The 57,671-nt window shown below is 38.4% G+C and carries 54 protein-coding genes, 1 other RNA gene and 4 pseudogenes (2 of these 59 only partly in view); 39 read left to right on the forward strand and 20 right to left on the reverse strand.

Translation table 11 applies throughout. The features are described from left to right. A protein-coding gene (locus ACSQ6I_RS20945) for a hypothetical protein (RefSeq protein WP_438892218.1) crosses the window boundary here: on the reverse strand, positions 1–234 show its start. 1,374 nt of this gene lie to the left of the window's left edge; the window shows 234 of its 1,608 coding nt (coding positions 1–234); the start codon lies at positions 232–234; its stop codon lies beyond the left edge, outside the window. A 184-nt stretch (positions 235–418) separates the two neighbouring features. Between ACSQ6I_RS20945 and ACSQ6I_RS20950 the strand changes: the two genes are divergently transcribed. The 5 genes from ACSQ6I_RS20950 to recA all read left to right on the forward strand — a co-directional run bounded on the left by ACSQ6I_RS20950 (position 419) and on the right by recA (position 5,076). Next, positions 419–721, forward strand: coding sequence for a DUF433 domain-containing protein (locus ACSQ6I_RS20950; RefSeq protein ID WP_438892219.1), 303 nt, complete (start codon positions 419–421; stop codon positions 719–721). After that, positions 714–1,079, forward strand: coding sequence for a DUF5615 family PIN-like protein (locus ACSQ6I_RS20955; protein WP_438892220.1), 366 nt, complete (start codon positions 714–716; stop codon positions 1,077–1,079). The genes ACSQ6I_RS20950 and ACSQ6I_RS20955 overlap by 8 nt, the downstream gene beginning before the upstream one ends. Before the next feature lie 285 nt (positions 1,080–1,364). Continuing rightward, a complete protein-coding gene (gene moeB, locus ACSQ6I_RS20960; RefSeq protein ID WP_438892221.1) occupies positions 1,365–2,537 on the forward strand; it encodes a molybdopterin-synthase adenylyltransferase MoeB in 1,173 nt (390 codons plus the stop codon). A gap of 100 nt (positions 2,538–2,637) precedes the next feature. Beyond that, positions 2,638–3,807 (forward strand): MFS transporter, encoded by a 1,170-nt coding sequence (locus ACSQ6I_RS20965; protein WP_438892222.1) that lies wholly within the window; start codon positions 2,638–2,640, stop codon positions 3,805–3,807. A gap of 174 nt (positions 3,808–3,981) precedes the next feature. Continuing rightward, entirely contained in the window at positions 3,982–5,076 is a 1,095-nt protein-coding gene (gene recA, locus ACSQ6I_RS20970) for a recombinase RecA (protein ID WP_015213869.1), read from the forward strand. Positions 5,077–5,172: 96 nt separating this feature from the next. Here the strand turns inward: recA and ACSQ6I_RS20975 are convergent, their stop codons facing one another. Beyond that, positions 5,173–5,700 (reverse strand): hypothetical protein, encoded by a 528-nt coding sequence (locus ACSQ6I_RS20975; RefSeq protein WP_438892223.1) that lies wholly within the window; start codon positions 5,698–5,700, stop codon positions 5,173–5,175. Positions 5,701–6,348: 648 nt separating this feature from the next. On the opposite strand from ACSQ6I_RS20975, the gene ssrA reads away from it, so the two are divergent. Then, positions 6,349–6,739, forward strand: a transfer-messenger RNA (tmRNA) gene (gene ssrA / locus ACSQ6I_RS20980). Positions 6,740–6,925: 186 nt separating this feature from the next. Here ssrA and ACSQ6I_RS20985 read toward each other — a convergent pair. Next, complete coding sequence (locus ACSQ6I_RS20985; RefSeq protein WP_438892224.1) at positions 6,926–7,471, reverse strand: NADPH-dependent FMN reductase; 546 nt, start codon at positions 7,469–7,471, stop codon at positions 6,926–6,928. 475 nt (positions 7,472–7,946) lie between these two features. Beyond that, positions 7,947–8,956, reverse strand: a pseudogene (locus tag ACSQ6I_RS20990) (IS110 family transposase). A 757-nt stretch (positions 8,957–9,713) separates the two neighbouring features. Here ACSQ6I_RS20990 and ftsH point away from each other — a divergent pair. Continuing rightward, positions 9,714–11,609, forward strand: coding sequence for an ATP-dependent zinc metalloprotease FtsH (ftsH, locus tag ACSQ6I_RS20995; protein ID WP_438892328.1), 1,896 nt, complete (start codon positions 9,714–9,716; stop codon positions 11,607–11,609). Positions 11,610–11,753: 144 nt separating this feature from the next. Beyond that, on the forward strand, positions 11,754–12,137 hold the full coding sequence (locus ACSQ6I_RS21000) for a hypothetical protein (RefSeq protein WP_438892225.1): 384 nt from the start codon (positions 11,754–11,756) through the stop codon (positions 12,135–12,137). A gap of 67 nt (positions 12,138–12,204) precedes the next feature. Here ACSQ6I_RS21000 and ACSQ6I_RS21005 read toward each other — a convergent pair. Beyond that, positions 12,205–13,305, reverse strand: a pseudogene (locus tag ACSQ6I_RS21005) (nickel-dependent hydrogenase large subunit); the annotation flags it as partial. 115 nt (positions 13,306–13,420) lie between these two features. Here ACSQ6I_RS21005 and ACSQ6I_RS21010 point away from each other — a divergent pair. The 4 genes from ACSQ6I_RS21010 (at position 13,421) to ACSQ6I_RS21025 (ending at position 17,088) form a co-directional block, all read left to right on the forward strand. Further along, complete coding sequence (locus ACSQ6I_RS21010) at positions 13,421–14,881, forward strand: site-specific integrase (protein ID WP_438892226.1); 1,461 nt, start codon at positions 13,421–13,423, stop codon at positions 14,879–14,881. Between the two features lie 419 nt (positions 14,882–15,300). Continuing rightward, on the forward strand, positions 15,301–15,978 hold the full coding sequence (locus tag ACSQ6I_RS21015; protein WP_438892227.1) for a hypothetical protein: 678 nt from the start codon (positions 15,301–15,303) through the stop codon (positions 15,976–15,978). Positions 15,979–16,411: 433 nt separating this feature from the next. Beyond that, the gene (locus tag ACSQ6I_RS21020) at positions 16,412–16,744 is read left to right on the forward strand and encodes a DUF5674 family protein (RefSeq protein WP_438892329.1); all 333 of its coding nucleotides are present in this window, start codon (positions 16,412–16,414) and stop codon (positions 16,742–16,744) included. Then, on the forward strand, positions 16,741–17,088 hold the full coding sequence (locus tag ACSQ6I_RS21025) for a hypothetical protein (RefSeq protein WP_438892228.1): 348 nt from the start codon (positions 16,741–16,743) through the stop codon (positions 17,086–17,088). The genes ACSQ6I_RS21020 and ACSQ6I_RS21025 overlap by 4 nt, the downstream gene beginning before the upstream one ends. A gap of 20 nt (positions 17,089–17,108) precedes the next feature. Here the strand turns inward: ACSQ6I_RS21025 and ACSQ6I_RS21030 are convergent, their stop codons facing one another. Genes ACSQ6I_RS21030 through ACSQ6I_RS21040 form a run of 3 tightly spaced genes read right to left on the reverse strand, consistent with a single transcriptional unit; the run spans position 17,109 to position 17,920 of the window. Beyond that, positions 17,109–17,327 carry a hypothetical protein gene (locus tag ACSQ6I_RS21030; protein ID WP_438892229.1) on the reverse strand — a complete coding sequence of 73 codons (219 nt, stop codon included), beginning with the start codon at positions 17,325–17,327 and terminating at the stop codon, positions 17,109–17,111. Positions 17,328–17,360: 33 nt separating this feature from the next. Next, entirely contained in the window at positions 17,361–17,693 is a 333-nt protein-coding gene (locus tag ACSQ6I_RS21035) for a DUF5615 family PIN-like protein (RefSeq protein WP_438892230.1), read from the reverse strand. Then, on the reverse strand, positions 17,690–17,920 hold the full coding sequence (locus ACSQ6I_RS21040; RefSeq protein WP_015198408.1) for a DUF433 domain-containing protein: 231 nt from the start codon (positions 17,918–17,920) through the stop codon (positions 17,690–17,692). The genes ACSQ6I_RS21035 and ACSQ6I_RS21040 overlap by 4 nt, the downstream gene beginning before the upstream one ends. 171 nt (positions 17,921–18,091) lie before the next feature. On the opposite strand from ACSQ6I_RS21040, the gene ACSQ6I_RS21045 reads away from it, so the two are divergent. Beyond that, positions 18,092–18,244, forward strand: coding sequence for a hypothetical protein (locus ACSQ6I_RS21045; protein WP_438892231.1), 153 nt, complete (start codon positions 18,092–18,094; stop codon positions 18,242–18,244). 143 nt (positions 18,245–18,387) lie between these two features. Further along, positions 18,388–19,239, forward strand: coding sequence for a hypothetical protein (locus tag ACSQ6I_RS21050; protein ID WP_438892232.1), 852 nt, complete (start codon positions 18,388–18,390; stop codon positions 19,237–19,239). A 134-nt stretch (positions 19,240–19,373) separates the two neighbouring features. On the opposite strand, the pseudogene ACSQ6I_RS21055 reads toward ACSQ6I_RS21050, so the two are convergent. After that, positions 19,374–20,924 (reverse strand): annotated as a pseudogene (locus tag ACSQ6I_RS21055) (ATP-binding protein). Between the two features lie 287 nt (positions 20,925–21,211). Between ACSQ6I_RS21055 and ACSQ6I_RS21060 the strand changes: the two are divergent. Both ACSQ6I_RS21060 and ACSQ6I_RS21065 read left to right on the forward strand, forming a co-directional pair. After that, positions 21,212–22,315 carry a hypothetical protein gene (locus ACSQ6I_RS21060; RefSeq protein ID WP_438892233.1) on the forward strand — a complete coding sequence of 368 codons (1,104 nt, stop codon included), beginning with the start codon at positions 21,212–21,214 and terminating at the stop codon, positions 22,313–22,315. A 216-nt stretch (positions 22,316–22,531) separates the two neighbouring features. Continuing rightward, entirely contained in the window at positions 22,532–23,056 is a 525-nt protein-coding gene (locus ACSQ6I_RS21065) for a DUF1993 domain-containing protein (protein WP_438892234.1), read from the forward strand. A 14-nt stretch (positions 23,057–23,070) separates the two neighbouring features. Here ACSQ6I_RS21065 and ACSQ6I_RS21070 read toward each other — a convergent pair whose 3' ends face one another. The 3 genes and pseudogenes from ACSQ6I_RS21070 to ACSQ6I_RS21080 all read right to left on the reverse strand — a co-directional run bounded on the left by ACSQ6I_RS21070 (position 23,071) and on the right by ACSQ6I_RS21080 (position 25,356). Further along, positions 23,071–23,481, reverse strand: coding sequence for a hypothetical protein (locus ACSQ6I_RS21070; RefSeq protein ID WP_438892235.1), 411 nt, complete (start codon positions 23,479–23,481; stop codon positions 23,071–23,073). A gap of 289 nt (positions 23,482–23,770) precedes the next feature. After that, positions 23,771–24,280 (reverse strand): annotated as a pseudogene (locus ACSQ6I_RS21075) (nickel-dependent hydrogenase large subunit); the annotation flags it as partial. A gap of 113 nt (positions 24,281–24,393) precedes the next feature. Beyond that, positions 24,394–25,356: a hydrogenase gene (locus tag ACSQ6I_RS21080; protein ID WP_438892236.1), complete on the reverse strand. Its 963-nt coding sequence runs from the start codon at positions 25,354–25,356 to the stop codon at positions 24,394–24,396. Positions 25,357–26,068: 712 nt separating this feature from the next. Between ACSQ6I_RS21080 and ACSQ6I_RS21085 the strand changes: the two genes are divergently transcribed. The 15 genes from ACSQ6I_RS21085 to ACSQ6I_RS21155 all read left to right on the forward strand — a co-directional run bounded on the left by ACSQ6I_RS21085 (position 26,069) and on the right by ACSQ6I_RS21155 (position 39,779). Then, positions 26,069–27,049: a hypothetical protein gene (locus tag ACSQ6I_RS21085; protein ID WP_438892237.1), complete on the forward strand. Its 981-nt coding sequence runs from the start codon at positions 26,069–26,071 to the stop codon at positions 27,047–27,049. Between the two features lie 13 nt (positions 27,050–27,062). Next, a complete protein-coding gene (locus ACSQ6I_RS21090; protein WP_438892238.1) occupies positions 27,063–27,326 on the forward strand; it encodes a hypothetical protein in 264 nt (87 codons plus the stop codon). Positions 27,327–27,334: 8 nt separating this feature from the next. Continuing rightward, positions 27,335–27,559 (forward strand): hypothetical protein, encoded by a 225-nt coding sequence (locus tag ACSQ6I_RS21095; protein WP_438892239.1) that lies wholly within the window; start codon positions 27,335–27,337, stop codon positions 27,557–27,559. A gap of 308 nt (positions 27,560–27,867) precedes the next feature. Beyond that, complete coding sequence (locus ACSQ6I_RS21100; RefSeq protein ID WP_438892240.1) at positions 27,868–28,710, forward strand: NifU family protein; 843 nt, start codon at positions 27,868–27,870, stop codon at positions 28,708–28,710. A gap of 134 nt (positions 28,711–28,844) precedes the next feature. After that, on the forward strand, positions 28,845–30,002 hold the full coding sequence (locus ACSQ6I_RS21105) for a hypothetical protein (RefSeq protein WP_438892241.1): 1,158 nt from the start codon (positions 28,845–28,847) through the stop codon (positions 30,000–30,002). Positions 30,003–30,049: 47 nt separating this feature from the next. Beyond that, complete coding sequence (hypF, locus tag ACSQ6I_RS21110) at positions 30,050–32,401, forward strand: carbamoyltransferase HypF (RefSeq protein WP_438892242.1); 2,352 nt, start codon at positions 30,050–30,052, stop codon at positions 32,399–32,401. Between the two features lie 59 nt (positions 32,402–32,460). After that, a complete protein-coding gene (locus tag ACSQ6I_RS21115; protein WP_438892243.1) occupies positions 32,461–32,709 on the forward strand; it encodes a HypC/HybG/HupF family hydrogenase formation chaperone in 249 nt (82 codons plus the stop codon). A 33-nt stretch (positions 32,710–32,742) separates the two neighbouring features. Then, positions 32,743–33,912 (forward strand): hydrogenase formation protein HypD, encoded by a 1,170-nt coding sequence (gene hypD / locus ACSQ6I_RS21120; RefSeq protein ID WP_438892244.1) that lies wholly within the window; start codon positions 32,743–32,745, stop codon positions 33,910–33,912. 28 nt (positions 33,913–33,940) lie between these two features. After that, positions 33,941–34,156, forward strand: coding sequence for a tautomerase family protein (locus tag ACSQ6I_RS21125; protein ID WP_015213941.1), 216 nt, complete (start codon positions 33,941–33,943; stop codon positions 34,154–34,156). A gap of 142 nt (positions 34,157–34,298) precedes the next feature. Then, entirely contained in the window at positions 34,299–35,402 is a 1,104-nt protein-coding gene (gene hypE, locus ACSQ6I_RS21130) for a hydrogenase expression/formation protein HypE (RefSeq protein ID WP_438892245.1), read from the forward strand. A 54-nt stretch (positions 35,403–35,456) separates the two neighbouring features. Further along, positions 35,457–35,798 (forward strand): hydrogenase maturation nickel metallochaperone HypA, encoded by a 342-nt coding sequence (gene hypA / locus ACSQ6I_RS21135; protein WP_438892246.1) that lies wholly within the window; start codon positions 35,457–35,459, stop codon positions 35,796–35,798. After that, positions 35,789–36,586, forward strand: a complete 798-nt coding sequence (gene hypB / locus ACSQ6I_RS21140; protein ID WP_438892247.1) for a hydrogenase nickel incorporation protein HypB — start codon at positions 35,789–35,791, stop codon at positions 36,584–36,586. The genes hypA and hypB overlap by 10 nt, the downstream gene beginning before the upstream one ends. A 300-nt stretch (positions 36,587–36,886) precedes the next feature. Beyond that, complete coding sequence (locus ACSQ6I_RS21145) at positions 36,887–37,480, forward strand: cytochrome b/b6 domain-containing protein (protein ID WP_438892330.1); 594 nt, start codon at positions 36,887–36,889, stop codon at positions 37,478–37,480. Positions 37,481–37,502: 22 nt separating this feature from the next. Continuing rightward, positions 37,503–38,243, forward strand: coding sequence for a molybdopterin-dependent oxidoreductase (locus ACSQ6I_RS21150; RefSeq protein ID WP_438892248.1), 741 nt, complete (start codon positions 37,503–37,505; stop codon positions 38,241–38,243). Positions 38,244–38,345: 102 nt separating this feature from the next. Then, positions 38,346–39,779 (forward strand): bifunctional orotidine-5'-phosphate decarboxylase/orotate phosphoribosyltransferase, encoded by a 1,434-nt coding sequence (locus ACSQ6I_RS21155; protein WP_438892249.1) that lies wholly within the window; start codon positions 38,346–38,348, stop codon positions 39,777–39,779. Positions 39,780–40,127: 348 nt separating this feature from the next. On the opposite strand, the gene ACSQ6I_RS21160 is transcribed toward ACSQ6I_RS21155, so the two are convergent. Beyond that, complete coding sequence (locus ACSQ6I_RS21160) at positions 40,128–41,966, reverse strand: c-type heme family protein (RefSeq protein WP_438892250.1); 1,839 nt, start codon at positions 41,964–41,966, stop codon at positions 40,128–40,130. A gap of 143 nt (positions 41,967–42,109) precedes the next feature. Then, positions 42,110–42,904, reverse strand: a complete 795-nt coding sequence (gene pgeF / locus ACSQ6I_RS21165) for a peptidoglycan editing factor PgeF (RefSeq protein ID WP_438892251.1) — start codon at positions 42,902–42,904, stop codon at positions 42,110–42,112. Positions 42,905–42,969: 65 nt separating this feature from the next. On the opposite strand from pgeF, the gene ACSQ6I_RS21170 reads away from it, so the two are divergent. Both ACSQ6I_RS21170 and ACSQ6I_RS21175 read left to right on the forward strand, forming a co-directional pair. Next, a complete protein-coding gene (locus ACSQ6I_RS21170) occupies positions 42,970–43,794 on the forward strand; it encodes a biotin--[acetyl-CoA-carboxylase] ligase (protein WP_438892252.1) in 825 nt (274 codons plus the stop codon). Between the two features lie 38 nt (positions 43,795–43,832). Next, the gene (locus ACSQ6I_RS21175) at positions 43,833–45,494 is read left to right on the forward strand and encodes a peptidoglycan DD-metalloendopeptidase family protein (RefSeq protein WP_438892253.1); all 1,662 of its coding nucleotides are present in this window, start codon (positions 43,833–43,835) and stop codon (positions 45,492–45,494) included. 124 nt (positions 45,495–45,618) lie between these two features. On the opposite strand, the gene ACSQ6I_RS21180 is transcribed toward ACSQ6I_RS21175, so the two are convergent. Continuing rightward, positions 45,619–46,275, reverse strand: coding sequence for a riboflavin synthase (locus ACSQ6I_RS21180; protein ID WP_438892254.1), 657 nt, complete (start codon positions 46,273–46,275; stop codon positions 45,619–45,621). A gap of 344 nt (positions 46,276–46,619) precedes the next feature. On the opposite strand from ACSQ6I_RS21180, the gene ACSQ6I_RS21185 reads away from it, so the two are divergent. The 3 genes from ACSQ6I_RS21185 (at position 46,620) to trpD (ending at position 49,494) form a co-directional block, all read left to right on the forward strand. Beyond that, positions 46,620–47,117, forward strand: a complete 498-nt coding sequence (locus ACSQ6I_RS21185) for a bifunctional nuclease family protein (protein WP_015213953.1) — start codon at positions 46,620–46,622, stop codon at positions 47,115–47,117. Between the two features lie 90 nt (positions 47,118–47,207). Next, the gene (locus ACSQ6I_RS21190; protein ID WP_438892255.1) at positions 47,208–48,338 is read left to right on the forward strand and encodes an aldo/keto reductase; all 1,131 of its coding nucleotides are present in this window, start codon (positions 47,208–47,210) and stop codon (positions 48,336–48,338) included. 97 nt (positions 48,339–48,435) lie between these two features. After that, complete coding sequence (trpD, locus tag ACSQ6I_RS21195) at positions 48,436–49,494, forward strand: anthranilate phosphoribosyltransferase (protein ID WP_438892256.1); 1,059 nt, start codon at positions 48,436–48,438, stop codon at positions 49,492–49,494. On the opposite strand, the gene ACSQ6I_RS21200 is transcribed toward trpD, so the two are convergent. The 3 genes from ACSQ6I_RS21200 to rplU form a co-directional block, all read right to left on the reverse strand. After that, positions 49,424–50,485: a retropepsin-like aspartic protease family protein gene (locus tag ACSQ6I_RS21200; RefSeq protein ID WP_438892257.1), complete on the reverse strand. Its 1,062-nt coding sequence runs from the start codon at positions 50,483–50,485 to the stop codon at positions 49,424–49,426. The two genes, trpD and ACSQ6I_RS21200, sit on opposite strands and share 71 nt — an antisense overlap. Before the next feature lie 261 nt (positions 50,486–50,746). Continuing rightward, positions 50,747–51,025, reverse strand: a complete 279-nt coding sequence (gene rpmA / locus ACSQ6I_RS21205) for a 50S ribosomal protein L27 (RefSeq protein WP_323313981.1) — start codon at positions 51,023–51,025, stop codon at positions 50,747–50,749. 31 nt (positions 51,026–51,056) lie between these two features. After that, positions 51,057–51,467, reverse strand: coding sequence for a 50S ribosomal protein L21 (gene rplU / locus ACSQ6I_RS21210; protein ID WP_323313980.1), 411 nt, complete (start codon positions 51,465–51,467; stop codon positions 51,057–51,059). A 553-nt stretch (positions 51,468–52,020) separates the two neighbouring features. On the opposite strand from rplU, the gene ACSQ6I_RS21215 reads away from it, so the two are divergent. Then, entirely contained in the window at positions 52,021–53,112 is a 1,092-nt protein-coding gene (locus ACSQ6I_RS21215; protein WP_438892258.1) for a nucleotidyltransferase domain-containing protein, read from the forward strand. A gap of 201 nt (positions 53,113–53,313) precedes the next feature. Continuing rightward, positions 53,314–54,576, forward strand: a complete 1,263-nt coding sequence (locus tag ACSQ6I_RS21220; RefSeq protein WP_438892259.1) for a proton extrusion protein PcxA — start codon at positions 53,314–53,316, stop codon at positions 54,574–54,576. A gap of 51 nt (positions 54,577–54,627) precedes the next feature. Here the strand turns inward: ACSQ6I_RS21220 and ACSQ6I_RS21225 are convergent, their stop codons facing one another. Then, complete coding sequence (locus ACSQ6I_RS21225; protein ID WP_438892260.1) at positions 54,628–55,512, reverse strand: DUF1338 domain-containing protein; 885 nt, start codon at positions 55,510–55,512, stop codon at positions 54,628–54,630. Between the two features lie 51 nt (positions 55,513–55,563). After that, positions 55,564–56,865, reverse strand: coding sequence for an acetyl ornithine aminotransferase family protein (locus tag ACSQ6I_RS21230; protein ID WP_438892261.1), 1,302 nt, complete (start codon positions 56,863–56,865; stop codon positions 55,564–55,566). A 433-nt stretch (positions 56,866–57,298) separates the two neighbouring features. Between ACSQ6I_RS21230 and ACSQ6I_RS21235 the strand changes: the two genes are divergently transcribed. Beyond that, positions 57,299–57,671: the beginning of a hypothetical protein gene (locus tag ACSQ6I_RS21235; protein ID WP_438892262.1), read on the forward strand. The gene runs 914 nt beyond the window's last position; the window shows 373 of its 1,287 coding nt (coding positions 1–373); the start codon lies at positions 57,299–57,301; its stop codon lies off the right edge, out of view.

Genomic DNA, 57,671 nt, shown 5'->3' on the forward strand with positions numbered 1-57,671 from the left:
TAGAGTGATTGATTCTCCCTTCCTTTGCTTATCCGTTGATTTCACTTGAATTTTGCACTCTAATGGTGCTGGAAGCATATCTTGAGGAGAAAGATTATCCTGCTTCCACGGAAACTCTACAAAGAAATCCCATCCTGTTTCATCCATTTGAGATTTCTGAATTGTTAATCCAACCTGAAGACACAATCCTTCAAATTGATTTTCTCCGAATTTTCCTAACTTTCTATCCTGCATATTTATTGTGAGTTTGCTAAAAAAACAGCGTAACACTAATACATATAAAGTACATTGTAGCTAGTTAGTTTTAATAATAGCAAATTGCCAAAAATTTAGGTATTAGCTGAAATATCTACTGTTAGCTATACCTGCGCTTATGATAGACTGAAGTAAAATAAATAAGCAAGTAATTCTCTCAACTATGACAACTGCTACTAACATTGGTACGCTAGTAACCTGTTCTCCAGATGTGAATAATGGTCATCCCGTGATTACAGGGACTAAAACTTCTGTAAGTCGGGTGGTTGTTCTTTACAAACAAGGAGGAAATGCTGAAGAAATTGCTCGTCGGATAAGTCACCTTAACCTTGCCCAAGTGTATGCGGCTTTAGCTTACTACCACGCTAATCGTGATCAGATTGAGACTGAATTGGCTGAAGCAGAGTCTGAATTCTGGAGTTTGGCAACTTTACACAGCCAGAAAGATAAAAATACAGATGAATAAGATCCGGCTATATATTGATGAGGATTCTATGGATGAAGACTTTTTTCAAGCTTTGCGTTACCGTAATGTAGATGTATTAACGGTTGCAGATGTGGGAATGCTGTACAAATCTGATCCAGAACAGCTAACTTGGGCTAAAGAAAACAACCGAGTTATATTTAGTTTTAATGCCAAAGACTTTTACCAGATTCATACTAATTTGCTGGAACAAGGTTTATCTCATGCAGGAATTATTTTAGCACCACAACAAAGATATGGAATTGGTGAATTAATGCGCGGGGTTTTGCGATTGATTAATACCAAATCAGCAAAAGATATGCATGGACAGGTAGAGTTTTTAAGCAACTGGGTTGATTAATTCAACCCGTTTTTATAATTTTGTCTCATAGTTATTTTTAATAATAACAAATTGCTAAAACTGTTACTATACAGTATCTATTGTGAGCGATCGCTTACATATCTCAATATACTTGGTCAAAATACTCATATATAATAGTTACATCCAAAATATTAACATCGGTAAATTTATCTTGCTAAAGTCTTGACAACAATCACCTATTCCCAATAAATTTAACAACCTAACTTAACAACGACTATCTTTTTTCGTTAGTATTAATACTCCGCGCTGACTCATCTAACTGCTATGCTCAATCCCAATCTGGATGAAATCCAGTTGACTAAAGACGACTATGAACGCTACTCTCGCCACTTAATTTTGCCAGAAGTGGGGGTAGAGGGGCAAAAACGCCTCAAAGCGGCTAGTGTATTATGTATCGGTACGGGTGGATTAGGTTCACCACTGCTGTTATATCTGGCCGCAGCAGGTATTGGCCGCATTGGTATTGTTGATTTCGATATTGTTGATACTTCTAACCTACAACGCCAAGTAATTCACGGCACATCGTGGGTGGGTAAACCCAAAATCGAATCAGCAAAAAACCGTATTCATGAAATCAACCCCCATTGTCAAGTTGATTTATATGAGACTCGCTTGAGTTCAGAAAATGCCCTCGATATCATTAAGCCTTACGATATCGTAGTGGATGGAACTGATAACTTCCCCACCCGGTATTTAGTTAACGATGCTTGCGTATTGTTGGATAAACCCAACGTTTACGGTTCGATTTTCCGCTTTGAAGGACAAGCAACCGTATTTAATTACGAAGGTGGCCCCAACTATCGTGACTTGTATCCAGAACCACCACCACCAGGAATGGTTCCCTCCTGTGCAGAAGGTGGTGTGTTGGGAATTTTACCGGGAATGATTGGTATTATTCAAGCTACGGAAACCGTCAAAATTATTCTTGGTAACGGTAACACTCTTAGTGGGAGATTGGTGCTTTACAATGCCTTGGATATGAAATTCCGGGAATTGAAACTGCGTCCTAACCCCATTCGTCCAGTAATTGAAAAGTTAATAGACTACGAACAATTCTGTGGTATTCCCCAAGCGCAAGCAGAAGAAGCGAAACAGCAGATGGAAATGCAAGAAATGACTGTTCAGGAATTGAAGGCGTTACTAGATAGCGGTGCGAAAGATTTTGTCCTGCTGGATGTCCGTAACCCTCATGAGTATGAAATTGCCAAAATTCCCGGTTCGGTTTTGATACCCTTACCAGATATTGAAAACGGTGAAGGTGTGGCTAAGGTGAAAGAAATTCTTAACGGACACCGCTTAATTGCTCACTGTAAAATGGGCGGACGTTCGGCAAAAGCCCTGGGTATTCTGAAAGAAGCAGGTATTGCAGGAACGAATGTTAAAGGTGGTATTAATGCTTGGAGTCAAGAAATAGATTCTTCGGTTCCCCAGTATTAAATAAAAGGGAACAGGGAACAGGGAACAGGGAACAGGGAACAGGGAACAGGGAAAGATAAAATACTGTCACCTGTCACCTCTTCTCCCCTATATCAAAATTATGAATACCTCGAAATCTCCACCAAGTGTCTTATGGGTACAAGTTTGGGCTTTAGCAGGCTTGCAGGGAGCTATTACTTTAGCTTGGTTGGTATATAATGCCTATTTACCTAAACTTTTGATTCAGTTTGGGTTTCCCGCGTCTCTCGCAGTTGGGATATTAGTTGTAGAAAATGCCTTGGCTGTGGTGATGGAACCACTGATGGGGGGACTCTCAGATCAAGCTAAACTCAAAATAGGAAGTCGTTTTCCTTTTATTGCTGTTGGTGTGATTTTAGCTTCAGCTTTGTTTATTGCCATACCATGTATTGTGACTTTTGTGCCACCATCTGAGGTGATACGCGGTATTTTACCTTTGGCTTTGATAGCTTGGGCTTTAGCAATGACGGTTTTTCGTTCTCCTGCTATTTCTTTGTTGGGAAGATATGCAGTTCCATCTGAGTTACCTTTAGCTGTCAGTTTTGTAACTCTATCGGGGGGAATAGTTGGGGCTTTTAGGGGAATTGCGAATGACTTTATTCTCAGTCTAAGCCCGATTTTTGCTTTTACGATCGCATCTTTTGTTCTCCTAGCTGCGGCGTTTGCGTTACGCTTTTTCAACCCTCCAGAAATTCCAGTAACTCAACAAAACGCTGAAATATCAATCATCCCGCTGCAAAAATTAGGCTTAATTCTGGGAACCGGTTTTAGTGTGGCGTGGGGTTCTCGCTTACTTATGGATGCTTTAGGCAAAGTTCTCAAAGCCCAATTCAACACTAATGATATTAGTTTATTCATGTTGTGGATTGGATTAGCGATCGCACTTGTGGCTTTACCTGCGGGATTCTTTGCTACTAAAATTGGCAATATTCAAGCAATGCTCTATGGTATCGTGGCGACTGTTGTAGCAATGCTAGGATTAGTATATATGGGCGCACAGATTCCCATTATATTTCTTATAGTATCTGGATTTAGTTTAATTGTCAATGGCGCAATTCCTTTTATTTTAGAGCTAGTGCCACAGCGTTGGGCTGGGTTAGGAATTGGTATATATTTTGGTGGGTTCTCTTTGGCGATGAGTATATTTGGGTTTATATTTGCCCCAGGGATTACGCCTGTAGTAGCTGCAATTACTGGTGCATTGGCATTCGTAGTAGCTGGCGCGTGTATCTTTTTAACGCAGAAAGAATAACGTTTTTTCTCAATTTTGGAGTGCCAAGACCTAATCGGATAGCGATCGCGTTAGGATGTTCTCAGCCTTTTGGCATTAAAAGTACTATTCCCACATTTTTCGGTTAAGATAGTATATCTGTTCTACTTAAACTCCCACCGCAAGAATTCTTAAATTCTATATTTAGAGGCTCTAATGGCAACCAACACCAATACCAACACCGATACTTCTGGCAAGCAAAAAGCGCTGACGATGGTACTCAACCAAATTGAGCGCAGCTTTGGCAAAGGGGCAATCATGCGCCTGGGTGATGCTACCCGGATGCGTGTGGAGACTATTTCCACCGGGGCGCTGACTTTGGATTTAGCCTTAGGTGGTGGTTTACCCAAAGGACGGGTAATTGAGATTTATGGGCCGGAAAGTTCTGGTAAAACTACAGTAGCACTCCATGCGATCGCAGAAGTGCAGAAAGAAGGCGGTATCGCTGCCTTTGTTGATGCCGAACACGCCCTAGACCCCACCTACGCCGCCGCATTAGGCGTAGATATTAATAATTTACTCGTTTCCCAACCTGACACAGGTGAAGCCGGTTTAGAAATTGTTGATCAACTTGTGCGTTCAGCCGCAGTTGATATTGTCGTTATTGACTCCGTAGCCGCATTAGTCCCCCGTGCCGAAATAGAAGGCGATATGGGCGATATCCACGTTGGGTTACAAGCTCGTTTAATGAGCCAAGCTTTACGAAAAATTACCGGAAATATTGGTAAATCAGGTTGCACAGTCATTTTTATCAACCAGTTACGGCAAAAAATTGGTGTTACTTACGGTAGCCCAGAAACTACAACTGGCGGTAACGCCCTGAAATTTTATGCCTCGGTACGTTTAGATATTCGCCGTATTCAAACCTTGAAAAAAGGTACAGATGAATTTGGTAATCGCGTTAAAGTTAAAGTTGCTAAAAACAAAGTAGCACCACCTTTTAGAATCGCCGAATTTGACATTATTTTTGGCAAGGGAGTTTCTACATTAGGTTGCTTAGTTGACTTAGCAGAAGAAACTGGCATTTTATTACGCAAAGGTGCTTGGTACAGCTACAATGGCGACAACATTTCTCAAGGTCGAGACAACGCTATCAAGTATCTAGAAGAAAAGCAGGAATTTGCTGAGAAAATTAAAGAACTGGTGCTAGAAAAACTAGATAAAGGGGCTATAGTTTCTGCTAATTCTGCTGTTTCTAAATTACATGGAGATGAAGAAGAGGAAGAAGAAGAAATCGAATTAGAAGAATAAAAACCTGAAAATTAAAAGAAGTCTGAAATACAGGAAAATTCAGGAGTCATGCAATATTCTGTAAATTCTACTATTCAGACTTCTTTAATTTTTTGGCTAAAACTCTACTGTTTCAAACTCAAAAGCGGCAATAAGATGCTCATCAACATAAACCTCTATTTTATGTTTACCAAGAGGATCTCCAGGAGCTATTTTCCAAAAATTCTCAATTACACCATTGCTAGAAGTTTGTGTACGTTTTGTGATAGCTGTTGTTCCATCTGCGGAGATAGAAAAATTATCATCTTCTTGTGTAGCCCATGTTTCTGGGGCTTTGGGTAAACGCAAAACTTCACGCCATTTTACCTTACCCCGGTAATTTTTAAGTTTAATCTGCCAACCATAGGCATCACCTTGTTTTAGTGGTACTTTAGTGGTAGGAAAAAAATTAACCTTACCCTTAGCATCAACTATTCTGACCCCAAACTCAGATTTATTGATAGTAATTTTTTGACTATTAATTAACTGAGAAGTTTCTAGGGGCGCTTCTGCTAAAACGCTATTAATTTTTTGTAAATTTGTAGCAAAGAAGCCAAATATCAACCAAAAAGAAGTTAGTAAAAGTCTCACAGCAGAAATTTTCATACGCATCTTTTGTCAAAGATTAGTTAGTACTTAATTCCATCACTTTTAGCTCTATTCCGGGTTGAGATTTAAAAATCATCAACGCTACCCTTACCAGTTTCTATACTATAGAGGATTTGATTAATTAAAATAGCAACAATAGAAAAGATGAAATCTTGAATCTACAATTTAGGTTAATACAGCGGATTGCAGATCAATGAGGCTTCGCCGTGATCGTCAGCGGCTCGAGTGAGCCTTCCCTGCGGGACGCTACGCGAACGCCGAACTCCGATAGCTTGCGTGGCGTAGCCATACGGTACAGAATCTAAATTCAAAGCCAGACACCAAGCCAGTTTTACTCCTGACTCCTTGCCCTGAGCGTTCACGTAGTGTGTCGAAGACAAGCCGAACCACTGACTCCTGAATTCTGCTGTATCGTAAAATTTAAGGCTAAATCTTCTGTAATCTCAGATTTTAGCAATTACTTAAGTATAAATGTATTACTTTAAAAGTCGGAAGCACCGTACAAGCTTCACAGAACAATGAGCAATACCCAAAGTCAGCCATGCGATCGCAATCAGCTATAAAATTATAAAATATTTATCTCTACCTTTAATTTATTTCGTCAACTTGCAAAATTGCGTACTATAATAGAAGTGTGAAGCACATGGGGCTTTAACGGTTTCGACAGGTTGGCGAAAGCTTCTCTGTGATTCAGGTCGAGAGCGAGTCACCTCTCGGAAATCAAAGACTCGAAAAAAAAGTAAATGCGAACAATATCGTAAAATTTGCTCGTCGGGAAGCTCTAGTAGCAGCCTAAAACACCTCTTACAGGTTCGAGCGTCTCCAGTTTGACTCCGTTAAGGACTAGAGACCTAACCCCAACGGATGCTTCAGTAAGCGTTCTCTGGTTGGCTTGCTGACTAAGATTAAATCAGAGCATCCTACGTTCGGGATAATGAACGATTCCCGCCTTGAGGGTCAGAAAGGCTAAACCTGTGAATGAGCGGTGGGTTAATACCCAATTTGGACATGGGTTCGACTCCCATAAGCTCCATTTTAAGAAAAGAACAAGTCCACCTGACACTTCTATGTGTAGGTGGATTTTGTTTTTCCAGGTTGATTTATGCCAATTCTGTGTAAAGTTGCGCCAGATAAATACTGTAGAGACATTCCATAGAACATCTCTACAAGGATTCTAAAAAATGCATATTTAAATTCGGTTGATGTCTAATCGCTCCCGTTTTTAATTAACTCCCCGCAATTTACGAGTGTTATCAACCAAACTTTGAGCAAATTGATCAAATCGTTGAGATAATTTTTCATCCAGTAGTTTACCCTCTGGACTAAACACACCCCAGGCTTGGCCAATAGCTATCTGCTCAATAATTGATTGACAGTGAACCCAGCGGAGGATGATTCTGAGGTCGTTTAAAGCGTTGCTATTTACTTGTCCACCCAAGATACTAATCAAACCAGCTACCTTACCAGATAGCTGATCAAAACTCATTAAATCCAAAGTATTTTTAATAACGCCACTAACACTGCCATGATATTCTGGTGTTGCCAAGATTAAACCATCAGCATTAAAAACGGTATCGCGTAACTTCTGCACGTCTGGGTAATCTGGATACTCTTTCGCACCAGTGCAAAAAGGTAAGTGCATTTGCTTTAAATCAAGAATTTCTACTTCTGCACCTAAAGCTGCTACTCGTTGTGCTGCTACTTGTAAGCCTAACTGGGTATAAGATCCGGGTCTTAAACTACCACCAATACCAACAATTTTTACCATAGTTCACCCACTAAAACCAGAATTATTAAAAGTCGGAGTCATTACGACTATGCTTATAGTAGCGATTGATTGCGTAATATGTCAAATTTTAATTGCCGGAAAAAATTTATTAGTAAGTGTCACACTAAATATCTTTTGTAGCGACTGTCTTGAATGTCAAGCGATGCCTGCGGCGGGCGTAGCCATCGCTCTTGTTGACGCAACTGGGGAACGCTCTGCTAGATTGGGAGGTGGTAGGACGGACATAAAGATTTTGGGTTGATAGTCTAGATAGTCGCAGCCCGCCCTACCACTTCACTGCGTCGCCCAATCTTCCCCAGTTGCTAGATCACTCGTGGGGGTAAAAGTTGAATATTCACATCAAGGTTGAGGAAAAATTAATTTTTGTAAGCACAAATAGGAACTCTGACTCATAGAGTAAAAAAGCCGACATAGTTTGTAATGACAAAAAATGAATTTCAGAAATGAAAAAGTTTTAAGCTGGTTGCAAATTATCTTTAGCACCCCAAGGAAGATGATCCCGAAGCATCGCATTTAAAATGACTAACATTTTATGAACGCAAGCAGTAAGTGCTAATTTTTTGGGTTTACCACGTTCAACAAGACGCTGATAAAAAGCCTTAATTACAGGATTAAAACGCATGGCAACAACAGCACCCATATAAAGAATAGCACGAACATGAGCGCGACCACCATTAATCATTCGCTTACCTTTATGTTGACCCTACGGGTTCAGCAGTTGCTTTCCGACGCAAGGCGACAGGAACGCACTGCTTCACCACTATCATGATTAATTGGTGCCACACCAACTAAACGAGAAATTTGTTTAGCGGTTAATTGACCTAATTCTGGTAAGTCAGACACCAGAGTGGTAGAAATAACTTGACCAATACCAGGAGTAGTTTTGAGTAAATTGACTTTATCAATCCATTCTTGATTATTTTGGGTCAATTCTTCAATCTCTTGATTAATTTGTTGAAGACGTTTATCCAAATAATCAATATGTGCCTCAATATCTGCTAAAGTTTTACCACGAGAGCGGTCACGGCGATTTTTTTCAGCAGTAGACATCTCAACTAATTGTCTTCTCCTACTAATTAATTCACCCAATTGACGTGCTGTTTCACTTTCAATTGGTAACATAAGTGGTTTCATTGCTTCACCAAAATGTGCCAAAGTCTGTGCGTCAATTGCATCAGTTTTTGCTAACTTACCTGTAGCTTTAGCAAAATCTCTTCCTTGACGCGGATTGATTAATGTTACTGGTAACAGTGCAGACTGCAATTGAATTATTAATTCAGTTTCTAGTCCTCCTGTTGCTTCCAATACGATGAGGTTTACATCATATATTTTAAGTTGCTCAACTAAATTAGATATTTCTATTTCAGTATTAGCAACTTGAAATGCTTTACCTATTGGACGTATGTAAACATCAAGTGTGGCTTTACTTACGTCAATGCCTATCCACTGAGAGATGTTTTCCATTTTTAACTCTCAACTTTTAACTAATTTCTTTTACTCTTTTTCATCCCCTTGATTTCACTCATCCTTGCATGATTCGGGCTATTTTATCTATGTTTTGATTCACAGTATTTACCCCAGGCGACTGTTCGAGTTCTGTCATGGAGATTGTTGTAGTGACCCATGCTACAAAGCGGTCTTTTCTGACCAAGGGTGCGACGGTCTACTACTTCTTCTAATATACAAGGGTGCGTCAGACTCCAAAATTCGTTAACAATCAACAGATTTTCGGCATCAGACACACCCTAGAAAGCAAGCCAGTTGCGTAAGTCCTGTTTATGTTAATCCCTTAGGACTTACGCACTCAGCCAAGTTGAGAACGGTAGAATAGGTGTTTCAACTTCTGGAGAGATTCTTCGCTGCGCTCAGAATGACAGTTTTCCGTTTCAGTGCGTGAGTCCTGTCCCTAGGACAGGCTGGGGGAAATCATTAATATCCCTATATTTTAGATAAAAACCTATAATTGGAACTGATGTCATGACACGGGGTAGATCCAATAGTCGTGTTTTGCGGGGAAGGAAAAAACCTTTGACCTTTACCCAAACCAAGTTGAAAGTTTGCAGTATTGACATAACATTCAGTGGTAAAAACCTGGGAATGTTTTTGTCTGGAAGTTAAACTAGATAATAAAACCGTAATTTCCAGTTATTGCAATTTCTGCTAGAAGAATAGGCATAAAACTAGATATCAGCTTATGCCAAAAAATAAAAGGGTAAATATTATGACAAATTTTGGGAAAAAGACATTGAGGAAACAGCGACCGACAAAGCGCAATATTTGGACTGGGGCTTTAGCAGCTACTATGATTATGATGCCAGGAATTTTGGGGATAAATCCCGTTTTGGCACAAAAAGCAGAGCGTAATTCCTTAACTTATGGAGAATTGCTCCAAAAAACCGAGCAAGGGCAAGTTAGGAAAGTAGAACTGGATGAAACTGAGCAAATAGCTAGAGTTTATCTGGCAGATCAAAAACCAGATGCACCACCGATACCAGTGCGACTTTTAGATCAAAACTCTGAGTTAATTAATAGACTCAAAGAAAAAAACGTTGATTTTGGTGAGGTTTCCTCTGCTAATAGTAGGGCTGCTGTAGGGTTGTTGATCAATCTGATGTGGATTTTACCACTGGTGGCTTTAATGCTGTTATTCCTGCGTCGTTCTTCTAATGCTTCTAACCAAGCGATGAATTTTGGTAAATCCCGCGCTCGTTTCCAAATGGAAGCGAAAACTGGGGTGAAATTTGATGAAGTGGCTGGTGTGGAAGAAGCGAAAGAAGAACTGCAAGAAGTTGTGACTTTCCTTAAACAGCCAGAAAGATTTACTGCTGTTGGCGCTCGGATTCCCAAGGGTGTACTGTTAATTGGCCCTCCTGGTACTGGTAAAACTTTACTAGCAAAAGCGATCGCAGGTGAAGCGGGTGTACCATTCTTCTCAATCTCTGGTTCTGAGTTTGTAGAGATGTTTGTGGGTGTGGGTGCTTCCCGTGTCCGCGATTTGTTCAAGAAAGCTAAAGACAATGCTCCTTGTATCATCTTTATTGATGAAATCGACGCTGTAGGCCGTCAACGGGGTGCAGGTATTGGTGGTGGTAATGATGAGAGAGAACAAACTCTCAACCAGCTATTAACCGAAATGGATGGTTTTGAAGGTAATACTGGCATCATTATTATTGCTGCTACCAACCGTCCTGATGTATTGGATTCTGCGTTATTGCGTCCCGGTCGTTTTGATAGACAAATAACTGTTGATGCGCCCGACATTAAAGGACGTTTGGAAATATTGCAAGTCCACTCTAAGAACAAGAAATTAGATCCTAGTGTATCCTTAGATGCGATCGCTCGTCGCACACCTGGATTCACCGGCGCAGATTTAGCCAATCTCCTCAACGAAGCCGCAATTCTCACCGCCAGAAGACGCAAAGAAACCATTACTATCTCAGAAATAGATGATGCAGTAGATCGAGTTGTCGCGGGAATGGAAGGTGCAGCTTTAGTAGATAGCAAAAACAAGCGTTTAATTGCTTACCATGAAGTTGGACACGCCTTAGTAGGTACTTTAATCAAAGACCATGACCCAGTACAAAAAGTTACTCTCATCCCCAGAGGACAAGCCTTAGGTTTAACTTGGTTTACACCCAATGAAGAACAAGGTTTAATTTCCCGCTCTCAAATCCTAGCGCGGATTATAGCTGCTTTAGGCGGTCGGGCTGCGGAGGAAATTGTTTTTGGTAAAGCTGAAGTGACAACAGGTGCAGGAAATGACTTACAACAAGTCACAAGTATGGCACGACAAATGGTAACACGGTTTGGGATGTCTGATTTAGGTCCATTGTCCTTGGAAAGTCCAAATCAGGAAGTATTTTTGGGACGTGACTGGGGCAATAAATCAGAATATTCTGAGGAAATTGCCGCTAAGATTGATACTCAAGTCCGGGAAATCGTTAATAGTGGCTATATTAAGGCGAAAGAACTGTTACAAGAAAACCGCCCAGTGTTAGAGCGTTTAGTTGATTTATTAGCGGAACAGGAAACAATTGATGGGGATTTATTTCGCCAGATTGTAGAAGAAAATACACAGATTCAGGTGAAAGATCAAAAATTAGCTGTATCTCGTTAGGTAATTATTAAAGGTCAATAGTTTATGAATGTATAGACTATTGACTTCTTTTACAAAGATAGCCTAGAGATAGAAAATTTCCCAATAGGTCGATTTAGCAGCGAATTAAAGCTAAAATGAGACATTGCAGAAATAAGCCGCGCCATGTTTGATATATTGCCTTTCCGGTTTGAGTTGGATAAAATTGCGATCGCAGGAGCTTGTTTATGGTCTTTGGCTCTATATCTGGCTTTGGCATCAACGAGGGAATGGGTGATTGAGCAATTAAACAGGTGGTTTAACTTTGCCGAGCGATCGCTGTATACTAGTCAAACAGAATTTGAAAAGACACGCAAAGCCAGAGAATCGCAAAATGCTTTTTACGCCTCACTGTTTAGCATTATGCCTTTTTTCATCTTTGGTGCTTTATGTAACTGGGGTCTAGAAATCAGTTTAGGCGATAGCTGGGGAATTAGCACTGGCATACTTGCCTGTATGGGTGCAGGTATTTATGAACTAGGACGCAGAGATGGGGAAAATACAGATTAGAGAATAACGAACCGCAAAGAACACAAAGAACACAAAGAAAATCTCTCTGCGTCTCTGCGTGCATAAATTAAGCCGTGCGAAAACGTGCCAATTCTTCACCAGTTTTCGCATCATGGGCGTGAACAGTACACACCAAACAGGAATCAAAAGAACGGGCTACGTGACCTACTTCTACAGGGTCTGTGGGGTCTTGAATAGGTGTTCCTACTAAGGCTTCTTCAATGGGGCCGCGTTGTCCTGCACCGTCACGGGGGCCGATATTCCAAGTACCGGGGGCAATAACTTGGTATTGTTTAATTTTGCCTTTTTCAATTTCTACCCAGTGACATAATGCACCTCTAGCTGCTTCCGTTGCACCCCAGCCTTTACCATCTTTTTCTTCAGGTTTGATATACCAGGGGTCGTTTAATTTGAACTCTCTTAAACAGCGTTCAGCTTGACGATATAACTTGACAAGTTCATGAACTCGTGCTAGTTGGCGGATATGAACACTTGCACCACCCATTTTCTTGAAGGTGTCGAGAATGAAGGGGTCGTAGTGTTGCCAAGATTCGCCATGTGTGCCACCTGCGACTAATTGACGGGCTAAGGGGCCGGCTTCTAAACGTCCTAAGTCTTGGTGAAGGACTGCACTAGACCAGGAATATGCACCTTCAAAGTCTTTATTATTGTTAGCAATAGGGTTTGTAGTGCGATCGCTCGGATGAATATCTTCCGTCCCCTCATCATACCAAGAGCGGGTTGTATTTTCACGGATAAAAGATTCATTAATCAAGGAATGAGTATCACTGAAACTATCGTAAACACCGTTTTTCATAATTACGGCGGCGTTACGTCCCTCAATTGTGGGTTTATTATATTTATCCTCATGGGGAATATAACCCCAAGTCACATATTTACCCACACCAGCACCAAATCGATCTAAACCGATATCCAAACCCATGCGCCAATATAAACCCAAGTCAGATTCTCGATGTTTAATATCTTGATTCAACCATTTAATAAAATCCTCATAAGATTGAATTTCTTCATATCTTTCTAAAGAACATCCTAGCCAAACAGGTTCTAACCAATTAGTGCGGAAATATTCCAGAATTGCCCAGGCGCGGGTAATATCCGTTAAAGTGGGGGCGCACATCACACCACCAGGCACCATATAACTGCTATGACAACAGGTGATATGCTGTAAATATTCCTGAGTAACTTATTTTTCAGGTAATTTTGCTCAGTGATAACATTTTATTTTCACTATTTCAGTTTATAAATAAGGGAATATTTAGGGAATGAGTCAGCAAAATCAGGGTAATTGCGAGGAGACATATTCCACATCTACACAGGAATATGCAAATGCAGACTCAAGCGACTGGTTTGCAGATATGTTTGCAGATTTTGAGCCGCAGAACACCACAGACGGCAGCTATAGGGGAACAATGGCGAAAATAAAAGCAACGGAATTACAGTATCAAGCAGTTTTTGAACAGAAGTTAGTCGAAGCCAATACTAATTTAAAAAGGGAGAGAATAAGAGTTAGTATTAAACAAACTGGAAATTCTCTCCAATTACGAGCTACCCTACCGTTAAAACCAGGTGATCAAAGTGTAGGTAAACAGAAAAAACAGTATGATTTATCTCTAGGGATACCCGCAAATTTAGAGGGATTAAAAACAGCCATTGAAGAAAGTTATGAGTTGGGTAAATTAATTGCTCGTCATACCTTCCAGTGGAATGAGAAATATTTAGGAATTAAATCGAGAGAGAAGCAAGAAATCAAAACAATTGGGGAATTATTAGATACATTTGAGGAGAAATATTATCAAACCCGTCAGAAAACTATAACTAGTCAAAATACTTTTCCTAATTATATATCTGTAATTAAAAGAAACTTTCCTCTCACCCATTTAGCCACAAAAGAAAATTTTGAGGAAATCATTAATTCAGTTCAGGGTAATAAAAAGAATGAATTAATTGCGGTAACTTCGGTTTTGATTAAAACCTTTAATTTAGGATTTCAACTCGATGTCAAACGAGATCATGTTACTCCTGCTTATCGAGAAATACCTGAAGATGAAAAAATCATATCTGCTTTTGAACTGTTTAAAAAATTCGCCCTCAACCGCAAAAATACAAACATTAGTGATGAAATAGACACCTGGGAAATGTGGCGTTGGGTATATGGAATGTTAGCGACTTATGGGTTAAGACCAAGGGAATTATTTGTACAACCAGATATTAATTGGTGGATGTCTGCCCAAAATATAGACCATACTTGGAAAGTGAATAAAAATACCAAAACTGGATATAGAGAAGTTATTCCTTTTGTACCTGAATGGATAGAATTATTTGATTTAAAAAATCCCAAACCATTAAAGATTTTAGAGAAAAAAGTTGCAAAAATCGCATCTGTACAAAATATTAATTGGATGCGAAGAGATATATCCAGATGGTTTAGAAAAGTGGGAATTGAGTTTCAACCTTATGATTTACGGCATGGTTGTGCAATTCGAGCGCATCTTCAGGGAATACCGATTAAAGCCGCAGCAGATAATTTAGGTCATACTGTTGATGAACATACAAAGACTTATCAAAGATGGTTTGGGATTGAAAATAGGAAAAAAGCCTTTGGTGAGGTAATTAGTCAAAGGTCGTTAATTGAGTTGCAGAAGAATGAGATTTTGACGCTAAGGATGGAGAATGAAAGGTTAAGGTTGGAAGTTGAAAAGTTGAAATTTTCGGAGAATGTCTAACAATCCAGAGGACTGCGAACAGCTTGACCACCACGGTTAAGGACGTGAGTATAAATCATGGTTGTTTTGATATCCTTGTATCCGAGTAGTTCCTGATGGTAAAAACATCTTGAAAATTCTGGATAACATCATGATTTGGATGTTACACGGAAAATTTATGGATATCAGCGATAAATATGCTGAAAAGCTTGTAATTATGTACAAAATAGGGTAGATATACTGAATAATTCCGTCTATTAAGTACCACGACAGAATTAATTACATATTGGTTATTTACCAATTCTTTGCCAGTTAAGGATTTCAGCCCAGATTTTTGTGTAATTAATTTTGTCCAATTACTTACCCGGAAAAGGATAATAGCCACAAAATTTATATAATTCCTCATGTAACAAAAATATACGAAAAGGGGTATTGCTTAAATGAGTAGTGAGTTAATCATTGTTGGATCGCAGCAGCCTATTCCATTGTGGGTTCCGGAAGCGGATATATTCTTAGACCAAGAGTCGATTGGAAAAATTTCTGTAAGAGACCATATATCGTTTAGTATCTTACCAGGAAAATATTTGCTCTATCTTAGTTCAAGGACTCTTGGAATCCGGCAAAGAACTAATAAAGTTCAATTTAAGATAGATGATGGTGAAAGTATTACTGTCCTCTACAGCATCAGTTTTTGGACAGGAGCAGGAGTGCTGAAAACACTAAGTCTTCAGAATCTCACAGAAAAAATGGAGGTATATATGTCAGACACTTTTAACAACGATTTTAGAAATGCAACTATTGCTAATCTTGCAAATAAAGTTGTAGATAATGCACGACAGCAAGCAAATCAAAATATTTATGCAGTTGAACAGAAGCAAACATTGATTGATGCTGCTGCTGAAATTCAGAAACTTCTTAGACAGTTGGAAGGATCTAATCCTGCTGCTACCGAAGTCGAGAAAATTATGTATGTTAACGATGAAACGACTCCTAGTTTTAAGCGTCGTGTTGCTGGTGCATTGCAATCTGGTGGAGAAACAGCTATCGAAGAGTTTTTAGATAATCCCTATATAAATGTTGGGAAAGCCATCATCAAAGGTTGGATAAAGCCAGAATAGAGAGAAATATGAGATGCTGCATAACAATTCGCTTTGGGTGGACTGGCAAAGCTAGTGCGATCGCCGATCTTGTAGCGACTGTCTTGATTGTCAAGTGCGATCGCTAATATTGGGGAAATGCGATCGCTCAAAATCCATTGTCTTGCGCTTCCTTAACTGCGATCGCTAATATTGGGGAAATGCGATCGCTGAAAATCCATTATCTTGTGTTTCTTTAACTGCGATTTTGAGTTAATGCGATCGCTAATATTGGGTTAGTGCGATCGCTCAAAATCCATTATCTTGTGCTTCCTTAACTGCGATTAACTGCGATCGCTATTAAGTAGAGAATCTTACCTTAGATTATCAAAGGATTGAAATAGCGTCACGTTAATATCGTTTAAGGTAATATGAGATAATGATTTAATAAATTTATTTGTATTTTACCCTTGAGATCATTCATATTTTACAAGAACTTGCAACACCTACCCAAATCAACGAGATGCTTCAAGCCAATCGTTTCTATATTAAAACAGCCGTAGATATATGCCATCAAATTTTGGCAGGTGGAGGTGAAATGCACTCCGACTGCGAAACTATTTTACTTGAAAATGGAAGTCAACAGCAGGACATTTGGGGTGCGAGTTGGAATCCTATTTCTCAAGAAATTTTCTATGAATCAATGGTAAATCTCCGTCCACGTCAAAATAGAGCAATGGAAATTTTAGATCCGACGATTCGTGAACAGGTGAAACAAATCATCCACAAGTTATTAGGAGGCGTATGAATAACTGGACTGTAGAACAAATTGCATTTCGATGTGAGCGCCTTTCTGTACGTCTGGAACGATTAGCACAGAACTTTCTGCAAATGGCATCTCTCAGTTTGGATGGGGTTAATGGGGAAGCGGTACTTGGGATTGTTAGAGAAAGTAAAGTATTTTTAGAACTGACAGCGATTGATTTAGATGTGGACAGTGCCTTTGAACTCGCTCAAATGCAACGTCAATTGTCTCGATGGCATATTCATTGGTGGTCAACTTGGGCAAGTGATTCTAGTCGTCTGGAAATTTCAACCTTGTCTCAAACCTGGGCAAATCAAATTAGGCAAATGGCAGGAGTTCTGGTTTAAATTCCCATCTCTTAACCGTACTAGGCATGAGTTGATGTTTCTTGGCGATCCTGAATCATCTGCATCAGGATGTTTGCAGCTGCCGTTGCGTCGTAGGGCGACCAAATCGGATACTCTGATGCAGAAAAGATAACTTGTAGTTCAGCGTCTGGGATTTGTGTGGCTAGGAGTTTGAAGAGTGATAATTTGTCTGATTGACTTAGATTATTGACCAGAGGAATTAACTCAGCAAGTGACATAGTTTAAACTTTCATTCCAATTTTTTAGTGCGATTATGATAGAGCAAGCAATGATGAATTTTCATCTTCATAAAATAATTTGATCGTGCTGAACTCCCGACGCAGTAAATTTTCAACTTGTAAGGTAGAACAGTTTCCAAGTCTAAGCCAGATGACTTTTGGAGGATTCCCAAACACTAAACTCAGATCGTGCATATCAGCATCTTTCGAGACGATCATCAAATCATTATCTTTTGCATAATTCCAAACTATCGGGTCTATTGTTGCTTTCATACCTACATCCCGAACATGAAGTGAGTCTGGAAAAAGATCGCTCAAACGGGTGGATAATTTAGGGGATAAGTTCTCATCAAACAGTAATTTCATGCTGATAAAGTCGAAATCATCAGCCGACGTTCACGGTCAGCAGCATAAGCAATACAAGCTTTTAAATCTTCTCGCGTCAGATCGGGAAAATCATCAAGAATTTCTGCTTCGGTCATCTCAGAAGCTAGGTATTCAAGCACCTCATAAACTGTAATTCGCAAGCCACGTACACAAGGCTTCCCACCGCGTTTATTGGGTTCGATTGTGATATAGTTTCTGTAATTCATTATGTGGTGAGTGCATTCTTAGCAACTTATCTAATCTTACTATGTATTTCTGCTAAAAACTCAATAACTTCACTGTTTAACATCTTTGAGAAAAGCGATAGCGCAAGCGCTGCTGCAAGCAGTTCGCTAAATTTTCATTTTCTTGTACTTCCTTAACTATTATTAAATGCGATGCCTTCGGCGAGCGAAGCTATCGCTAGTTCTAGTTTAAGTGCGATGCCTTCGGCGAGCGAAGCGATCGCTCAATTTCCATTGTCTTGTGCTTCCTTAACTACTATTAACTGCGATCGCAGCATAACAAAACATGGGAGCGGACAAATATGATATTTTAGTTTTGAGTTGGGAGCGATACCTGCGGTAAGCTAGGCGTTAGCCTAACCGCTCAATTCAACCATTATGCAGATTGAATTCTTGGTAACGATAACGGCTTGAAAAATTCACATTAACCTCAGCTTGAAATTTCAAAGATGAATTTATCTAAAGACTTGTTCCGCAAAGGTTTGTCAGTTAGTTTTTCTCTTGTCGTCATCATGACTTTCCTTGCACCGAAAGCAAAAGCTGAATATGCTTGCGGTGGCGCTGGTCCTGGAGAGATAGTGGTTGGGAGAACCGAAGGGGGGCATGGTGTCGCATCTGTTCTCCTTTGTGACAGAGACCCGAATTATCAAGAGGAGCAAGAGGATCGAGGGAGTGATAGTTCTCGTTATTACGACCCTCAGTTTGCGGCTCTACAGCTTCAATCCGCTGCTGCCATGATCAATTTGCAACAACAAGCTCAATTATTGCAAGATCCTAAGTATCTAAAATATATATCGGGCAGTTGGAACCTTTTTCCTACTTCAAGGTTAGAGGGGATGAAATCAGGTGGCTATTGTGTTGCATCCTTTTTAAAGGCATCAATGGATCCAGAAGCTAAAGATGCCCCAGTCATGATCAATTTGTTGGGGCCAAGTGGCAACGAAAAGTTTGCTCTCCTGACATTTGCAACCGAAAGTATTCCTAGACCTAAAACGATACAAACAATCACGGTTACTTTGATTCAAAACAATGACCCCCCTGCTACTGTCAAGGCATTCAATTACACAATGCCAGATATGCCATTTGGGGTGATTGCTTTTGCTGTACCGTCAATTGATGCAGCTTTAGCGGGGATAGAAGATGTCCAGAACTTTGATGTAAAAATAGATGGTAAGTCTGTTGCTAAGACCATGTGGCATAGTGGGCTAAGGGTAAGGGATGAATTCCGTAAGTGCTTGAATGGTAAACCTTATTCGGTAACGGAGATTGACATAGTGCCGGAGCGTTTGAAAAAACCATAACTCAGAATGATAGGAATTGTGGGTAATGCTTTGCGATCGCTTAATTTTCAAACCGAGAAATCAATAGACCTCTTGCAAAAGTCCTTCTTTGCGTTCTCTTCTCTGCGACTCTGCGTGAAACAAAAATATAATACTCACGCCCGAATCACAGTAATCCGACGTTGATTTTCTGTCACCACAACCTGAGTTGACAAACGTTCTTCCATTGGGAGGGCATTTTTACGCCTATCAAACACAAACAACCAAGCAAAATCCAACCCCAAACGCCCTAAATAGGATTCTAACTGCTCAATACCCTCAGTTTGGGGGTCACGCTTTTTCTCCCGCCAGACCTTTAACTCAATACCTAACGTTACATCTTTGTAACGCAGACATAAATCCATTCTGTCACTACCAATTGCATATTCCCGTTCCAAGACTCCACCACCATTGATAACACGATGCAAGAAAGCCATTAATACGATATGCGGTGCAATTTCATGGTAGCCAGTGCTACCTAATAACGTTTCTCCGTGCTGTCGCCAAAACTTGAGAAATGCTGCAAGTAACGCATCTATATTTAATTCACCTTCCGGGGTTAACCAAGTTGGTGCAATCATTGGTAGAGAAGCCATTGGTGTGACAGTTAATACCCTGGGTAAAACTTCTCGATAAATTGGATTAGCAATGGTTAACCCACCTTGGGGGTGCATTTTACACAATCCCAAATCAATCACAAATTGAATATCATCATTGGGTATATCCCCCAATTCCAAACCTGCTAACATCGGCTCAATAATTGCTTTTATTCTTGGTTCTCGTAAGCGTTCAGCTAAACTATCCAGATGAGTATCTTGACGAGCAATTAATATTTCCTTTGCCTGTAAAATATGTTCTTTTGTAATAGCAATACTTCTATCCTTAACCATTTTTTCTACAACTTCTTTAGCCAGAGCATTAACTAACCAAGGTTGTCCTTGGGTTAAATCAAAAGCTGTTTCTGTGGCTTCTTTTGTGAAAATTTGTCCTGTTTCTTCTGTATGTTGTTGATATAGTTCTACAACTTCCTCAGCATTAAAATTTCTCAGAGTAATAGAACTAACTTTAATATTAAATGGACTGGATGTATTTAATCTGTCACTACCACCGGATGCTACTTTATAATCTCGCACATCTCTTAAACCAATTAATCCTACAGAGGTCGGAAAATTGTTGGGGCGATTGGGAAAACCATCTCTTAATTGACGTAAAACTGAAATTAATGTTTGGTCTTGTAGGGAATCAATTTCATCTATAAATAATACTAACGGACGATTTATAGCTCTTGACCAAGCTCTTAAATTTTCGCCAATTCTCTGCCCAGGGGCATTATAAACCCAAGTTGGGGGTTGTAGTTCTGGGGGTAAGTTATCCTCAATTGTATTTCTCCAAGTTCCCAAAATCGCTAATTCTGCCGCACCTGGGTCATGATTAAAAGCACTTCCTACCTCTGCTTATACCATTATTGCTGCATAATTTCCTGTGGCGGTAAGTTGCTGTGCTAGGGCTAACATTGCTGTTGTTTTCCCTGTTTGTCGCGGTGCGTGAAGGACAAAATAACTACGCTGTTGAATTAGCTCCTCCAAATCTGGTAATCTGACTGTTGGAGATAGCATATAGTGGATATCGTCTTTACAAGGACCTGCAATATTGAACCAGCGAGACATAGGATTTTAGCAGTTAGCGAACACTTTGAGTTTAGACGATTTTGGGGTTGGGGATGGCAGAAAGGACTAATTGGGGATTTTTGTGTGTTTAAATATCGGGTAGATATACCGAAGCATTCCGTCTATTACCCGGAAAAGGATAATAGCCAGAAAATTTATTGCTATCCACCCAGATTTAGGTAGTTATCTGGAAATTTTCTGTATAATTAGGTGGATATTGACGATATACAGAAAAGTTCTTGATATCTTGATGTACAGCGGTACAAGTTATACATATAAGCAAAGAGATGGAAAACATTATATTAAGTTTGCTAGATAATGGCATAGATTATATTCTTGAGGCAGTAAGTCCATTATTTATTAATCGTCTTGAATCTGAACATTTTCTTAAATATTCCATATTACATCTCTACTCAGGAATTGAATTATTACTAAAAGAAAAACTTAGACAAGAGCATTGGAGCTTAATATTTCAAGATGTTAGTAGTGCAGATCCCAGGAAGCTTCAAAGTGGTGATTTTGTAAGTATCTATCATGATGAGTTAGTTAAAAGGCTTAAGGGTATTCTAAATATTGATATTAACGACAAACCATTCAAAATGCTTCTAGCCGTAAGAAATAGATTTGAGCATTTTGAGGTAAAAGTATCTATCAGTGAATGTAAAGAAACTATTGCTTCTGCATTAGATGAAATTATAAGCTTCTGGGATAAACACCTAATTGAAAATAGTACGGTTGAACAACAAAAAAAGTTTGGGCAAATAAAATCAATTGCAACTAGTTATGAAGAATATAAACGACAAAGGCTAAAAAAATTCGAGCTAGTAATTAATAAGATTACTGAAAGTGAGAATGGAATTCTTGTTGTATGTCCGTTTTGTGGGTCACTTGGTTTTGTAGTCTTTAAGGATGCTCATAAAGATTGTAAGTGTTTTGTCTGTGATGAAAAAATTTCAAAACTTGATTATTTGAAAAATCAAAGAAAACAAGAGAAGGATAATGAAGACTTTTCATTGTTACCCTTTGAACCATACGATACAAAATGCTCGTCCTGTGGGTCAGAAACAAGAATAAGAGATGAAGTTTCAGATGATGAAACTATGTATTATTGCTTGAACTGTCTTGATACACAAGTCATCTCAAAACAAGAGCAAATAGAAAAAGAGCTTAAGCAAGAGTTTAATGAATGGGTTGAGAGGTTGTATGCTGAACATACAAATGATGAAGCTAGGTCAATATTGGAAAAAAGACTATTTGAATTGGAAGAAAGTAGTATAGAATCAGGTGATGTTAGTAGAGAAGAAGTGGAAAGGGAAAGACAAGTCAGAAAAGAAAAATATCGTATTGCTCTTTTGGAAGAGTTAGAAAAAACAAGAAGTTTTGAAGCGTGATCGCCGATTCTATAGGGTGCGTTAATGGAATCTCAATAATTTCACCATTAAACATCTTTGAGAAAAGCGATCGCACAATTTCCAAACAAATAAATACTTCTATACTCAAACAAGTATGTAATTATTTAACCGCAGATATTACCATTTGCGTGTTTATATTGATCAAATCCTGGCTTATACTTCAATATGAATAAAATGTCGTGTTACTAAAATTGTATGGAAAATCAGAAGATCATAGAATTACAAAATATATTCAGTTCTAGACTGGATACGTTAAGTCATCTGTTAGATTTAGCAGAGAGTCATTTCGCCGATGATGTAGAATCTTTATTACAGCGTCGCATTGCGCCCGATATGTTTCCCTTCAGCACACAAATTGCATTTGTTTGCAATCAACCCCGTAACTTTGCATTGTGGTGTTTAGGACAGCCGACAAACAACTTGAACCCCAATGTTGCATCTCTAGTTGAAGCGCGTGGTCATATTTCAGCGACTAAGGAGTTGTTGGCAAGTATCAATGTTGCTGATTCTAAGTTGTCAGAACTCAATCGCCTCGATCTTGGGCAAGGGCTATACGCAGAATTATCTGGACTTTCCTATGTAGATGATTTTCTCATACCCAATTTTTATTTTCATATAACAACGGCGTACAATATCCTGCGTATGGCAGGAGTACCAATAGGTAAGCGCGATTTTATGATGCATTTAGTACCTTTTTTGAAGCATCAAGGCAATGTATAACAGCTAATAACCCTTCAATTTAAATCATGACCTGTTGGTGGGGATAGATCCATTACTTCGGTAAACCGGGAATATTTCACCTCACTAGTTGGGGGAAACTGTGCGGAAACAGCCATTAAACCGACTTTGATATCTTCAAAGAAAATCACACCACCAATTCGTCCGTCGGCTTGGAATGGTCCATGGAAAAATTGATGTCGGGGAATATGAATGAGGAGAGAATTGGTAATTTTGACGTTTTGACCAAATAGTTGTTGACAGGTTTTTTTGACAACTGCATCAATATATTGATTCTGGACAGGTTTACCCAAGTTGATGAATTTGGGATTATCCCCAAAATGATCCATGTAATATGACCAGATGTTAGACAAATCTTTTTCTTCAGTGAGGATTTGCTTGAGTTCCTGCCATCGTTTGAAATTCATAATATGGGTAGATTGGATTATTCTTTGCTTACTAAAAATTTACCATAGTTATGCGATAGAGAAGCGCGACCTAGGAATCGCTTCCAGTGCGCTGAAGGCATCGCTAATCTAGAATTAGGGAAAAATTAGGTAATACTTGAGAAAACCAAATAACTGTTAGTAGATAAAAATAAATGGACTTATGATATGGCTAACGGTGGTTTTATTGCCTCATTTAAGGAAAATCAAGGGAATAATTGCCCCTATCCTGAGAAATCCTTGCTATATAAGCAATTCCTTAATTTATTTCCATATAACTGCTGTGGGGCCATTGTCCACCTAATAAAGCATAAATTTCGACAGGTTTACCAGAAATTGTAATCCCAATTTCATAAGATTTACCTGTGAAAGCAGCAAAGCGCCGACAAGCCTCATCATAAAAGTGACTACGGCGATAATTTTTATTAGTTAAATCAATTGCAAACAATCCGTAAAAATAGCGAGGAATGCTTTGCATTGTTTCGACAATTTGACCTAAGTTTCTCGCCAATATTGCATTACGAGGAACTTCGTTTCCCCAAGCTGTATCTAATGCCCAAGATGCAGAACTGAGGTGAGAACCGCCACAAATTCCACAAATTCGGGGTGTAACAATTAATCCTGCTTGGGGGTCTTTGCCGCGTAAAATAATTTCAAATCCGCGAAAAAGTTCTGCATGAGTCCAAGCGTTTGTGACATATCCATTATCAATTTCGACACGGACATCTAAATCTCCCTCGACTCTACCAACGGGAGAAATATCTAATGTTTGAATTGGCATAATGATAGGGAATAGGAGTTCAGGAGTTCAGAAGTTCAGAAGTTCAGAAGTTCAGAAGTTCAAGAGGAAGAAGAACAGGAGAATTTTACTTCTCTAATCTCCAGTCCTATTATCTAAACTGTAAAAAAGTCTTCGTCTGCCCATTTTGGTGCTGCGTTTTTAGCAACAACAGTGAGGATTGCATAATCTTTCATGTTGACTCCGGGGGGTATTTCTTTGGGAACACCCATCACAGTTTGAGTTTTAAATACCGTTCCTGGTTTGAGGTCAAAAAATGGAAATTCGGGTTCTGTGCAACCTAAACAGGGCATTCCGGCGCGGGTTTTAGAGGAGACGCGGTTCCAGAGAATACGGTTACAGGAGGAATGAGTCATGGGGCCACGACAACCTAAGTCGTAGAATAAGCAGCCTTTACGTTGACCAAATTCGGCGGTTGTGGCTTTGTAAGCAAAGTGAATGTTACGGGTACAACCTGTTTGGGTAAAGGTGTTGAAGAAAGTTTGGGGACGGTGAAGTTCATCGAGAACTATATCAGAAATGCGACCAGTGGCGATCGCTACTAATATCTGCGTTATCCAATCAGGATGTGCTGGACAACCAGGAATATTAATCACAGGTAAGCCGGCTTGACTGACGAAATCTTTACCTAAAAAACCGCCTTCTTCTCGTTTGAGAAATTGCAGTCCTTTGGAGTCGCTGGGGTTGGGTGACATGGCAGGAATTCCTCCCCAAGTTGCACAGTCTCCCACGGCGACAATAAATTTAGCAGTTTGGGCTAAATCTGTTAACCAATCTTTCATGGGACGGTCTGCAAATCTATTCCATTCACCTGTACCATTTGGTGCATTAACTACACTACCTTCAAATACCAAAATATCCAAAGGAGTTTTACCTAAAACACATTCCCAAAGCAGGGTTTGTAAGTTTGTGCCTAATTCCACTCCCAAAGAAGGATGCCAAAGAATATTAATTCCAAAGTCAGCAATTAAATCACAAACTGTCGGTTCTTCAGCATTGATAAATGACATGGTGTTACCTGAACAAGCACCACCTTGCAGCCAGAGTACATTAGTCATTGGCCATATATTTTTCTATTGTTTACTATGCACAATTCAAGAAAATCAAGAAGTTCTCTATGTACGGTTTTTCCATCCTGATGAACTTCTTTCGTCACGAAACTTGTAGGGTCTGACTTGATTATCAATAGGGATAACTTTCATTTTAGAGATTTTTAAAATAAATTCAATATGCTTAAATAAAAATTTCTTTTTCTGGTAAAATAAAATAGTTGTGATTTTTTCAATTCATTGGATATAACGAACAGATTTTTAGAAAAAATTATGCAATATATTAAATGATTTATAGAGAGAATAGTTGTTGTTTGATGATATAATCAAGAAAAATCTATATAATTAAGTCTATAAAATATCCAATTCATCCCTAATTGGTAAACTAGTGATACCAAAAACTGTTAGGAAAACTTTAAATTAATTAAAACTCATATTAATCTTGGTAATTTCCCTCTAGAATTTTATCAATAGAGTACTTTATAGTGATGAAGATTGATTCGGGTAAATAAGGAAGCATACATTGATATTTTTGGGTAAAAATACTCGTTAATTGAAATTTTAGCTTCTCTGTTTTTCACCTTCTTAATTCGTGAAAATGGTCTGAAATTGGGGAATCTGTTGACTCAAAACCTGCGTAAATCGGCTTAGTTTATAGCCCCGCATCTATGTGTGTGGGCGTTGATGACTCAATTCCCCAACTGGCTAAAGTACGCCGATTATGAACCCTAGTATTACAGATTCAGCCGTCAAAGCGGCTATTATAGCCATTGCTTCGGAATCAGCTACAGAAGAAGAAAAAATTCAAATGCTGATTTCAATGGCGCAAGGCTTCCAAAAAAAGCCGAAAACTGCCCAAGACTTGCGAAATGCAGTGGGTTTATTTTATCGTGCCTATGATATGTGTGGTGACAATTACCCATTACTGAAAGCCCGCGCCCAAGTGGGTATGTCGGGGACTCTACAGATGATTCCTGATACGGGGACTGAACTGCTACAGCAAGCAAAAATAGGCTATGAGGAAGCTTTACCCATTTTACAACAGTTAGCTGCGCCGGTGGAAGTGGCAGAAGTGCAGATGAATTTGGGGTTAGTTTTACAGTCGCTAGTTCCCTATAATTTAGCACGGATAACCGACAGCATCCAAGCTTATCATGAGGCTTTGCGGGTGTTTACGTGGCAAGAATACCCACAAGAATACGCGATTTTATATAACAATATAGCGATCGCATATCTTTCTATGCCAATGGCATCAGAACGGGAATATCTGCGTCAAGGTCTTGCTGTCCAGTCCTTTGAAGTCGCCCTCAAACATATTAACCTCATTGACCACCCCAGGGAATATGCAATGTTGCAAAACAACTTAGGTAATGCTTTGCAATATTTAGTGAGTTCTCATCCTGTAGAAAACAACTTGCGGGCTATTTCCGCTTACAACGAAGCTTTAAAAGTGCGTAATTATCACGATACACCCGTAGAATATGCTAACACAATTTCTAACAAAGCTAACGCTCTCTTCAACTTACCCGACAACCCAGAAAAGCCAGAATTAGGTAATCAGCAAAATCTCTTACAAGCCCAAAGCTATTATCAACAAGCTTGGCAAATATTTACAGAACATCAACAGCTAGAACAAGCAGAAATAATTGCTACAACCCTACAAGAAATAGCATCAGAAATACAAGCCACACTTGTCAAGTAAAAGGATAGCAAACATGACAGACATGATCGACAGTTTACCCCTCAGGGATTTTTTACATAGTTTAAATACAGATATCAATCTGACTACCGCATTCGCTTGGTTAATCATTGCTGTCATCATCTCAATGATTGGTGGTGCTATTGGCGGCATGATTTTAGCTGGTAAAGATTTAGGATATAAATTTGCTGCTACTATTGGCAGTTTATTTGCACCTGCTGGCGTGATTCCCGTCCTCATTTTAGGATTATTAGTGCTGCACTTTTTAGCTAATTATTAGGAGGATTTATGTTAGAACTTAGCTGGTTTTCCATTAAATTATTTTTCAAAGGTAAACTATTACGTGACCCCGTAAATTTTCTAGGTCAAATCATCATTGCTAGTACCATAGGTACACTAATATTAGTCTTATTAGCACAGGCAGAAATTCCTCTATGTATACCTATAACTGTATCTAGCTTAATAACAGGTATAATTACCCCCTTTCTTCTCAAAGACTTCAAAATGAAATAAGTCTTTCCTGTGGGAAATTCAAAATGCCAACTTCAAAACTATCAATCCCTACAGATTTATTTATCTATGGGATTGAATAATATAAGCATTATATAGAAAATGTAAGGATTCAGAATACAGAATGTTTGATATAGGAGGGAACAGGGAACAGAAGAGAAAAATATTCTTCTTCCTTCTTTCCTTCTTTCCTTCTTTCTCCTGACTCCTGAATTCTTACTAGAAAATTTATTTTATTGTTAAATCAGTGATAAAGAATCCTTAATTCTGTGAAATCATTAAATCCGTTAAATCAGTGATAAAAATAACCAATGAATAAACTTGAAGAACTAGTAGAAGACATTAACCGCTTTGAAGCTATTATTGCCGAATGGGATGAAAGCCAAAGATGTGTAGCTGTAGGACTAAAAAGAGCAATTGAAGCCTTACATAAAGCAGCTTTAACAAATTTAATCAAAAGCCTAAAGCAAGATAATATGTCAGGTTTACGCGATGCCGTATCTGATGAAATTGTGTATGCAGTTTTGCTATATCACGAATTAGTAAAACCTCCACTTGCAGAACGAATTCAAACAGCCCTTGCAGAAGTGCGTCCAGGTTTAAAAAGCCATAATGGAGATATCGAATTAGTAGCCATTAAACCACCAGATACAGTTGAAGTTAAATTAATAGGTAGTTGTAGTAGTTGCCCATCTTCAACCTTAACCTTAACCCAAGGAGTGGAACAAGTAATTAAAAAATATTGTCCAGAAATTAATAAAGTAATTGCTGTTCATGGTAGTCCTAATGTAACTGAAACTAATTTCAATAGTCCATTCCCCTTACCTACAGATTCTTATTGGGTGAGAGTTGCAACTGTAGACCAAATCAATAAATCTAGTGTTTTATCAGTTCGTATTGCTAATCAAGATGTAATTTTAAATCGTCAAGGAGAAAATATTACTTGTTATCGTAACTCTTGTAGTCACTTAGGTTATCCTTTAGATAAAGGAAAGGTAGCAAAAGGGATTATTACCTGTTCAGCACATGAATTTCAATATGATTTAAAAACAGGAAAATGTTTAACTACACCTGATATCTCTCTCCATTCATATCCAGTAAAAATTAAAGGTGATAAAGTTTATATCAAAGTACCAAATTCTAACCAAAAATAAATTTTTATTTCTGTATTAAATAACAATACAGTTCAGGGAAGAGAAAAATTGTAGGTTGGGTTAAGCGACAGCGCAACCCAACAATGTCTTGATACTAAACCGTATTGTGTTAAATAATCCTATCATTTTAAAAAATGATTATTAATAATTTCAAATCCCCAATTTCACTCCAAGGTGCAGAAGTAATTTTAGGAAACATCACCACACCAGAACAATTAGTAATTCCTCTTGCACCTACTCCAACAACAATGTTTGGACCCCGTGCAGCTTGTTTATTCTCATCAACTGGTCCCTTATGGGTTTCAGATACAGGACATCACCGTTTATTAGGTTGGCGAAATTTACCCACACAAGATCATCAACCTGCTGACTGGGTAATAGGACAACCAGACTTTTATCATGAAGGACAAAACGCTAAAGGTATACCAGGAAAAGCAACTTTTAGTGTTCCGACAATACTTTGTAAATGTGGTAATGGTTTAGCCGTTGCAGATGCTTGGAACCATCGTATTTTAATTTGGCATAATGTACCAGAAGATAGTAATATTCCCGCAGATTTGGTGTTAGGACAAGCTAACTTTACTGAGAACGAACCAAACCGAGGAAGTCAACAACCTGGGGGTAATACTTTACATTGGCCTTATGGGGTTTTCTATCACCAAGGTCAGCTATTTGTAGCCGATACTGGAAATCGACGTTTATTAATTTGGAATAATTTACCCACAGAAAATGGTCAACCTGCGGATATAGTTTTGGGACAACCAGACATGATATCTCGCAATGAAAATGGAGGTGGTTCTCCCACTGCTTCTAGTATGCGTTGGTGTCATGATATCACCCTTTGGGAAGATAATTTAGTTGTCACTGATGCAGGTAATAACCGGGTGATGATTTGGGAAGGAATACCAATAGAAAATAATGCCCCTTGTGCGGTTGTTTTAGGACAAAAAAACTTCAATTTTGTGGAATTGAATCAAGGGGTATATTTCCCTAGTGGTAGTAGTTTAAGTATGCCCTATGGGGTAGATGTAGCAGGAGATTGGTTAATAGTTGCAGATACGGCTAATTCTCGTTTGCTAGGATGGAAGAAACCAGAATCTATTTTATTATTACATGGTGCGAATGCTGATGTGGTGATTGGACAAGATAGTTTTATCAGTAAAAGCGAAAATCGTAATTTTGGACTTCCCACAAGACAAAGTTTAAATTGGTGTTATGGAATTAAAGTTTGTGGTCAAAATGCAGTAATTTCTGATTCTGGAAATAATCGCGTTTTGATTTGGAGAGTTTAATTATCTCACGCAAAGGCGCAAAGGAAGAAAGATACAAAGGAGGAAAAATGGCATTAGAAGAAATTAGGGTTTGTGGTACTGTGCAAGGTGTCGGTTTTCGTCCTACTGTTTATCGTTTGGCTAAGATTTGTGGGTTAAAGGGTGATGTTTGTAATGATGGGGAAGGTGTTTTAATTCGTGTTTCTGGTAGTGAGGAAGTAATAACGGAATTTGTAGAAAAGCTATATAAAGAATGTCCTCCTTTGGCAAGAATTAATGAGGTCATTAGAAGTCCGTATTTAGGAAAGTTTGATTTTGATGATTTTGTGATTTCTCGCAGTGTTAATAGTGTGGTGAAAACCGAAATTTCTCCTGACGCTGCGACTTGTTTTCAATGTCAAAAAGAGATTTTTGATCCTTTTAGTCGTTATTTTCGTTATCCGTTTACAAACTGTACTCATTGTGGTCCACGTTTGAGTATTATTCGCGCTATTCCTTACGATAGAAATAACACTAGTATGGTGAAGTTTCCGATTTGTGGAGAGTGTGAAAAAGAATATCAAAATGTGGAAAATCGTCGTTTTCATGCCCAACCTATAGCCTGTCATGTTTGTGGACCTCGTGCATGGTTAGAAAGGGCTGACGGGAAACCTATCATTTCTGATATGTTCTCTATGTTAGATGATGTGGATGCTGTTTGCACTTTATTACAAAAGGGTGAAATTGTCGCTATTAAGGGTTTAGGTGGGTTTCATTTAGCTTGTGATGCAACTTTAGAGAATGCAGTTCAAAAACTTAGAAGTCGTAAACAACGTTATCATAAACCTTTTGCTTTAATGGCGAGAGATATTAATATTATTTATGAATATTGCTATATTAATGATTTAGAAAAAGAATTATTAACAAGCCCATCTGCACCTATTGTTTTACTAAATATTAAGGATAATCAAAAGTTACCTTTTTCTATAGCACCAGGACAAAATACTCTTGGTTTTATGTTACCTTATACTCCCTTGCATCATTTAATTCTCCGAAGAATGAAAGTACCAATAGTATTGACTAGCGGGAATATTTCTGATGAACCGCAGTGTATAAGTAATGAAGATGCAAAAGATAAATTATCTAAAATAGCTGATTATTTTATTTTACATAATCGAGACATTGTTAACAGAGTCGATGATTCTGTTGTGAAAGTTATTGATAATAAAATCCAAACCCTAAGACGTGCGAGGGGATATGCACCAGCAGCAATTATTTTACCACCTGGATTTGAAAACGTACCGCCAATTTTAGCAATGGGTAGCGAGTTAAAAAATACCTTTTGCTTATTACGAGCAAATGAAGCCATACTTTCACAGCATTTAGGCGATTTAGAAAACGCTGCTGCTTTTAATGCTTATCAAGAAACATTGAATTTATATTTAAACTTATTTGCACATAAACCAGAAATAATTGCTATTGATAAACATCCAGAATACCTATCTGCAAAATTAGGGAAAGAACTAGCAATAGCTAACCAAATTCCACTTGATCAAATTCAACATCATCATGCCCATGTAGCAGCTTGTATGGCAGAAAATAATATTCCTTTAGACTCCAAACCAGTCTTAGGAATAGCATTTGATGGATTAGGGTATGGTGAAGATGGCACACTTTGGGGGGGAGAATTTTTATTAGCAGACTATCGCCAATTTCAACGCCTAGCTACATTTAAATCAGTGGCAATAATAGGAGGAAAACAGGCAATTTATCAACCTTGGCGTAACACCTATAGCCAATTGATATCAGCATTTACTTGGGAAGAAATAAAACAAAAATATGGGAATTTAGAAATAATAAAATTTATAGAAAATAAAAACCCTAAACTACTTAACCAAATTATAGAAAAAGGTATTAACTCGCCCTTAACATCATCAGTAGGGAGACTATTTGATGGAGTTGCAGCAGCAATAGGTATTTGTCGAGAAGAATCTAGCTATGAAGGACAAGCAGCCATAGAAATGGAAGCAATAGCTGATGTTAACATATTAAACAATGATGAAGAAACTCTAAACTATACCTTTAAATTTGAAAAATCAGATAATATCTATTATATAGATACATCTTCAATATGGCGAGAAATACTCAATGATATAAACCAGCACATCTCCTCATCAGAAATAGCCGCTAAATTTCATAAAAGTTTAGCTATTACAGTGGTAAAAATGGTTAAACAAATTAGACAAAAACATGAATTTTACCAAGTAGCATTAACAGGGGGAGTATTTCAAAATCGAATTTTATTAAAACAGGTAAAAATGCAATTAGAAAAATCAGAAATAAACGTCCTCACTCATAGCATAGTACCTGCAAATGATGGCGGATTATCACTAGGACAAGCTGTTATAGCTGCTGCTAAATACTTAAAACAAGTAACATAAAAACCTCTGTTGTCTCTGCGCCTCTGCGTGAGATAAATCTTCAAAAAAGGAAAATCAAAATGTGTTTAGGAATACCCGGACAAATAACAGAAATAAGCAACCCCGAACATAAACTAGCCATAGTCAATATCGGAGGAGTAAAACGCCAAATAAACATAGCTTGTATAGTTGACGAACAACACCCCCCAGAAGCTTGTATAGGAGACTGGGTATTAGTTCATGTTGGTTTTGCAATGAACAGAATCAACGAACAAGAAGCCGCAGAAACATTAAAACTATTGCAAGAAATAGCTCAATCTTATACTTAAAATCTTCTCTTCCTTTGCGTGAGAAATAAAAATATGAAATATGTAGATGAATTTCGCAATCCAGAAAAAGCCCAAGCCTTACAAAAAGAAATCGAAAAACTCAGTCAAAAAATAGATAAACACATCAAAATAATGGAAGTATGTGGTGGACATACCCATTCTATTTTTAAATATGGAATAGAAGAAATATTACCCGATAACGTTGAACTCATTCACGGGCCTGGCTGTCCAGTCTGCGTTATGCCTAAAGGTAGAATAGATGATGCGATCGCACTTAGCCAAAATCCTCACATTATTTTCACAACCTTTGGCGATGCCATGCGCGTTCCTGGTTCCACCACTAGCCTGCTACAAGCTAAAGCACAGGGTGCCGACATTCGCATGGTGTACTCCCCCCTCGATAGCCTCAAAATCGCCCAAGAAAACCCAAATAAAGAAATAGTCTTCTTTGGTTTAGGCTTTGAAACCACCGCACCAAGTACTGCTTTCACCATTCTCCAAGCAGCAGCCGAAAACATAACTAATTTTAGTATGTTTTCTAATCATGTTCTCGTTATCCCAGCCCTACAAGCATTATTAGATAACCCCGACTTACAACTTGATGGCTTTGTTGGCCCTGGTCATGTCAGTATGGTAATAGGTACTGAACCTTATGAATTTATCTCCCAAAAATATCATAAACCAATCGTCATTTCTGGTTTTGAACCATTAGACATATTCCAATCAATTTGGATGTTATTAAAACAAATAGTAGAAAATCGTTGTCAAGTTGAAAATCAATATAATCGCTTAGTAGAACCAGCTGGAAATAAAAACGCATTACAAGCCATGAATCAGGTTTTTACCGTCCGTGAAACCTTTGAATGGAGAGGCTTAGGAGAAATACCCAATTCCGGTTTAAAAATACGCGAAGAATATGCTCAATTTGATGCCGAAATTAAATTTATAATTCCCAACTTAAAAGTTGCAGATCATAAAGCTTGTCAATGCGGAGAAATTCTCAAAGGAGTTTTAAAACCTTGGCAATGTAAAGTATTCGGAACAGCTTGCACACCCGAAACACCAATTGGAACCTGCATGGTTTCTTCAGAAGGTGCTTGTGCAGCATACTATAAATATGGGCGACTTTCTACCATTGCCAAAAAAACGAAAGTTAGCTTAATTCAAGAACCTCTCCCTGCTTGTAGTGTTCCTCTGGGCTAGATATTTGTAAAATTCGAGGAAAGTTTATATGCCATTTGTTACTGTCCAAATTGGTAAAGGTCACTCGATAGAAAAGAAGCGGAAATTAGTCCAAGCTGTAACTGATGCTTTAGTTTCTGCTTTAGGCACAAAGCCTGAGTGGATAACAGTTCATATTGATGAATTTGAACGAGATAATTGGGCAGTTGGTGGAGTTTTGCATTCAGATAAACACACTGGTAGACACGAAGAAACAGGTAGATAATTTGTAGGGTGCGTTAGCAGTCGCGTGACGCACCAACTACAGCTATATCAATATTCGCGCAATCTCTCTTAGAGACCCCGCAGGGTAGACGCAAAGAAAGAAAAGAATTTATTTTTTAGAAGTAATTAACAAAAAGTTAAAGATGACAATTTATAACAATCAAGAATCGCCAAATCCTCTCTTTGCAAAAATCGAACAAGTCCGCCGTCGTCAAGGTAAAGTAAGAGATACCCATATTAATCTCGCACATGGTAGTGGTGGTAAAGCCATGCGTGATTTAATAGATGATGTATTTGTTAAAAGCTTTGATAATCCCATTCTTTCCCAATTAGAAGACCAAGCTACTTTTAATTTAGCCAATCTTTTACAACATGGAGATAGACTTGCTTTTACTACAGACTCTTATGTTGTAGATCCCTTGTTTTTTCCTGGTTCTGACATAGGAGAATTAGCAATAAATGGTACTATTAATGATTTAGCTGTAAGTGGTGCAAAACCTTTATATCTTACCTGTAGTGTGATTTTAGAAGAAGGTTTACCAGTAGAAACATTGCGTCGTGTTGCTAGGAGTATGCAAGCAGCAGCGCAAAAAGCAGGAGTACAAATTGTCACTGGTGACACCAAAGTTGTCAATCGTGGTTGTGCCGATAAACTATTTATTAACACTGCGGGAATTGGTATTATTCCTACAGGTATTGATATTTCTGCCCGTAATATTCAACCTGGAGATATCGTTATTGTTAACGGTGAAATAGGAAATCATGGCACAGCAATTTTAATTGCTAGAGGAGAATTAGCATTAGATTGTGATATAGAAAGTGACTGTCAAGCATTACATGATTTAGTCGCCACTATTCTCAAGACTTGTCCAAATATTCATGCCATGCGAGATGCAACTAGAGGAGGTTTAGCCACAGTATTAAATGAATTTGCCCTCACCGCAAACGTCGGAATTCGCCTGAATGAAAACTCCATACCCATTAGAGAACAAGTAAATGGAGTGTGTGAAATACTTGGTTTAGATCCCTTATATTTAGCCAATGAAGGAAAACTAGTAATAGTAGCACCCCAAGAAAAAGCAGACGCAATTTTATCAACAATGAAAACTCACCCAGCCGGAAAACAAGCAGCTATAATTGGTGAAATTATCCCCACACCACCAGGAATAGTTCTATTAAAAACCGCCTTTGGTGCAGAAAGAATAGTTGATATGCTAGTAGGCGACCAACTCCCACGAATCTGTTAAAAATCCTCCTCTCTGCGCCCTCTGCGTCTCTGCGTGAAATAAAATCATAAACCTATGCATGAACTAGGAATAACCCAAAACATCATCGCCATAGTTAGAGAAAATGCCCAAGGTAAAAAAGTCCAAAGAGTATTATTAGAAATTGGTCAACTCTCCGCAATTATGCCAGATGCGATTAAATTTTGTTTTGATATTTGCGCTAAAGATACAATAATAGAAGGTGCAATATTAGAAATATTAGAAATGCCAGGCATGGCTAAATGTCGCCAATGTGGTAAAACTTTTTATGTAGATAAACCATTTGGAATTTGTGAATGTGGTAGTCTACAAATAGAGATAATAAATGGTGAAGAATTAAAAATTAAAGAAATTGAAGTGGAGGAATTATGTGTGTAACTTGTGGCTGTTCTGATGATAAAGAAGCAAAAATAACTAATTTAGAACATGAACATCATACCCATACTCTACCAGATGGAACTGTAATAACTCATACACATCACCATGAACAACCTGCAAATATCCATGCCCAGGTTCATAATACAACAATATCTTTAGAACAAGAAATTTTAGGTAAAAATAACTTATTAGCTGCCCAAAATCGCGGTTGGTTTAAAGGTAGAAATATTCTCGCTTTAAATTTAATGAGTTCTCCAGGTGCGGGAAAAACTACTTTATTAACTCGCACTATTAATGATTTAAAAGATAAATTAACTATTAGTGTCATTGAAGGCGACCAAGAAACTACAAATGATGCTGAAAAAATCAAATCAACAGGCTGTAAAGTTGTACAAATCAACACAGGAACAGGCTGTCATTTAGATGCATCAATGATAGAAAGGGGTTTACAACAACTCAATCCACCATTAGACTCTGTGGTGATGATTGAAAATGTCGGAAATTTGGTTTGTCCGGCTTTATTTGATTTAGGAGAACAGGCTAAGGTTGTAATTTTATCGGTGACGGAAGGTGAGGATAAACCAATTAAATATCCCCATATGTTCCGCGCTAGTCAAGTCATGATTCTCACGAAAATTGATTTATTACCATATCTCCAGTTTGATGTACAACGCTGCGTTGAATATGCAAAACAGGTAAATCCACAAATGCAGATTTTCCAGGTTTCCGCTACTACTGGTGTGGGTTTAGATGAGTGGTACGAATTTTTGTTTAATTTCAATCTTTAATGTTCTAATCCTTAATTACCTTAATTAGTAATTGTCCGAAAATTATTAAAAGATGAAAAACCTAGACATTTACTAATTATAGCCAAATAGGAGAAATTGATGTTTGGTTAGGTGAGTATGGAAAAATAGGAATTATGGAATAGGCTTTTCTAGAAATTTCATCAGATCCGCTTCAGGAGATTTATTTCCGATTTGTTGAATAAGTTGGCTAAATAAGGAATTTGATTTGTGGATAAGTATAATGAAGATACAGGTTGTTGTATTCTAACATTGTTGCCACTTTCCTGTTCCCTGCCATATATGAATAATCCTACCAAACCTCGCAAATTACCAACCCAAGCTATAGCTGCTAAGATATTTCACTCTCTGAATATCATTAGTCTCTTCCTCATGCTTACTAGCGGACTACAAATTTATAATGCTAACCCCGTTTTTGGTGGACGTGCAGGTTTACATATTCCACCTCTTTTTACTTTAGGTGCTTGGTTAGCAGGAGGTAGACACTGGCATTTTGCTGCTATGTGGCTATTTTCTCTTAATCTTTTAGGTTATGGAATCTACATTTTTATAACTCGGCGTTGGCGACATCGCTTTGTGGGAGTTAATGACATCAAAGCATTACAAAAAACTCAAAATTCTCAACGTCTCATTTATGCTTGGCATCGTATCGCCTATACCGCTATTATTCCTATATTACTCCTGGCGATATTTACAGGAATTGGGATGTATAAACCTGCTCAATTTCCTTGGATAGTCGATAGTTTTGGCAATTGGCAAGCATTAAGAATTGTTCATTTTGCATCTGTACCATTGGTGGTAATATTTGTAATTATCCATTGGCTTTTAGGACAGAAAGCAGGAGGAGAAAAGCTGACTGAATCTATGTTTTGGTAAATTATATCATTGTAATAAAACCATGAATTTTGATAAAAATAAAGACTTAATTCATCTAATTAAACCTCAATTAACACGGCGAAAATTTTTACAAATTTCAGGTATTTCTAGTATGGGATTGTTTATGGGTGGCTGTGGTACACCTGCATTTGAAGATTTAGTCGGTAAGCTTTCTGAACCTCTGAACCAAAAAGTTGAAGAATTCATTTTTCAACCCCAAAAACTTGTACCAGAATTTTCTGCAAGTCTCATTGAACCAGAAGCTTTAATAATTAATACTTTTCGCAATACACCAATTATTGATCAAGATAAATTTCGTTTAATTATTGATGGTGATGTCAATCATCCCCTCAGCCTCAGTATGGCAGAAATTCAGGCTTTACCTCTCACCTCCATGATTATTCGTCATGTTTGTGTAGAAGGGTGGGCTGCGATCGTACAATGGGGAGGTATACGCTTACGTGATATTATTGCCCTAGCCCAACCCCAGGCAAATGTTAAGTATGCTTTTTTTGAATCAGCAGATGGTTATTATGAAAGTTGGGATATAGCTTCAGCTACACACCCTCAAACTTTGTTAGCTTATCAAAAAAATGGTGAAAAATTGCCTGTAGAAAATGGCGCACCTTTGCGTCTGGCTTCCCCAATTAAACTCGGTTATAAACAGAGTAAATGGGTAACGCGAATTACACTGACTCGCTATTTATCAGCTTTTAAAGGTTACTGGGAAGATCAAGGTTATGAATGGTTTGCAGGATTGTAGATACATGAGGTACAAAGTTTTATCACAAAGCTATACCACACTCCTGACTCCTGTATTCTGCTGTATTTATTAATAGCATTTAATTTGGAAATTTAAATAAACATGAACTTTTTTGATAAATTAAATACGAATATTTCCCAAAATCAAAGCTTACTATTTGTAGGACTTGATCCAAATCCAGAAATGATACCTGCCCGTTATCAATCTTCAGATATTATTGCAGGTTTGACAAATTGGTTACAATTTATAATTGCAGAAACGGCTGAGTTTGTCTGTGCTTATAAACCAACTTTAGGATTTTATGAAGCTTTGGGTGTGCCTGGTTTAGAACTTTTATTCAAAACTTTAGCATCTATCCCTACGCACATTCCTATTATTTTAGATGCTAAACATAGTGATTTAAATACGAGTAGTATTTTTGCTAAAACTGTATTTACAGAATGGCGGGTAGATGCTATTACTCTTAGTCCTTATACTGGACAGGATCATGTCGCACCATTTTTAGTTTATCCTGATCAAGCGGTATTTATTTTGTGTTGTACTTCTAACCCAGGTGCAGCAATTTTACAGCAATTTCCTCATCACAAATCACCCTTTTATTTGCAGGTAGTACAGGAATCAAAAACCTGGGGGACACCAGAACAATTAGGCTTGGAAGTAGGAACCACAGATGCTGATATTCTCAAATCTATTCGGTCAATTGCTCCCGAAAGAATTATTATGGCACGTAGTATTTGGGCTGAGGAAGGTAATCTGAAGAAAATCTTAGCCGCAGGGTTAAATGGTAATGCTGATGGTTTACTAATTCCGGTTCCTCAAGATATGTTGGGTCAAGCTGATTTATCTCAACAAATTCAATTATTACGCACGGAAATTAATCAATTTAGAAGTGAAATTATCCATGATGCTTCTACTTGTGAGGTGTGGTTACCTGATATTTCGGTAAAAGATAAACAGCCACATCAAGATTTGATTTTACAACTTTATGATATTGGCTGCATTATGTTTGGGGAATTTGTTCAGGCTTCAGGCGCGACTTTTCCTTATTACATTGATTTACGGAAAATTATTTCTAATCCTCAAGTTTTTAATCAAGTACTTAGTGCTTATGAAGAAATTTTAAAAAATCTCACTTTTGATAGATTAGCTGGGATTCCTTATGGTTCTTTACCGACAGCAACTGGTTTATCTTTGCGTCTTCATTGTCCGATGATTTTTCCTCGAAAAGAGGTAAAAGCACATGGAACACGTAAGGTTATTGAAGGTAACTTCTATCCTGGTGAAACAGTTGCGGTAGTTGATGATATTCTCATCAGTGGTAAAAGCGTGATGGAAGGTGCAGAAAAGTTAATATCTGCGGGATTAAAGGTTAATGATATTGTTGTATTTATTGACCATGAACAAGGGGTAAAAGATAGGTTAAGCCAAAATGGTTATTGCGCTCATTCTGTTTTAACTATTTCAGAAATTGTCACCACTCTGCACCAAGCAGGAAGAATAAATGATGATCAATTTTTAGCTTTTCAAGAAAGTTAATTAAGAAGGAGTCAATCAATTTTGGATTTTGGATTGACGATTTTGGATTATCCTCTCCTTTAAAAAAGAGGCTTGAAAGCGAAAAACATTTGTATTTTTCTCCATAAATGGAGAGGCTTGAAACCTTATTTTTAGATTTTAGAATTTGAATTCAATCTAAAATCCAAAATCTAAAATCTAAAATTTTTTTCGGTCAAGAGTTAGTAGCCAGGATTCAGAATTAATTAGTGGAGGATTCATACCCACGATTAATTTAAAACCACTAAATCTATGATTTGATAATGGTCTTAAATATGCTATAGGAATTCTATATATGGAATGTCTCTGCATTATTTCTCACTCTTATTTCTAATGAATTTGTCTAACGGGAATCTGAATACAGAAAGTTGTTCCCTCTCCTAGCTGTGATTCGCACCAAATCGATCCTCGATGTCTTTCTACAATAATTTTATAACTAATAGATAGTCCCAAACCTGTTCCTTTACCAATGGGTTTTGTTGTAAAGAAAGGATTGAATATTTGTGATACTACCTTCTCAGTCATACCAGATCCATTATCGGTAATATTTATCCTTACAGATTCAGCATTTTCTATTTCTGTATGAATCAAAATCTGGGGAGTAAAATTTGTCTCTTTTCCATCTTTGATGGTATTATTCTCTAAGCGATAGATAAGAGCATCTATGGCATTATTGAGCAAATTCATAAATACTTGATTGAGTTGTCCTGGATAACATTCAACTAAAGGTAAATCTCCATAATTTTGAATCACTTCAATTGTAGGATGATCTGCATTAGCTTTCAAACGATGTTGCAAAATTACTAGACTGCTTTCAATTCCTTCATGAAGGTTGACAGATTTCATTTCAGCTTCGTCTAACCGAGAGAAATTCCGCAAATTTAGCACTATTTCGGTAATGCGGTCGCTCCCTATTTTCATTGAACTAAATAACTTGGGTAAATCTTCAGATAAAAAAGCTAATTCAATTTTATCAATATGTTCTTGAATTTTAGAATCTGCTTGAGGATATGTTTGCTGAAAAAGCTCTATAAGTTTTAATAAATCATTTGTATAATTCCTAGCATGATTAATATTGCCATCAATAAAGCTGAGTGGATTATTAATTTCATGAGCAATACCTGCTACTAGTTGTCCCAAACTTGACATTTTTTCGGTTTGGATTAATTGAGTTTGGGTAATTTTTAATTCTTGCAATGTTTGCTCTAATTCTGAGGTTCTTTCTGCTACTTTTTGTTCTAAATTAGAATAAACATCATCAAGGGAATCAGCCATGTGATTAAATATTTTTCCCATCATTGCCAGTTCATCACTGCCCTTGTTCTCAATCCTGACCGTAACTCCAGGATTTAAAGCAGCTTGACTCATCACTTGAGAAACTTGAGAAATTCTTTTGCCTACTAATTTATCAAATAAAAAATATATGAGACTGATAAGTACAATGGTTAAACCTATAAATATACCTAAAACAGCCTGAAGCATGGAAGCTTGATTAGTGCGTAAATCTTTAGTAGGAACATAAATCATTAGCGCACTGATGATATCGCCAACAGGCCAATTAAAACCGTTTCTTGTACCATATTCATCCAGAATGGCTTGAGGTGCATTTTCTGGTCTGCCATGACATTCTAAGCAGCTGGTTTCCATTTTAATTGGTTGTGCTACATAAAAGAATTCTTGATTTTCATTGTTTGTATATCCAGTTTTTTCGTTGATATTTTGATGTTCTTGAAAGTAATTAATAATATCTATCTCAAATTTATCTGCTTTATCAGCAAGATTCATGGGATTTAAAGCAGGTTGTTTATAAATATATTCAGGTAGTTGTTCATTAAATAGTTCAAAAATAGCACGAGTGGCAAAAGCATTAGATTTGGCTTCAAGAATCATTTCTGGTGTATGCTTTTCTACAGCTGGTGCTAGTTGTTTGATGACATAATTTCGACTGGCTTGCCCAAAATTTAATACTAATTCACTGCGAATTCGGGCTTCTTGCTTAAAAGCCATTGCTTGGAGTCTGTTTAAGTTCCAGACCCCAACTCCCATGACAATTATTAATGATATAATTACTGCTACTGTGAACTTAAATTTAATGGAAATTTTTAGCTGAGATTGTTTAATAGGTGTAAACACCTGAGTTGGCATTTCTTCAACTTTTTTGTATCGCATTTTTTCACAAAAATAAATATAGCTATTCCTAATTATTTGTGAAAATATTAATGATTATTTTAGATGAGTGTTGCCTATCATACTAAAGTTTTCGCCAATCAAGTAGGAATGCTACCGTTACCTAGTAATACAACGGTAACATATCAATTAATGTAGATAGCAGATTCAGATAAACTGACAATTCCTGACCATTGCACCTTTTTTTCTTTTTCCCGACGGTAAGAAAAGAAATGTTCTGGAGTTTGATAGGTACAATAGGGAGCGATCGCAATTTGTTCTCCACTAATACCCAATTGCTCCAACTGTAAAGCATTAATTCGACGCACATCTAAACGCACCTTGCCTGGTTCTGGATCTGCAAATAAAGGTGAATCAGGTAAATCGTGTAAAACAGCAACTATGTTTTGCTGATCATTATGTGGTAAAATGGTGCTTCCAATTTCCGCAGCCACTTCCACGGAAACTTGGTAGACTTCGCCGGCAATCGCTGGCCCCATCGCAATTCGCAAATCAGCTAATTCACTGCCTTGGGATTGCATACGAGCGATCGCTTGGGGGACAATCTTCGCAGCTGTACCCCGCCAACCAGCGTGTAAAGCCGCTACCTGTCCGATTTTAATATCCCCAATCAACACAGGTGTACAATCAGCACTCGCTACCCAAATTGCTTGTAAAGCTTGCTCACTAATTAAACCATCTGCCAAAGCCAGATCATCACTATTTTGTAACTGTTCATCTACCTCTTGAGGGGTTAAAACAGTATTGCCATGTACCTGTTGTAAACGATAAGCTAAAGCCTGCGGTTGCAGTACTTTTGTTAACTCATGTGGCGGACGAGGCCAAAACTGCTGGGTAAAAAAACCGTGAGGCCAAGGTTCTAACAAATTACAAGTGAGGTAAGGTAGACCTTCCCAATTGTGCCAGTGCCAAGTGTGCATCTTCAACCTCACCTAAACAAAAAATTAAAAACTGCCAATCAATGCTAACGTGAACAACGGGATTTATGGGAACAGCTGTGGAATTTAATCAGCAACTTCTGGTAAATACTCTGAAAGCAGAGCGAGAACATTCATATTTACCATTTTCTCTACATATTTTTGACAGCTTAACCTCAACTAATCAAACTGCGTGGAACCTGCTCAAGCAAGGAGCAAAACCAGGATGTGTAGTTATAGCCACTCAACAAACCGCTGGTAAGGGACAATGGGGAAGACAGTGGCTATCTCCTTCTGGCGGTCTATATCTCTCGGTTGCCATTACTCCTAAACTAGAAGCTACTGAAAGCTACCAATTAACTTTGGCTACCGCCTGGGGAATTGCAGCCCAATTACAAAAGTGTGATGTGAGAGTGGGGATAAAATGGCCGAATGATTTAGTATTAGATGGTCGCAAACTAGGCGGCATTTTAACGGAGACAAAAATCCACAAAGGACAAATTACCCAAGCTGTAATTGGTGTTGGCATTAACTGGGCTAACCCAGTACCCCAAACCGGCATCAATTTAGAATTGTGGCAAGGTTCCCAGAATTTTCGACCCATTCCTTCTCTAGAAATTCTCGCCTCCACAGTTTTACTGGGAATAGAATCCGGTCTAGAGTGTCTTACCATCGAAGGAATAAACATACTTTTGTCTCGTTATGTTGATTTACTTACAAACATGGGTGATGAAGTCTATGTGAATAATCTTTTAGGCACTGTAGTAGGGGTAACACCCCAAGGAAATCTCCGCTTAAAAATGGCTGGATATAATACGCAGGAACTGATAACACCAGAAATTTCTGTCGAACCCGGTACAATTAGCTTGGGTTATTGCAAAACTTCTGTTTAACTTTTTTAGACTTAAATTACACACAACTGAGAGAACAAATGACGCAGCGCCATAAATCTGCCCATAACCGCTTGGATTATTTGCGGACTCAAGGTTTAACAAAACGACGCTTTGCGTCTAAATTATCAGCACGGAGTCTCTGTTTTTTAAGCAGCGTTAGCCTCCTTAGTAGTGGCTTCGTTCTTGCCCAAACAGAAACATCAGTAGATAACATTGTTCCAACTATTGAAAGTTCTCAACCAATCGCAGTTGCAGAACCCGTAAAAAAAGATACTCCTGTGTCAGAAGTGCGTTCACAACCCGATTTTGCAGAACGCCGAGTTAGACTCAGAAAAAAACTCACCCAGGAAAATGTTTCCCAACCAACAAAGCCAGTCAGAATTGCTCAACCTAAAGTAGAGAATTCTGAACCGGCAGTCATCATTAGAACTTCTAAACCCAAAGTTGAAAATTCTGAACCGAGAGTCACCGTTAGAACCTCTAAACCCAAAGTTGAAAGTTCTGAACCGAGAGTCAACGTTAGAACTTCTCAACCCAAAGTTGAAAGGTCACAGGCTGAAAAACCTCAGATTCCTGCCAACTCAAACTCAGCACCTGAAAAAGCCGCAGAAGTTGCTAAACCAGCAAATAACGGCACAACGGCGAGAAAAAACAAGGATTACAATAACTCCTACATTGATCCTACAGATTACAACGGTACTGCAACTGGTAACTATGAAGCACCCAGTTCTGTAGTCGTTACAGAACGAGCTGGTGGCTGTCGAGCCGTTTTTTCAGAGAGAGAAATTGCTGCTGGTGCTTGCGGCAAAAAAGCAACTGACACTCCCCGCGTAGCTGATTCCCCTAAAAAATCAGCACCCAATTGGATCAAAAAAAGTGAAACCGCTAGTTTAGAAAAAGCGCCTACCGTCCAGCGAGTAGCCACTGAGTCTAGCCAAAAAACCCAGAGTGTAGTTGAGACTGTTGCTAGTGCTGTGAATAATAAAAATTGGGTGACTCCCAAAAGTAGTAATAGCACTCAGACAAAGACTGCATATCGTCCTAATCGGTTTATTCCTCAGCCCAGTGAATTTAGTAGTACTACAACCGTAAGTGCTACTCCTATAGCTCCCAGTTTTGGGACTTTACCCGCACCAATGGCTGAAGGTAAGGTTGCACCCCGCCCCAGTACTGTCTCTTATGACTTTGCACTGGCATCGGTTTTACCACAGGTTTCTTACAATAGTACCCTTGCCTATCGTGGCGGTTCAGGAGTGATGTTCCCCTTGTCTGTTGCTGCGCCTATTACTTCTTTGTTTGGCTGGCGCGTTCATCCAATTACAGGGGATAGACGTTTCCACGCTGGTACAGACATAGGTGCGCCTACAGGAACACCAATTTTAGCAGCTGCGAAAGGTCAAGTTGAGACTGCTAATTGGATGGGTGGTTATGGTTTAGCAGTAACCATTAATCACAGTTCTGCTCAACAAAGTCTCTACGCCCATATGTCAGAAATCTTGGTTACTCCCGGTCAATGGGTAGAACCAGGAACTGTCATTGGCCGGGTTGGTAGCACGGGCAACTCTACAGGCCCCCACCTGCACTTTGAAGTCCGCCACATGACCCAAAATGGTTGGGTTGCTGTTGACCCAGGTGTAAAACTACAAGCCGGTCTCAACAACTTGCTGCAAAACACACGGACAGCGCAAGTTCCTCAATAGGAGGCAGGCTTGCCCTGAGCGTAGTCGAAGGGGAGCAGGGAGCAGGGAGCAGGGAGCAGGGGAAAATAAACTTCTGAACTTCTGAACTCCTGACTCCTGACTCCTGACTCCTGACTCCTGACTCCTATAAATACCCGTGTTCTGCTAAAAATGCAGGTGTAACATCCTCTTGATGGTGTTTTTGACCCGGAGAGAGGAATTTTTCAACGTATTTACCGAGAATATCTCCTTCCAGATTCACATAACTGCCAGGAACTAAATAGTTGAGATTAGTTTCGGCATAGGTTACAGGAATCACTGCTACTGTAAATTGGGAGTGTTGGGGTTCATAAGCAGCTATGGTGAGGCTGATGCCATTAACAGCGATGCTACCTTTGGGGACGATATAGCGATCGCACTCAGCTGATGCCGCAAAGGTCATTTCCCAAGAACTAGCTGTTTGTTCTGCCGAGATTAATTCACCAATCCCGTCTACATGACCCATTACGAAATGACCGCCGACTTTACCCCCCACTCGCAGCGACGTTTCTATGTTGACATATCTGGCTTGGGTTTCTTCTCTACCTAAAGTTGTGCGGCCTAGGGTTTCTGGTGAAGCAGTGGCAATAAAGCCGTCTTTTAAAATTTCTTCGACTGTCAGACATATGCCATCTACCGCTACACTATCGCCATAAGTCAAATCAGCCAAAATTGTATCTGACTTGCTGACAAAAGTAATCTGCCAAAAATCGTTCTCTAAGGGTTTGATTTTACCTAATCCTTGAATTAATCCTGTAAACACGGTTTTTCTGCCAAACTAATTCTATTTATTGCTTAATTTTGGCGGAAATTAACTAATAATTCTGCCAAAAAATGTAAAAACTTTGAATATAATTTCTGGCATCTTTTTTTGGTAGATGAACATTAACACATTCACATCAATCTCAAGGCATACTTGGGTAAGAAGATTATTCTTTTGGGAGAGCAATTTGGCTTACTCTGGTGTTCACTACAAGTTCGGAGTTTAATAGAAGCAATTATAGAGAAGAAAAGCCCTATGTTTACTTCGGTTTCAGAAAAACCCAATCAAGGGTATTATTTTCCACATAGCACTCAAGCACTTAAAGAATTTTTGAGGGTTAGCCAATGATTGAAATGAAAGTCGCTGGTATAGCATTAGATGCCATAACCCGCAGCCCGATTGTATTACTGAAAGATGGCTCAGATCGTCGGGCTTTACCAATTTATATAGGTCAAGAACAGGCCAGGGCTATTATGGGTGCTATGGAGCATCAAAAACCACCTAGACCTCTAACCCATGACCTAATTGTGAATATTTTGGAAGTCTGGAATATGACCTTAGAAAAGGTGATTATTCATTCTTTGCAAAAGGATACATTTTACGCTGCTTTGATTGTGCAGCAAGGTGAGGTCAAAAAAGAAATTGATGCTCGTCCTAGTGATGCGATCGCAATTGCCCTCCGTACAAATACTCCTATCTGGGTTATGGAAGAGGTAGTAGCTGATGCTTCTATCCCCGTTGATCGAGATGCTGATGAAGCTGAACAGCAAGCTTTCCGCGAATTCATTTCCAATCTTCGTCCTGAAGATTTGATTAAACGATTTGATAATAGTGACAGTTAATAAATAGTTAGGGGAATGGGAACTAGGAAAAAATAATCAACTTTTACCTCTTGTCTATTCCCTGTTCCCTCTTCCTTATTCCCCCAATTTATGCAATATCGACGCTTTGGTAAAACTAATTTACACATCTCGGTTTTTTCTTTGGGAACAATGCGTTATTTGGATAACGTCGAAAATGCTCAAAAAACCATTGAAAAAGCTTTATTTTTGGGAATTAATCACATTGAAACAGCCAGAGGTTACGGTAAAAGTGAGGAGTATTTAGGTGCAGCAATCAAAGCTGGTTTATCAGTACCCAGAAACCAACTATATATCACTACTAAAATTCCCCCCACTCCCGACGCTAATACCATGCGTCAGTATATTGATGAATCATTACAACGCTTGAATTTAGATTATCTTGATTGTTTGGGTATTCACGGTTTAAATACCCAAGAACATCTAGAATGGGTACAAGCGAAAAATGGCTGTATGCAAGCTGTAAAAGCAGCTATAAATGATGGCAGAGTTAAACACGTTGGTTTTTCTACTCACGCTTCATTAGATATAATTCTGGCAGCAATTAATACAGGTTTGTTTGAATTTATTAATTTACATTATTATTATTTTTTCCAACGCAACGCTTCAGCTATTGATTTAGCTACAAAAAAAGATATGGGTATTTTTATTATTTCTCCAGCGGATAAAGGAGGAAGACTTTATACACCACCCTCAACTTTAAAAGAACTTTGTCAGCCATTTACACCTTTAGAATTAAACTATAGATTTTTGTTGAGTGACAACCGCATTACAACCTTGAGTTTAGGTGCGGCAACTCCAGAAGAATTAATTACACCTTTAAAATTTGCTGATCATGTTAGTGAGTTAACATCAGCAGAAATTAATGTTTTTGAAAAATTAGAAACTCAACAAAGAATGGTTTTAAATACTGATAAATGTAGTCAGTGTTATGCTTGTTTACCTTGTCCAGAAAATATCAATATTCCTGAAATTCTCAGATTGAGAAATTTAGCAGTAGCTTATGATATGAACGATTATGGAAAATATCGTTATGGAATGTTTGAAAATGCCGGTCATTGGTTTCCAGGAATGAAGGGTAATCGTTGTACAGAATGTGGTGATTGTTTGCCTAAATGTCCTGAAAATTTAGATATTCCAGCTTTGTTAGCAGATACCCATGAGAGATTAAATGGAAAAGCAGGGAGAAGATTGTGGGGTTAATATAGCGATCGCACGAAACAAAAATCTTGATCGGAATCGAAAGCTGCCCATTTTTCGGTAGGATAACTCCCAGTTCGATCAACTGAAAACCTACGTCATGACTACTTCCTCAGTTCCTCTTAATTGGTCTATTCTGCTGCAACAACTATTAGACCGGCAATCATTATCCCGTACTCAAGCAGCAGAGTTGATGCAAGGATGGATAAATGAAGCGATTCCTCCAGAGTTATCAGGAGCAATTTTAACAGCATTGCACTTCAAAGGCGTTTCTGCTGAAGAATTAACAGGAATGGCTGAAGTATTAAAATCTCTGTCTGCTGTACCGACAAACAAGGGCGGGGATACCCCGCCCCTACGGCTGATTGATACCTGTGGGACTGGTGGAGATGGGGCATCAACTTTTAATATTTCTACAGCGGTGGCTTTTGTGGCTGCTGCTGCTGGTGTACCCGTTGCTAAACACGGTAGTCGTTCTGCATCTAGTTTGACGGGAAGTGCTGACGTTTTAGAAGCATTGGGAGTTAATTTGAATGCTACTAGTGACAAGGTGCAAGCAGCAGTAAAAGAGGTGGGAATTACCTTTTTATTTGCCCCTGGTTGGCATCCAGCAATGAAAGCAGTTGCACCGTTGCGGAGAAGTTTGAAGGTGCGGACTGTGTTTAATTTACTTGGCCCTTTGGTAAATCCCTTGCGTCCTACTGGCCAGGTGATTGGGGTGTTTGATTCCCAACTGATAGAAACGATCGCTCAAGCATTAAACCAATTGGGAACACAGAAGGCAATTGTACTGCATGGACGAGAAAAATTAGATGAAGCGGGGTTAGGGGATATTACTGATTTGGCAGTATTATCAGATGGTGAAGTACAGTTAACGACTGTTAATCCCCAAGAAATAGGTATCACACCTGCGCCAATAGCAGCCTTGAAGGGTGGAGATGTCCAAGAGAATGCTCAAATTCTCAAGGACGTGTTGCAAGGAAAGGGAACTCAAGCACAACAGGATGCAGTGGCGTTAAATGCTTCCTTAGCTCTACAAGTGGCTGGTGCAGTTCCGCTGTTGAACCATGCTCAAGGTGTGAGTTTAGCTAGGGAAATTTTACAAAGCGGTAGCCCCTGGAAAAAGTTGGCACAGTTAGTTGAATTCCTGCGCGATTAATTTCTGAGTGTTGTTGGGGACGGAATTCGACAACATTGCGTTTGATAGTAACGTCGTAGTTGCCAAAAAAGTCATGTCCTAGCAGTCCTGTTTCTAGTTCTACACCAGCGATCGCAACTGGAACTTTATTCACCATTACCCCCCCAACTTCCATCGAATCCAGATAGCCAACCGGAAATTCCACAGATTTGGAACTGACGGTATTAGCCCTAGCTTTCCCCACTGGTACTACACCCAAAGCGTTTGCTACCTGTTGAGTAATCACAGTCCCACTTGCCCCTGTATCTACGATCATCTCAAATCGCTGTCTACCATTAAAGGTAACTTCTACAATGGGCGTGCCACCAAGTCGCCGCTTAATAGGTGCTACAAACACCTCGTTATTTTGGGCGAGGAGTTCCGATGAAGGGAAAATCGGCTGGGGTGGTGGTAGTGGTTGCACTTGTCTAGAGGGGAAGGGAGTTGTGTAACGTTGTACTTTTGGTTTTGGTTGGGGAACAACAACAACTACCTTTTGCCTGGGTATAACTGGAGATGCGACGCTGTTAGGATTGGCTTTCTGTCTGGCTAATTGAACTTGACGTTGATATTCGGCAATTTGTCTTTGCGCGAAGGGAAAATTGGGGCTGTCTTTTCGTACCTGTTTCAAAAGAGCGATCGCATCCTGAAACTGACTTGCCACCAAATTCCAATCATCTGAAGATTGAGCAGATTTACTAATATTCAACCCTCCCGTAGCCTTATCTAGCGCCAATTCTAAAGCACTTGGTGCAGTCACTGACTCTTCTGTTTGCTGTGGTTTTGGGCTGGCTGGCAGCAGCATTGGCTTCCTGGTAGGCGGCTGTACAGCTGCCAAATTACCAATAGGCACAGATTGCTTATCACCATCGGTCGTCGTTATCTGTTTGTTTTCACTACAGGCAACAGTCACAACAGCTAGACTACCGGAGAGAAAAATTAGGGCTGCGCGGGATAAAAAAGACTCAAGCATAATGACTTTCAGGTTAACCGCCCTGGCTCTCTCCAAGTGTACCCCTCCCAAAGAAAAAGATGCCCTAGCTTGAATTATTTAATTTTTAATTAATTTCGGTAATCACCTGCACAAACATCTCTAATTTGTAGGTAATTTATTTTTTGGTGTTCCCTTGATACTGTCAAGTTTAAAAACCTAAAATCCTAAATTTCACGGTTTTTGTCAATGATCATCAATTATTGACTAATGACCATTGACTAATGACTAAGTAACTAATACTTAACTTGCTACTGCTTCAACAGCAACCACTGGATAAACACTCACTTTTTTCCGGGTTTTGCCCTTTCTTTCAAAGGTAACTACACCATCAACTAAAGCAAATAGAGTATCATCGTTGCCGATACCGACATTATTCCCAGGGTGAATTTTAGTACCACGCTGACGGATCAGAATATTGCCCGCACGTACAACTTGACCACCAAAGCGTTTTACGCCCAGACGTTGAGCATTAGAATCGCGACCGTTACGCGTACTACCCGTTCCTTTCTTATGAGCCATAATGTCCTCTTAATTTATTTACTTCTGTTTATTATTCAGCAGCAACAGCTTCTTCAGCAGGAGCGCTGTCCACAATATTGGGAGTTTCCGCAGTGGTTGGTGCTTCTTCATACACCAAAACCGCACCGTTGAGATTAATGGAGTTAATCAAAAGTCTGGTGATTTCCTGGCGATGTCCGCGTTTTTTGCGGGTTTTCTTCTTCGGCTTCATTTTATAGACCAGGACTTTACGACCTCTAAAGTGCCGCATTACCGTCCCCTCTACAGTTGCACCTGCCACTAGTGGCTGCCCAATAGAGACTTCTCCTTCGTGCTGCACCAGTAATACTGCGTCTATTGTAACTTTTTCATCTGGTTCGATACTAAGCAGTTCAATATCGTAAAATCGACCCGCTTCGACTTTAATCTGTTTGCCGCCAGTTTCAATAATTGCGTAAGTCATCGAGTTGTCCTTGAAGTTGCCGTACAGGTAGCTGGCTTTTATCTCCTGTAGAGACAATATTTTGTAGCTTTTTATCGCTTTCGCCAGCTTTTTAAGAATGTCTACCTGATCCGAGCAGGAATTAGACAGACAATCTAAAACTGTACTGTAATCAATGCCATTAAGTCAAGCAAATTAATAATAAGAAATTTTGTCTGCAAAATTTGACCTCATCACCGGAATCGTGAAGTTTGCTTGTGTAGTTAACACAGACACAGACAGAAAAAACATTTTACACATCTGAGCAGCCGCTAGAATTGCTCAGATTTTTTTTAACTTCTATTATAGAATATGGTTCGGTTAAGATAAACCGTAGAGGCACTATATCAATATGTGAAAATACAATCTTAGAGAACTCCACAAAGTAAATTATCCTATTTTACTGAATCAAAACGACTTTTTTCTCCCCCCCTTCGACTTCGCTCAGGGGGCAGGCCTGCTTTCCAAACAATGGGATACTTTTTATTTGGAAGTCTCTTAATGGATGCCTTGTCGCAACTTACCCATGAGGTTTATGAAAAGAATAGAAGTTGAACAAAGAACTATTTTTGTAGGTTTAGCTGGTAGTCACGGCTATGGCTTAAATCGTCCTGATTCAGATTATGACTATCGAGGAGTATTTATTGCCCCTAAGCGTTACTATTTAGGATTTGATAGTATAGAACAAAAAGATACTGGTTGGGATGAACCAGGGATTTTTCCGTTTATAGATGGCAATCAAGATACAGTAATTTATGAACTCAGAAAAGTTTTACATTTACTCGCAGGAGCAAATCCCAATGTTTTAGAATTGCTCTGGTTGCCTACCTATCCTATGATCACAAAAATTGGTGAGCATTTAATAAACAACAGGCAAATATTTTTAAGTAAAAAAGTTAAACATACTTATTCTGGTTATGCTTTTGCCCAAATTAAAAAAATGGAAACCCATCGCAAGTGGTTGTTAAATCCACCAGCCAAAAAACCCATCCCTTCTGATTTTGGCATAGAAGATGAAGCCCCACTAAGCAAAGATGAGCTAAATGCTTTTTTGGAATATCTTTATATCTTAATTAGAGGAAAAATTGAATTTCTAGAAGAATCTGAACAATTATATAAATTACTGACAGCAGATGTTGATTTTAAAGGTTTATTGAAACAATATACCTTAGCAGATGAAGCTTTAGAATATACACAAAATCTAACCAATAGCCGCAAAGACTTTATTCGGCTGCTGCAAAAAAGTCAAAGTTATCAAATCGCCTTAAGAGAATGGAAAGCTTATCTATCTTGGCAGGAAAATAGAAATCCGGCTAGGGCAGAAATGGAAAAAAATTCTGGTTATGACTTAAAACATGGGATGCACTGCATTCGATTACTACGTAGTGGTTTGGAAATATTACAGCAAGGAGAAGTAATTGTAGATAGAAAAATAGCTGGTGATGTTGATGATTTAAAAGCTATTCTCAGAGGAGAATATACCTATGATCAATTAATGAAAATGGCCGAGCATTTAGTTGCTCAAATGGATATTTTTTATGAACAGTCAACTCTACCTCATAAACCTGATTTAGAGCAAATTAATGGTTTGTGTATGGAATTAGTTGAAATGCAAGGTTGGCAATAAAGCAACTCTTGATCCTCTCCGCGTCTCTGCGCCTCTGCGTGATAAAAATCATCCTGCATTTATGCAACGCCAACTTGCAATCTGCTGTATGTGTTCATTCATCATTGAGGATTGCTATAGTGAAAAAATCTGCAATTAGCTCTTAACTATTGCCAATAATAATTTAAAATAAGAGTTTGTTCATATCTTGAAATATCTGCAATGAAAGAGTCATATTTTATCCGAAATATAAGATTAATTCGCCAAAAAACGGCAGAATACTGGCGTTTATTTAATCGCTGGTTTTTCAATACTCCAGAAAGAGCTATCTTAGAAGCTTATCAAGCTGCTCAAGCGATTCAAAATATTGAAATTGACCAGTTTAATGGCAAAAAAATTTCTCCCGAATCAGGGAATTATACTGAAAATGTGATGGCTTTCTGGCAAGGAAATCTGAATAGAAATTTAGCTATTATTAAAGTGAGATTAGCAGAATTTCAATTAGGACTTAAATTAGTTAATACTACAAATGCAGATTTATTAGAAAAGCTTAAGTTTATTGATGAAGTCATATCTAAATATATTGCATCAAATGAAATAAATCCACCAGCACTACAAATTAATCTTCAAGCGGTTAAAAACGATGCAAATTCATCTGATATAGATATTATTAAAGCACCATTCATCACTGAGAAGACTGGTGTATTGCCGAGATCAATTGGTAGAACAGTTAGTAAAATAACTAACGAATTTACACCAAAAGCAGAAGAAGAATTTGTCAGAAACTATCGGATTTCTAGAAATAGGACAAGAAGATCAATCAAATTTTTATTAATGCTGATTATAGTACCGCTATTAACTCATCATTTTTCTAAGCAACTATTAGTAATTCCTTTAGTAGAACACTTTAGAGGTGAAAATACGGTGCAAATTTTTATGAATTCGGAAATGGAGGAAAAAGCACTCCATGAATTAAATAATTTTGGAAAATTATTGAAATTTAAAAATCTATTACAACAAGCACCAGAAATTTCATCCGAAAAAATTGCAGCACAGGTTAAAACTAAAGCCTTGGCGGTAGCAGAAGAGTTTCGTAATCAAAGCAGCAGTGCTATTAGTAATGTCTTTGCTGATTTAATATCACTAATTTCCTTTGCTATAGTTGTTGCTTTCAATAAAAAAAATATTATTTTTGTTCAGTCTTTTATAGATGAAATTGTCTACGGGTTAAGCGACAGCGCTAAGGCTTTTTTGATTATTTTGCTTACAGATATGTTCGTTGGTTTTCACTCACCACATGGGTGGGAAATCCTTTTGGAAGGAATAGCTAAACATTTAGGTTTATCAGCAACTAGAAGCGGAATTTTTCTATTTATTGCTACATTTCCAGTAATTTTAAATACTATATTTAAATACTGGATATTCCGTTATCTCAGTCGCTTATCTCCTTCAGCATTAGCTACATTGAAAGACATGGATGAATGATATAGTAGGATCGTATTGCAATAAGCCTTCATTTACCTGCAATCGTCTGTATTATTCTGATAGACGTGTCATTTCAAATAATTGTTGGGCGTTTTTGCCTAAAAAACCATCAAATAATTGATAATTTCCGGGTGTAACTTCCACCTGATAACGTTGAGCGATTTCATAATAAGCATAAGTCCAAGGTATGTGAATTTCTGCACGATTTTGATCATCTATTACTGTGACTAACTCTGTTACTGCTTGGGTTGCTGTTTGTCGTAAACCAGAAGCAATATTACCTTCTATTTCTGCTTTCATGGGTACACCCAAGTTAGTTAAACCAATAGCAGTACTATCTATATCTGGATATGTGGCTGTGTTTTGGTGGTTGACGTATCCTGTAAAGTGGTTAACTGCGTAACCATGTAAGAGAACCCAAGCACCATATTGTGTTACTTGATTTACTTTTTCTATCACAGAACGGTGAGGTGGTTGCCAAGGACGGGTAAAAACTTGCGGAAGTTGGTTAATTTCTAAGTCGTCAATTTTAGGAAAATGGGGAGATTGATTAACTGTTTGTTGAATAAGTTGAGCAATATTATCAGGTAGTTCATCAACTATTAATTCGCTGATAAATAATTTAGGTAAGTTAAATTTTTCTTGTTGTGGGTGAGAATAATAACGTGCATAAAGATGGGTTTGAGGAAAACTATATTCACCAGATGAGATATAACCTAAACTGGTAAAAAATTTTCCTAAATAATCAATTCCTAAGTTTATTTTACCTTGGTTATTATCGACAACTAAACGCAAAGACCGAAAAGCAATATGATCATTAGCAACAATTCCACCTGCATTGGTAATCATTTGTTGATAAATGCGGGCATAGCTGACTCTAGAACTATATTCTTGCCAAAGTATTGAGAACATCTGAGCAATAAATTCAGATTTCATATTTTTCTAGGTGTGAGATTTTTTCTAAATACAAAAAGCCCAAAATTTAATTTACAGAGAACTTAAGATTTCTGAAATAATTGCTAATGCTGCTTGAATTTGGTGATTATCTATGACTAAAGGTGGACAAAAACGAATTGCTGCTTTACCGCAACCTAGCAATAATAAACCTCTTAAAAATGCTTCTTGAATAATATGATCACGTAGTTGGGGATGATAATTACCTTCTTTATCCCATAAGTCTACAGCCACCATTAAACCTTTACCTCGTGGTGGGGAAACTGTGGGAAATTTTTCATGTAATTGAGTTAAACCTGCTTGTAATAGTTCTCCCATTTGGGTAGCATTTGCTATTAAACCATTTTCTAATAATTGCAAAGTTGCAATACCGGCAGCACAAGCGACAGGATTACCGCCAAATGTGGTAGCGTGGGAACCAGGAGGCCAGGTCATGAACTCAGGTCGGGAAAGAATTGCACCTAAAGGTAAACCACTGGCGATACCTTTGGCGGTGGTGATAATATCAGGCATAACGCCCCAATGTTCAATAGCAAATAAGCGACCAGTGCGCCCCATACCTGATTGCACTTCATCGACTATCATTAAGATGCCATAGCGATCGCACATTTCCCTAATTCTGAGCAAAAAATCATCCTCTGGAACTATATAACCCCCCTCCCCCTGAATAGCTTCTACCACTATTGCAGCTACTTCCTGGGGTGGTAGCATAGACCCAAATAACTGTTTCTCTAGATAATCTAAACTGGCATGAGTCCCATAGGGAATATGAGTAACCCCTGGAACTAAAGGGCCAAATTGCGCCCGTTGCACAGCTTTAGAAGCAGTAAGAGACATTGCGCCATAGGTGCGTCCGTGAAATGCACCCAAAAAGGCAATAATTAGGGGACGTTTGGTGTAATATCGAGCTAGTTTAATAGCTCCTTCATTTGACTCCGCCCCTGAATTGGTAAAAAACACCTTTGCACCTTGGGGAAAAGGAGCGCGACTAGCTAATTTTTCCGCTAATTCTACCATCGGTTCATAATAAAAATCAGTCCCCGACATATGCAACAACTGTGCCGCTTGGACTTGAATTGCCTTGACAACATCTGGGTGAGCGTGTCCAGTAGCGGTGACAGCTATACCTGCGGTCATATCCAGAAACACATTACCATCAACATCTTCTAGCATACAACCTTCTCCCCGTGCTGCTACTAGGGGATAGTCACGGGTATAGGAAGGAGAAGTTACAGCTTTGTCTCTGTTTATAATTGCTTGGGCGCGAGTCCCAGGTAATGCAGTTAGCAAGCGAGGTAGACGCGGTAAACCCAAATTAACAGGAATACTTAACATGGTTTTATGAGATGTTTTTTAAATTACCAATGATTAAACTGGAAATTCCAATTTAATTACCGTAACATTTGCTGCTATTTGTGTAATAACCTAAGTTGCTAGTCATCTAGTTTAGGCTGGTAATTGGTAATTGGTAAAATTCCTGATTAAACTCTACACAATAATTCGTGAAGATATTTTATTTCTCTCTGTGTTCTCAGTGGTCAAATTATGATAGGGAAACGCTATAGTAATTTTATCCAGATATCAACAATTTTTCATGAATCCAGAGAAAGATTTAGTGCAAATTCTCAGGTTATCTGCTACTAATTAGGATTGGTAATTGCTTTTGCGGCTACAGACAAAGGTAATTAAGAATACAAAGGTATAATGCACTATTAAGCATTACCTTCAGCACACAGATAAATTTAGAAATTTACTTCTTTTTAAGCTTATGAATATCTTCTGCAATCGTAAATTCCAAATCACAGCAGGTATTGCTAGTTTCTTAGTAGTTAGCTTGGTTCATCAACATCTATATGCACAGCTAGAACCTCAGCAAAGCAATACATCTAACTTAAGCAAAATCCAGCCTGAACAAAATATTAAAACTCAAGCTCCTCTGAATGAAACGCCACTTAATAATTTAACTAATCAGCCCATATCTGATTTAAATATTAGTCAAAATACCCAAGCTACATCTATATTTTATTCTGTGATTGATGAATGGAAAAAATATAAATATAGTGTAAATGGTAAACACGTTTTAAAACCAGCAAAGTTACCAACTACAAAAATTAATTTTAATCAAGCGGATTTATTAACGG

The organism is Anabaena sp. WFMT (genome assembly GCF_051781005.1).
In the GTDB taxonomy this organism is placed as follows: Bacteria; Cyanobacteriota; Cyanobacteriia; order Cyanobacteriales; family Nostocaceae; genus Anabaena.

Coding starts and splice junctions, on each gene's coding strand:
- ACSQ6I_RS21145 (WP_438892330.1), top strand. CDS start 36,887: ATGAATAATCCTACCAAACCTCGCAAATTACCAACCCAAGCTATAGCT.
- ACSQ6I_RS20975 (WP_438892223.1), bottom strand. CDS start 5,700: ATGAAAATTTCTGCTGTGAGACTTTTACTAACTTCTTTTTGGTTGATA.
- ACSQ6I_RS21125 (WP_015213941.1), top strand. CDS start 33,941: ATGCCATTTGTTACTGTCCAAATTGGTAAAGGTCACTCGATAGAAAAG.
- ACSQ6I_RS21150 (WP_438892248.1), top strand. CDS start 37,503: ATGAATTTTGATAAAAATAAAGACTTAATTCATCTAATTAAACCTCAA.
- ACSQ6I_RS21065 (WP_438892234.1), top strand. CDS start 22,532: ATGGAAAATCAGAAGATCATAGAATTACAAAATATATTCAGTTCTAGA.
- hypB (WP_438892247.1), top strand. CDS start 35,789: ATGTGTGTAACTTGTGGCTGTTCTGATGATAAAGAAGCAAAAATAACT.
- hypE (WP_438892245.1), top strand. CDS start 34,299: ATGACAATTTATAACAATCAAGAATCGCCAAATCCTCTCTTTGCAAAA.
- ACSQ6I_RS21050 (WP_438892232.1), top strand. CDS start 18,388: ATGAATTTATCTAAAGACTTGTTCCGCAAAGGTTTGTCAGTTAGTTTT.
- ACSQ6I_RS20965 (WP_438892222.1), top strand. CDS start 2,638: ATGAATACCTCGAAATCTCCACCAAGTGTCTTATGGGTACAAGTTTGG.
- pgeF (WP_438892251.1), bottom strand. CDS start 42,904: ATGCACACTTGGCACTGGCACAATTGGGAAGGTCTACCTTACCTCACT.
- rpmA (WP_323313981.1), bottom strand. CDS start 51,025: ATGGCTCATAAGAAAGGAACGGGTAGTACGCGTAACGGTCGCGATTCT.
- ACSQ6I_RS21060 (WP_438892233.1), top strand. CDS start 21,212: ATGGAAAACATTATATTAAGTTTGCTAGATAATGGCATAGATTATATT.
- ACSQ6I_RS21030 (WP_438892229.1), bottom strand. CDS start 17,327: ATGTCACTTGCTGAGTTAATTCCTCTGGTCAATAATCTAAGTCAATCA.
- ACSQ6I_RS21215 (WP_438892258.1), top strand. CDS start 52,021: ATGAAAAGAATAGAAGTTGAACAAAGAACTATTTTTGTAGGTTTAGCT.
- ACSQ6I_RS21155 (WP_438892249.1), top strand. CDS start 38,346: ATGAACTTTTTTGATAAATTAAATACGAATATTTCCCAAAATCAAAGC.
- ACSQ6I_RS21090 (WP_438892238.1), top strand. CDS start 27,063: ATGACAGACATGATCGACAGTTTACCCCTCAGGGATTTTTTACATAGT.
- ACSQ6I_RS21095 (WP_438892239.1), top strand. CDS start 27,335: ATGTTAGAACTTAGCTGGTTTTCCATTAAATTATTTTTCAAAGGTAAA.
- moeB (WP_438892221.1), top strand. CDS start 1,365: ATGCTCAATCCCAATCTGGATGAAATCCAGTTGACTAAAGACGACTAT.
- ftsH (WP_438892328.1), top strand. CDS start 9,714: ATGACAAATTTTGGGAAAAAGACATTGAGGAAACAGCGACCGACAAAG.
- ACSQ6I_RS21220 (WP_438892259.1), top strand. CDS start 53,314: ATGAAAGAGTCATATTTTATCCGAAATATAAGATTAATTCGCCAAAAA.
- ACSQ6I_RS21200 (WP_438892257.1), bottom strand. CDS start 50,485: ATGCTTGAGTCTTTTTTATCCCGCGCAGCCCTAATTTTTCTCTCCGGT.
- ACSQ6I_RS21025 (WP_438892228.1), top strand. CDS start 16,741: ATGAATAACTGGACTGTAGAACAAATTGCATTTCGATGTGAGCGCCTT.
- ACSQ6I_RS21040 (WP_015198408.1), bottom strand. CDS start 17,920: ATGAATTACAGAAACTATATCACAATCGAACCCAATAAACGCGGTGGG.
- ACSQ6I_RS21230 (WP_438892261.1), bottom strand. CDS start 56,865: ATGTTAAGTATTCCTGTTAATTTGGGTTTACCGCGTCTACCTCGCTTG.
- ACSQ6I_RS21160 (WP_438892250.1), bottom strand. CDS start 41,966: ATGCGATACAAAAAAGTTGAAGAAATGCCAACTCAGGTGTTTACACCT.
- hypA (WP_438892246.1), top strand. CDS start 35,457: ATGCATGAACTAGGAATAACCCAAAACATCATCGCCATAGTTAGAGAA.
- hypF (WP_438892242.1), top strand. CDS start 30,050: ATGGCATTAGAAGAAATTAGGGTTTGTGGTACTGTGCAAGGTGTCGGT.
- ACSQ6I_RS21170 (WP_438892252.1), top strand. CDS start 42,970: ATGGGAACAGCTGTGGAATTTAATCAGCAACTTCTGGTAAATACTCTG.
- trpD (WP_438892256.1), top strand. CDS start 48,436: ATGACTACTTCCTCAGTTCCTCTTAATTGGTCTATTCTGCTGCAACAA.
- ACSQ6I_RS21190 (WP_438892255.1), top strand. CDS start 47,208: ATGCAATATCGACGCTTTGGTAAAACTAATTTACACATCTCGGTTTTT.
- ACSQ6I_RS21100 (WP_438892240.1), top strand. CDS start 27,868: ATGAATAAACTTGAAGAACTAGTAGAAGACATTAACCGCTTTGAAGCT.
- ACSQ6I_RS21000 (WP_438892225.1), top strand. CDS start 11,754: ATGTTTGATATATTGCCTTTCCGGTTTGAGTTGGATAAAATTGCGATC.
- ACSQ6I_RS20950 (WP_438892219.1), top strand. CDS start 419: ATGACAACTGCTACTAACATTGGTACGCTAGTAACCTGTTCTCCAGAT.
- ACSQ6I_RS21080 (WP_438892236.1), bottom strand. CDS start 25,356: ATGACTAATGTACTCTGGCTGCAAGGTGGTGCTTGTTCAGGTAACACC.
- ACSQ6I_RS21045 (WP_438892231.1), top strand. CDS start 18,092: ATGCCTTCGGCGAGCGAAGCTATCGCTAGTTCTAGTTTAAGTGCGATG.
- hypD (WP_438892244.1), top strand. CDS start 32,743: ATGAAATATGTAGATGAATTTCGCAATCCAGAAAAAGCCCAAGCCTTA.
- rplU (WP_323313980.1), bottom strand. CDS start 51,467: ATGACTTACGCAATTATTGAAACTGGCGGCAAACAGATTAAAGTCGAA.
- ACSQ6I_RS21015 (WP_438892227.1), top strand. CDS start 15,301: ATGAGTAGTGAGTTAATCATTGTTGGATCGCAGCAGCCTATTCCATTG.
- ACSQ6I_RS21105 (WP_438892241.1), top strand. CDS start 28,845: ATGATTATTAATAATTTCAAATCCCCAATTTCACTCCAAGGTGCAGAA.
- ACSQ6I_RS21115 (WP_438892243.1), top strand. CDS start 32,461: ATGTGTTTAGGAATACCCGGACAAATAACAGAAATAAGCAACCCCGAA.
- ACSQ6I_RS20955 (WP_438892220.1), top strand. CDS start 714: ATGAATAAGATCCGGCTATATATTGATGAGGATTCTATGGATGAAGAC.
- ACSQ6I_RS20985 (WP_438892224.1), bottom strand. CDS start 7,471: ATGGTAAAAATTGTTGGTATTGGTGGTAGTTTAAGACCCGGATCTTAT.
- ACSQ6I_RS21085 (WP_438892237.1), top strand. CDS start 26,069: ATGAACCCTAGTATTACAGATTCAGCCGTCAAAGCGGCTATTATAGCC.
- ACSQ6I_RS21070 (WP_438892235.1), bottom strand. CDS start 23,481: ATGAATTTCAAACGATGGCAGGAACTCAAGCAAATCCTCACTGAAGAA.
- ACSQ6I_RS21185 (WP_015213953.1), top strand. CDS start 46,620: ATGATTGAAATGAAAGTCGCTGGTATAGCATTAGATGCCATAACCCGC.
- ACSQ6I_RS21225 (WP_438892260.1), bottom strand. CDS start 55,512: ATGAAATCTGAATTTATTGCTCAGATGTTCTCAATACTTTGGCAAGAA.
- ACSQ6I_RS21035 (WP_438892230.1), bottom strand. CDS start 17,693: ATGAAATTACTGTTTGATGAGAACTTATCCCCTAAATTATCCACCCGT.
- ACSQ6I_RS21010 (WP_438892226.1), top strand. CDS start 13,421: ATGAGTCAGCAAAATCAGGGTAATTGCGAGGAGACATATTCCACATCT.
- ACSQ6I_RS21175 (WP_438892253.1), top strand. CDS start 43,833: ATGACGCAGCGCCATAAATCTGCCCATAACCGCTTGGATTATTTGCGG.
- recA (WP_015213869.1), top strand. CDS start 3,982: ATGGCAACCAACACCAATACCAACACCGATACTTCTGGCAAGCAAAAA.